At 72.0% G+C, this 53,400-nt stretch carries 61 protein-coding genes, 1 tRNA gene and 1 riboswitch (2 of these 63 running past the window's edge); of the genes, 35 read left to right on the forward strand and 27 right to left on the reverse strand.

Annotated features, from left to right (window positions below):
• Both ABC138_RS04865 and ABC138_RS04870 read left to right on the forward strand, forming a co-directional pair.
• Positions 1 to 57, forward strand: a tRNA-Pro gene (locus ABC138_RS04865); it begins 20 nt to the left of the window's first position.
• A 76-nt stretch (positions 58 to 133) separates the two neighbouring features.
• Positions 134 to 637, forward strand: coding sequence for a zinc-binding dehydrogenase (locus ABC138_RS04870; protein WP_345912889.1), 504 nt, complete (start codon positions 134 to 136; stop codon positions 635 to 637).
• 509 nt (positions 638 to 1,146) lie between these two features.
• Here ABC138_RS04870 and ABC138_RS04875 read toward each other — a convergent pair.
• Positions 1,147 to 1,395: a hypothetical protein gene (locus ABC138_RS04875; protein WP_345912890.1), complete on the reverse strand. Its 249-nt coding sequence runs from the start codon at positions 1,393 to 1,395 to the stop codon at positions 1,147 to 1,149.
• Between the two features lie 115 nt (positions 1,396 to 1,510).
• Here ABC138_RS04875 and ABC138_RS04880 point away from each other — a divergent pair, with 115 nt between their 5' ends.
• Both ABC138_RS04880 and ABC138_RS04885 read left to right on the forward strand, forming a co-directional pair.
• The gene (locus ABC138_RS04880) at positions 1,511 to 2,911 is read left to right on the forward strand and encodes a magnesium chelatase (RefSeq protein WP_345912891.1); all 1,401 of its coding nucleotides are present in this window, start codon (positions 1,511 to 1,513) and stop codon (positions 2,909 to 2,911) included.
• Positions 2,901 to 4,913, forward strand: coding sequence for a VWA domain-containing protein (locus tag ABC138_RS04885; RefSeq protein WP_345912893.1), 2,013 nt, complete (start codon positions 2,901 to 2,903; stop codon positions 4,911 to 4,913). Before ABC138_RS04880 ends, ABC138_RS04885 begins: the two co-directional genes overlap by 11 nt.
• A 7-nt stretch (positions 4,914 to 4,920) precedes the next feature.
• Here ABC138_RS04885 and ABC138_RS04890 read toward each other — a convergent pair whose 3' ends face one another.
• Genes ABC138_RS04890 through ABC138_RS04905 form a run of 4 tightly spaced genes read right to left on the reverse strand, consistent with a single transcriptional unit; the run spans position 4,921 to position 7,967 of the window.
• The gene (locus ABC138_RS04890; protein WP_345912894.1) at positions 4,921 to 5,715 is read right to left on the reverse strand and encodes a putative hydro-lyase; all 795 of its coding nucleotides are present in this window, start codon (positions 5,713 to 5,715) and stop codon (positions 4,921 to 4,923) included.
• The gene (locus tag ABC138_RS04895) at positions 5,708 to 6,592 is read right to left on the reverse strand and encodes a biotin-dependent carboxyltransferase family protein (protein ID WP_345912896.1); all 885 of its coding nucleotides are present in this window, start codon (positions 6,590 to 6,592) and stop codon (positions 5,708 to 5,710) included. The genes ABC138_RS04890 and ABC138_RS04895 overlap by 8 nt, the downstream gene beginning before the upstream one ends.
• On the reverse strand, positions 6,589 to 7,194 hold the full coding sequence (locus tag ABC138_RS04900) for an allophanate hydrolase subunit 1 (protein ID WP_211596784.1): 606 nt from the start codon (positions 7,192 to 7,194) through the stop codon (positions 6,589 to 6,591). The genes ABC138_RS04895 and ABC138_RS04900 overlap by 4 nt, the downstream gene beginning before the upstream one ends.
• Before the next feature lie 5 nt (positions 7,195 to 7,199).
• Entirely contained in the window at positions 7,200 to 7,967 is a 768-nt protein-coding gene (locus ABC138_RS04905) for a 5-oxoprolinase subunit PxpA (RefSeq protein ID WP_068421601.1), read from the reverse strand.
• Positions 7,968 to 8,208: 241 nt separating this feature from the next.
• Between ABC138_RS04905 and ABC138_RS04910 the strand changes: the two genes are divergently transcribed.
• Both ABC138_RS04910 and ABC138_RS04915 read left to right on the forward strand, forming a co-directional pair.
• On the forward strand, positions 8,209 to 8,898 hold the full coding sequence (locus tag ABC138_RS04910; protein WP_068421597.1) for a GntR family transcriptional regulator: 690 nt from the start codon (positions 8,209 to 8,211) through the stop codon (positions 8,896 to 8,898).
• A gap of 56 nt (positions 8,899 to 8,954) precedes the next feature.
• Positions 8,955 to 9,857, forward strand: a complete 903-nt coding sequence (locus ABC138_RS04915; RefSeq protein WP_068421596.1) for an SDR family oxidoreductase — start codon at positions 8,955 to 8,957, stop codon at positions 9,855 to 9,857.
• Between the two features lie 7 nt (positions 9,858 to 9,864).
• Here ABC138_RS04915 and nhaA read toward each other — a convergent pair whose 3' ends face one another.
• From nhaA to ABC138_RS04935, 4 genes are all read right to left on the reverse strand, one after another.
• Positions 9,865 to 11,145: a Na+/H+ antiporter NhaA gene (nhaA, locus tag ABC138_RS04920; protein WP_345912898.1), complete on the reverse strand. Its 1,281-nt coding sequence runs from the start codon at positions 11,143 to 11,145 to the stop codon at positions 9,865 to 9,867.
• Between the two features lie 62 nt (positions 11,146 to 11,207).
• Entirely contained in the window at positions 11,208 to 11,378 is a 171-nt protein-coding gene (locus ABC138_RS04925; protein WP_345912899.1) for a hypothetical protein, read from the reverse strand.
• Between the two features lie 77 nt (positions 11,379 to 11,455).
• Positions 11,456 to 12,874 (reverse strand): MFS transporter, encoded by a 1,419-nt coding sequence (locus ABC138_RS04930; RefSeq protein ID WP_345912900.1) that lies wholly within the window; start codon positions 12,872 to 12,874, stop codon positions 11,456 to 11,458.
• Between the two features lie 123 nt (positions 12,875 to 12,997).
• On the reverse strand, positions 12,998 to 13,489 hold the full coding sequence (locus ABC138_RS04935; RefSeq protein ID WP_345912902.1) for a DUF6328 family protein: 492 nt from the start codon (positions 13,487 to 13,489) through the stop codon (positions 12,998 to 13,000).
• Between the two features lie 90 nt (positions 13,490 to 13,579).
• Here ABC138_RS04935 and ABC138_RS04940 point away from each other — a divergent pair, with 90 nt between their 5' ends.
• Positions 13,580 to 14,134 carry a type 1 glutamine amidotransferase domain-containing protein gene (locus tag ABC138_RS04940; protein ID WP_345912903.1) on the forward strand — a complete coding sequence of 185 codons (555 nt, stop codon included), beginning with the start codon at positions 13,580 to 13,582 and terminating at the stop codon, positions 14,132 to 14,134.
• Between the two features lie 3 nt (positions 14,135 to 14,137).
• Here ABC138_RS04940 and ABC138_RS04945 read toward each other — a convergent pair whose 3' ends face one another.
• Entirely contained in the window at positions 14,138 to 14,767 is a 630-nt protein-coding gene (locus ABC138_RS04945; protein WP_345912904.1) for an isochorismatase family cysteine hydrolase, read from the reverse strand.
• A 106-nt stretch (positions 14,768 to 14,873) separates the two neighbouring features.
• Here ABC138_RS04945 and ABC138_RS04950 point away from each other — a divergent pair, with 106 nt between their 5' ends.
• Positions 14,874 to 15,143 (forward strand): Rho termination factor N-terminal domain-containing protein, encoded by a 270-nt coding sequence (locus tag ABC138_RS04950; protein WP_068324342.1) that lies wholly within the window; start codon positions 14,874 to 14,876, stop codon positions 15,141 to 15,143.
• A gap of 72 nt (positions 15,144 to 15,215) precedes the next feature.
• Here the strand turns inward: ABC138_RS04950 and ABC138_RS04955 are convergent, their stop codons facing one another.
• From ABC138_RS04955 to ABC138_RS04970, 4 genes are all read right to left on the reverse strand, one after another.
• Positions 15,216 to 15,605, reverse strand: coding sequence for an ectoine synthase (locus tag ABC138_RS04955; RefSeq protein ID WP_068324338.1), 390 nt, complete (start codon positions 15,603 to 15,605; stop codon positions 15,216 to 15,218).
• Positions 15,606 to 15,648: 43 nt separating this feature from the next.
• Positions 15,649 to 16,929, reverse strand: coding sequence for a diaminobutyrate--2-oxoglutarate transaminase (ectB, locus tag ABC138_RS04960; RefSeq protein WP_068324336.1), 1,281 nt, complete (start codon positions 16,927 to 16,929; stop codon positions 15,649 to 15,651).
• A gap of 54 nt (positions 16,930 to 16,983) precedes the next feature.
• Entirely contained in the window at positions 16,984 to 17,472 is a 489-nt protein-coding gene (gene ectA / locus ABC138_RS04965) for a diaminobutyrate acetyltransferase (RefSeq protein ID WP_345912938.1), read from the reverse strand.
• Positions 17,473 to 17,595: 123 nt separating this feature from the next.
• Positions 17,596 to 18,720 carry an aminotransferase class I/II-fold pyridoxal phosphate-dependent enzyme gene (locus ABC138_RS04970; protein ID WP_345912905.1) on the reverse strand — a complete coding sequence of 375 codons (1,125 nt, stop codon included), beginning with the start codon at positions 18,718 to 18,720 and terminating at the stop codon, positions 17,596 to 17,598.
• A 70-nt stretch (positions 18,721 to 18,790) separates the two neighbouring features.
• Here ABC138_RS04970 and ABC138_RS04975 point away from each other — a divergent pair, with 70 nt between their 5' ends.
• The 9 genes from ABC138_RS04975 (at position 18,791) to gcvP (ending at position 26,920) form a co-directional block, all read left to right on the forward strand.
• Entirely contained in the window at positions 18,791 to 19,789 is a 999-nt protein-coding gene (locus ABC138_RS04975) for a DUF881 domain-containing protein (protein WP_068324333.1), read from the forward strand.
• Positions 19,786 to 20,118, forward strand: a complete 333-nt coding sequence (locus ABC138_RS04980) for a small basic family protein (RefSeq protein ID WP_068324330.1) — start codon at positions 19,786 to 19,788, stop codon at positions 20,116 to 20,118. Before ABC138_RS04975 ends, ABC138_RS04980 begins: the two co-directional genes overlap by 4 nt.
• On the forward strand, positions 20,115 to 20,894 hold the full coding sequence (locus ABC138_RS04985) for a DUF881 domain-containing protein (protein WP_068324327.1): 780 nt from the start codon (positions 20,115 to 20,117) through the stop codon (positions 20,892 to 20,894). The genes ABC138_RS04980 and ABC138_RS04985 overlap by 4 nt, the downstream gene beginning before the upstream one ends.
• Before the next feature lie 22 nt (positions 20,895 to 20,916).
• The gene (gene gcvH / locus ABC138_RS04990; RefSeq protein ID WP_068324324.1) at positions 20,917 to 21,306 is read left to right on the forward strand and encodes a glycine cleavage system protein GcvH; all 390 of its coding nucleotides are present in this window, start codon (positions 20,917 to 20,919) and stop codon (positions 21,304 to 21,306) included.
• An 86-nt stretch (positions 21,307 to 21,392) separates the two neighbouring features.
• A complete protein-coding gene (locus ABC138_RS04995; RefSeq protein WP_068324321.1) occupies positions 21,393 to 21,842 on the forward strand; it encodes an FHA domain-containing protein in 450 nt (149 codons plus the stop codon).
• 18 nt (positions 21,843 to 21,860) lie between these two features.
• A complete protein-coding gene (locus ABC138_RS05000; RefSeq protein WP_068324318.1) occupies positions 21,861 to 22,562 on the forward strand; it encodes a MerR family transcriptional regulator in 702 nt (233 codons plus the stop codon).
• Between the two features lie 32 nt (positions 22,563 to 22,594).
• Entirely contained in the window at positions 22,595 to 23,083 is a 489-nt protein-coding gene (locus tag ABC138_RS05005) for a bifunctional nuclease family protein (protein ID WP_082807490.1), read from the forward strand.
• A gap of 143 nt (positions 23,084 to 23,226) precedes the next feature.
• Positions 23,227 to 23,808 carry a MerR family transcriptional regulator gene (locus ABC138_RS05010; protein ID WP_068324315.1) on the forward strand — a complete coding sequence of 194 codons (582 nt, stop codon included), beginning with the start codon at positions 23,227 to 23,229 and terminating at the stop codon, positions 23,806 to 23,808.
• 43 nt (positions 23,809 to 23,851) lie between these two features.
• Positions 23,852 to 23,944: riboswitch (glycine riboswitch) on the forward strand.
• 72 nt (positions 23,945 to 24,016) lie between these two features.
• Positions 24,017 to 26,920, forward strand: a complete 2,904-nt coding sequence (gcvP, locus tag ABC138_RS05015; RefSeq protein ID WP_068421577.1) for an aminomethyl-transferring glycine dehydrogenase — start codon at positions 24,017 to 24,019, stop codon at positions 26,918 to 26,920.
• Positions 26,921 to 26,987: 67 nt separating this feature from the next.
• On the opposite strand, the gene ABC138_RS05020 is transcribed toward gcvP, so the two are convergent.
• Entirely contained in the window at positions 26,988 to 30,113 is a 3,126-nt protein-coding gene (locus tag ABC138_RS05020; RefSeq protein ID WP_345912907.1) for an SMC family ATPase, read from the reverse strand.
• A complete protein-coding gene (locus ABC138_RS05025; RefSeq protein ID WP_068421571.1) occupies positions 30,110 to 31,285 on the reverse strand; it encodes an exonuclease SbcCD subunit D in 1,176 nt (391 codons plus the stop codon). The genes ABC138_RS05020 and ABC138_RS05025 overlap by 4 nt, the downstream gene beginning before the upstream one ends.
• Positions 31,286 to 31,389: 104 nt before the next feature.
• On the opposite strand from ABC138_RS05025, the gene ABC138_RS05030 reads away from it, so the two are divergent.
• The gene (locus ABC138_RS05030) at positions 31,390 to 32,871 is read left to right on the forward strand and encodes a glutamate--cysteine ligase (RefSeq protein WP_345912908.1); all 1,482 of its coding nucleotides are present in this window, start codon (positions 31,390 to 31,392) and stop codon (positions 32,869 to 32,871) included.
• Positions 32,872 to 32,877: 6 nt separating this feature from the next.
• On the opposite strand, the gene ABC138_RS05035 is transcribed toward ABC138_RS05030, so the two are convergent.
• On the reverse strand, positions 32,878 to 33,471 hold the full coding sequence (locus ABC138_RS05035) for a histidine phosphatase family protein (protein WP_345912909.1): 594 nt from the start codon (positions 33,469 to 33,471) through the stop codon (positions 32,878 to 32,880).
• Between the two features lie 86 nt (positions 33,472 to 33,557).
• Between ABC138_RS05035 and ABC138_RS05040 the strand changes: the two genes are divergently transcribed.
• The 3 genes from ABC138_RS05040 to ABC138_RS05050 are packed head-to-tail and all read left to right on the forward strand — an operon-like array spanning position 33,558 to position 35,751.
• Positions 33,558 to 34,013 (forward strand): OsmC family protein, encoded by a 456-nt coding sequence (locus ABC138_RS05040; protein WP_345912910.1) that lies wholly within the window; start codon positions 33,558 to 33,560, stop codon positions 34,011 to 34,013.
• 6 nt (positions 34,014 to 34,019) lie between these two features.
• On the forward strand, positions 34,020 to 35,072 hold the full coding sequence (locus ABC138_RS05045; protein ID WP_068421563.1) for an ArsO family NAD(P)H-dependent flavin-containing monooxygenase: 1,053 nt from the start codon (positions 34,020 to 34,022) through the stop codon (positions 35,070 to 35,072).
• Positions 35,073 to 35,130: 58 nt separating this feature from the next.
• Positions 35,131 to 35,751, forward strand: a complete 621-nt coding sequence (locus tag ABC138_RS05050) for an L-threonylcarbamoyladenylate synthase (RefSeq protein ID WP_345912911.1) — start codon at positions 35,131 to 35,133, stop codon at positions 35,749 to 35,751.
• Positions 35,752 to 35,758: 7 nt separating this feature from the next.
• Here ABC138_RS05050 and ABC138_RS05055 read toward each other — a convergent pair whose 3' ends face one another.
• Genes ABC138_RS05055 through tdh form a run of 3 tightly spaced genes read right to left on the reverse strand, consistent with a single transcriptional unit; the run spans position 35,759 to position 38,704 of the window.
• The gene (locus ABC138_RS05055; RefSeq protein ID WP_345912912.1) at positions 35,759 to 36,412 is read right to left on the reverse strand and encodes an SRPBCC domain-containing protein; all 654 of its coding nucleotides are present in this window, start codon (positions 36,410 to 36,412) and stop codon (positions 35,759 to 35,761) included.
• Between the two features lies 1 nt (position 36,413).
• Positions 36,414 to 37,661 carry a glycine C-acetyltransferase gene (locus ABC138_RS05060; RefSeq protein ID WP_345912939.1) on the reverse strand — a complete coding sequence of 416 codons (1,248 nt, stop codon included), beginning with the start codon at positions 37,659 to 37,661 and terminating at the stop codon, positions 36,414 to 36,416.
• 2 nt (positions 37,662 to 37,663) lie between these two features.
• Positions 37,664 to 38,704 (reverse strand): L-threonine 3-dehydrogenase, encoded by a 1,041-nt coding sequence (gene tdh, locus ABC138_RS05065; protein WP_068324270.1) that lies wholly within the window; start codon positions 38,702 to 38,704, stop codon positions 37,664 to 37,666.
• A gap of 117 nt (positions 38,705 to 38,821) precedes the next feature.
• Between tdh and ABC138_RS05070 the strand changes: the two genes are divergently transcribed.
• From ABC138_RS05070 to ABC138_RS05085, 4 genes are all read left to right on the forward strand, one after another.
• Entirely contained in the window at positions 38,822 to 39,154 is a 333-nt protein-coding gene (locus ABC138_RS05070; RefSeq protein ID WP_170307467.1) for a DUF4190 domain-containing protein, read from the forward strand.
• A gap of 44 nt (positions 39,155 to 39,198) precedes the next feature.
• Positions 39,199 to 39,555, forward strand: coding sequence for a hypothetical protein (locus tag ABC138_RS05075; protein WP_345912913.1), 357 nt, complete (start codon positions 39,199 to 39,201; stop codon positions 39,553 to 39,555).
• 33 nt (positions 39,556 to 39,588) lie between these two features.
• Positions 39,589 to 40,017, forward strand: coding sequence for a hypothetical protein (locus ABC138_RS05080; RefSeq protein WP_345912914.1), 429 nt, complete (start codon positions 39,589 to 39,591; stop codon positions 40,015 to 40,017).
• 82 nt (positions 40,018 to 40,099) lie between these two features.
• Positions 40,100 to 40,891, forward strand: a complete 792-nt coding sequence (locus ABC138_RS05085; protein ID WP_345912915.1) for a hypothetical protein — start codon at positions 40,100 to 40,102, stop codon at positions 40,889 to 40,891.
• Here ABC138_RS05085 and ABC138_RS05090 read toward each other — a convergent pair.
• Entirely contained in the window at positions 40,863 to 42,005 is a 1,143-nt protein-coding gene (locus tag ABC138_RS05090; RefSeq protein WP_345912916.1) for a methyltransferase domain-containing protein, read from the reverse strand. The two genes, ABC138_RS05085 and ABC138_RS05090, sit on opposite strands and share 29 nt — an antisense overlap.
• A 43-nt stretch (positions 42,006 to 42,048) precedes the next feature.
• Positions 42,049 to 43,242 carry a fumarylacetoacetase gene (gene fahA, locus ABC138_RS05095; protein WP_345912917.1) on the reverse strand — a complete coding sequence of 398 codons (1,194 nt, stop codon included), beginning with the start codon at positions 43,240 to 43,242 and terminating at the stop codon, positions 42,049 to 42,051.
• Between the two features lie 108 nt (positions 43,243 to 43,350).
• On the opposite strand from fahA, the gene ABC138_RS05100 reads away from it, so the two are divergent.
• A complete protein-coding gene (locus ABC138_RS05100; protein WP_345912918.1) occupies positions 43,351 to 43,986 on the forward strand; it encodes a helix-turn-helix domain-containing protein in 636 nt (211 codons plus the stop codon).
• A 65-nt stretch (positions 43,987 to 44,051) separates the two neighbouring features.
• Positions 44,052 to 46,424, forward strand: a complete 2,373-nt coding sequence (locus ABC138_RS05105; protein ID WP_345912919.1) for an excinuclease ABC subunit UvrA — start codon at positions 44,052 to 44,054, stop codon at positions 46,422 to 46,424.
• On the opposite strand, the gene ABC138_RS05110 is transcribed toward ABC138_RS05105, so the two are convergent.
• Complete coding sequence (locus ABC138_RS05110; protein WP_338538123.1) at positions 46,408 to 47,241, reverse strand: SDR family oxidoreductase; 834 nt, start codon at positions 47,239 to 47,241, stop codon at positions 46,408 to 46,410. The genes ABC138_RS05105 and ABC138_RS05110 overlap by 17 nt on opposite strands.
• Positions 47,242 to 47,391: 150 nt before the next feature.
• The gene (locus tag ABC138_RS05115; RefSeq protein ID WP_338538122.1) at positions 47,392 to 47,538 is read right to left on the reverse strand and encodes a hypothetical protein; all 147 of its coding nucleotides are present in this window, start codon (positions 47,536 to 47,538) and stop codon (positions 47,392 to 47,394) included.
• Positions 47,539 to 47,619: 81 nt separating this feature from the next.
• Between ABC138_RS05115 and ABC138_RS05120 the strand changes: the two genes are divergently transcribed.
• The 6 genes from ABC138_RS05120 to ABC138_RS05145 all read left to right on the forward strand — a co-directional run bounded on the left by ABC138_RS05120 (position 47,620) and on the right by ABC138_RS05145 (position 50,070).
• A complete protein-coding gene (locus ABC138_RS05120; protein WP_338538121.1) occupies positions 47,620 to 47,925 on the forward strand; it encodes a single-stranded DNA-binding protein in 306 nt (101 codons plus the stop codon).
• 35 nt (positions 47,926 to 47,960) lie between these two features.
• Complete coding sequence (locus tag ABC138_RS05125; RefSeq protein WP_338538120.1) at positions 47,961 to 48,479, forward strand: putative immunity protein; 519 nt, start codon at positions 47,961 to 47,963, stop codon at positions 48,477 to 48,479.
• 80 nt (positions 48,480 to 48,559) lie between these two features.
• Positions 48,560 to 48,796 (forward strand): hypothetical protein, encoded by a 237-nt coding sequence (locus tag ABC138_RS05130; RefSeq protein ID WP_169701860.1) that lies wholly within the window; start codon positions 48,560 to 48,562, stop codon positions 48,794 to 48,796.
• A 135-nt stretch (positions 48,797 to 48,931) separates the two neighbouring features.
• Positions 48,932 to 49,327, forward strand: a complete 396-nt coding sequence (locus ABC138_RS05135; RefSeq protein WP_068324224.1) for a VOC family protein — start codon at positions 48,932 to 48,934, stop codon at positions 49,325 to 49,327.
• A 114-nt stretch (positions 49,328 to 49,441) separates the two neighbouring features.
• Positions 49,442 to 49,684, forward strand: coding sequence for an AbrB/MazE/SpoVT family DNA-binding domain-containing protein (locus ABC138_RS05140; protein ID WP_068324221.1), 243 nt, complete (start codon positions 49,442 to 49,444; stop codon positions 49,682 to 49,684).
• On the forward strand, positions 49,681 to 50,070 hold the full coding sequence (locus ABC138_RS05145) for a type II toxin-antitoxin system VapC family toxin (protein WP_345912920.1): 390 nt from the start codon (positions 49,681 to 49,683) through the stop codon (positions 50,068 to 50,070). The genes ABC138_RS05140 and ABC138_RS05145 overlap by 4 nt, the downstream gene beginning before the upstream one ends.
• An 85-nt stretch (positions 50,071 to 50,155) precedes the next feature.
• Here the strand turns inward: ABC138_RS05145 and ABC138_RS05150 are convergent, their stop codons facing one another.
• On the reverse strand, positions 50,156 to 50,857 hold the full coding sequence (locus ABC138_RS05150; RefSeq protein ID WP_345912921.1) for a VOC family protein: 702 nt from the start codon (positions 50,855 to 50,857) through the stop codon (positions 50,156 to 50,158).
• 38 nt (positions 50,858 to 50,895) lie between these two features.
• Here ABC138_RS05150 and ABC138_RS05155 point away from each other — a divergent pair, with 38 nt between their 5' ends.
• Positions 50,896 to 51,195 (forward strand): alkylmercury lyase, encoded by a 300-nt coding sequence (locus tag ABC138_RS05155; protein ID WP_068324215.1) that lies wholly within the window; start codon positions 50,896 to 50,898, stop codon positions 51,193 to 51,195.
• A gap of 7 nt (positions 51,196 to 51,202) precedes the next feature.
• Here the strand turns inward: ABC138_RS05155 and ABC138_RS05160 are convergent, their stop codons facing one another.
• On the reverse strand, positions 51,203 to 52,243 hold the full coding sequence (locus ABC138_RS05160; protein WP_068324212.1) for an FUSC family protein: 1,041 nt from the start codon (positions 52,241 to 52,243) through the stop codon (positions 51,203 to 51,205).
• A gap of 42 nt (positions 52,244 to 52,285) precedes the next feature.
• Positions 52,286 to 52,528, reverse strand: a complete 243-nt coding sequence (locus ABC138_RS05165) for a hypothetical protein (RefSeq protein ID WP_345912922.1) — start codon at positions 52,526 to 52,528, stop codon at positions 52,286 to 52,288.
• Positions 52,529 to 52,766: 238 nt separating this feature from the next.
• On the opposite strand from ABC138_RS05165, the gene ABC138_RS05170 reads away from it, so the two are divergent.
• Positions 52,767 to 53,400 carry the 5' portion of a 2-dehydropantoate 2-reductase gene (locus ABC138_RS05170; protein WP_345912923.1) on the forward strand. Its footprint extends 293 nt past the window's final position, so only the first 634 of its 927 coding nucleotides appear in the window; it begins with the start codon at positions 52,767 to 52,769; its stop codon lies beyond the right edge, outside the window.

Consider the following 53,400-nt stretch of genomic DNA (forward strand, 5'->3'; position numbering starts at 1 on the left):
TAGCGCACTTGACTGGGGGTCAAGGGGTCGCAGGTTCAAATCCTGTCAGCCCGACCATTGTCCTGAGTCGCGACATCGTTGACACGGTGTCGCGGCTCAGGACTTTTTTTGTAGGTTCGCGGGCTTCTCGTCGATGTCGCGACTCACCGGGTCGACCATCAACTGGGTTCGGGCCATGGCCCCGGGTGCCGCGGTGCGCACCGCGAAGCTCGACCTGGTCCGCTCGCTCGGGGCCGACCATGCGATCGACCACACACAGCAGGACTGGGCAGACGGCACCCAGCGCTACGACCTCATTCTCGACATCACCGGAAACCCGAGCCTGAGTCGACTGCGACGCGCCCTCGCACCGGCAGGCACGCTCGTCCTGGTCGGCGGCGAGGATGGCGGCAACCTCACCGGCGGAATGAACCGGCAGCTACGGGCACTCCTGCTGTCCCCGTTCGTGGGACAACGATTCACCATGCTCATCGCCAAGGAGGCTGCCAGTGATCTCGAGCGACTCGCTCAGTTCATCGAGGCCGGCACCGTGACTCCGACCGTCGACCGCACCTACCCCCTCGACCAGGTTCCTGAGGCGATGCGCCACCTCGCGGCCGGCAAGGTCCGGGGCAAGGTCGCCATCATCACCCTCTGAACCGTTCAACCGCGTCCCTCCCGGGCACTCCGACCCGGGCCGGCCGACTGTGCGCACAGGTGTCCTGGCGACCAGACCGGTGACGAGCGGGCCCGCCGTCCGGCCACGGCCCGATGTGAAGCACTCTCACCTCGGCCGGTGGGTCGTGGCGGTCGGGATCATGGGAGTCCTCCTGTCCGCTCCAGTGCGCAGCGGTCCCAGTCGTCGGCGATCGCTGCGGCCTCGTAGCTCGCGCTGGACGAGTCCCACGTCTCAAGCCGGTGTTCCGCGGACAGTGCGACGACCTTGTCGACCCGACATGTCCGGACCCGCTCTGCACGACGACAGGCGACGACACGCCCCCACCCGACGGGTGCGATCGAAGTACTGGGGCAGGGCCGGGCGCATATGCAAGGGTCTTGCCGTGCGTGCTTTCGGAATCTCACGACGGACTCGCACCAGGAGCCGACGAAGGTCTGGCTGTTGATGTGTGCGGCATCAGGCGAGTCATGCTCGGTCCTGTCTGTCGGTCATCGTGGCGAGGCCGCGCTCACCTTCGGAGGGCCAGCCGACTCGTCTGCCGCAACGGCATCGATCTCGACGACCAGCCGGGCGAACTCCTCGTCGTCCACCGTGACGCCCGCGGCGTCGAGCCCCTCGCGCAGCTTGTCGTCGATCTTCGCCTCACCCGCGCTGTAGTCCCACGACGTCGCCGTGTCGACGGCCTTCTGCGCGGCCTCGCGGGCGGCGTCCTTCTCCTCTGCTGAGTACTGGGTCATCGGTAGTTCCTTTCTCTCGTCGAGCGGTCGCTCCCGGTCTACCCCCGCCCTCGCGGACCATGCACCCCTGCCGCGGGCAGATCCGCTGTCAGCAGAGGGGGCTAGCCTCGGTGCGGTGAGCACCTCGACTGCCGCCCCGACCATCTCGACCGTCGGTGGGCTGCGTGCCGCCGGCCACGTCGCCAAGCCCCTGCGGGTGGAGCTGCGCGACAACCTCCTCGCGCGCCTGCGCGCCGGCGAGGACCCGTGGCCCGGGCTGCACGGGTACGCGGACACCGTCATCCCGCAGGTCGAGCGGGCCCTGCTCGCCGGGCACGACATCGTGCTCCTCGGCGAGCGCGGCCAGGGCAAGACCCGGTTGCTGCGCACGATCGCCGGGCTGCTCGACGAGTGGACGCCGGTCATCGAGGGCTCCGAGCTCGCGGAGCACCCCTTCGAGCCGATCACCCACGCCTCCCGGCGACGCGCGGAGGAGCTGGGTGACTCCCTTCCCGTCGTGTGGCGCCACCGCGACGAGCGCTATGTCGAAAAGCTGGCCACCCCCGACACATCCGTCGCCGACCTCATCGGTGACGTCGACCCTATGAAGGTCGCCGAGGGCCGTGCCCTCGGCGACCCCGAGACGATCCACTTCGGGCTCATCCCGCGCAGCCACCGCGGCATCGTGACGATCAACGAGCTGCCCGACCTCGCCGAGCGCATCCAGGTCGCGATGCTCAACGTCATGGAGGAGCGCGACATCCAGGTCCGCGGGTACGTCCTGCGTCTGCCTCTCGACGTGCTCGTCCTGGCCAGCGCCAACCCCGAGGACTACACCAACCGCGGGCGGATCATCACGCCGCTCAAGGACCGCTTCGGGGCCGAGATCCGCACGCACTACCCGCGCGAGCTCGAGTCGGAGATCGCGGTGACCCGGCAGGAGGCCCACCTCGTCGCGCACGTGCCCGACCACCTCCTCGAGGTCCTCGCCCGGTTCACCCGCAACCTGCGCGAGTCCTCGGCCGTCGACCAGCGCAGCGGGGTGAGCGCGAGGTTCACGATCGCCGGGGCGGAGACCGTCGCCGCGTCCGCCCTGCACCGGGCAGCCCGGCAGGACGAAGGGGAGGCGGTCGCCCGGGTCGTCGACCTCGAGACCGCGGTCGAGGTCCTCGGCGGCAAGATCGAGTTCGAGAGCGGGGAGGAGGGGCGTGAGCACGAGATCCTCACCCACCTGCTCCGGACCGCGGTCGCCGACACCGTGCGTCACCTCGTGCGGGGGATCGACTTCGGGCCGCTCGTGCGCGCCGTCGAGGAGGGGGCCGAGATCGCCACCGGTGAGCAGGTGACCGCCCACGACTTCCTCGACGGGCTGCCCGCGCTCGGGGAGTCCGATCTCTACGACGAGGTCTTCGAGCGACTGGGCTCCGACTCCGAGGGGGAGCGTGCAGCGGCCCTCGAGCTGGCCCTCGAGGGGCTGTACCTCGCCCGCAAGATCGGCAAGGACACGGCGGGGGGCGAGACCGTGTATGGCCAGTAGCAGTCGATTCCGCCGCTACGACGGCGGCGACCCGCTCGCCCCGCCCGTCGACATCGCCGAGGCCCTCGACGCCATCGGCGACCGGGTCATGGGCGGCTCCTCGCCCGAGCGCGCCCTGCAGGAGTTCCTGCGCCGTGGCGGGAGTGGCCGGACGGGGCTGGACGACCTGGCGCGACGGGTCAACGAGCGCCGGCGCGAGCTCCTCCAGCAGCACGGCCTCGACGGCACCCTGCGCGAGGTCCGCGAGCTGCTCGACCGCGCGGTCCTCGAGGAGCGCAAGCAGCTGGCCCGCGACGCGCACCTCGACGACCTCGAGCGCGGCTTCGCCCAGATGCGCCTGGACAACCTCCCCTCCTCGACGGCCGCAGCAGTGGGCGAGCTGCAGGACTACCCGTGGCAGTCCTCGCAGGCACGAGCCGACTACGAGCGGATCAAGGACCTGCTCGGCCGCGAGGTCCTCGACCAGCGGTTCGCGGGGATGAAGCAGGCGCTCGAGGGCGCCACCGACGAGGACCGGGCGGCGATCGACGCGATGCTGCGCGACCTCAACGAGCTGCTCGAGAAGCACGCCCGCGGCGAGGACACCCCGGAGGACTTCGCGCAGTTCATGGACCGGCACGGGGACTTCTTCCCGGAGGGGCCGCAGGACGTCGAGGAACTGATCGACGCCATGGCGCAGCGGGCCGCCGCAGGCCAGCGCTTGCTCAACTCGATGACCCCTGAGCAGCGCGAGGAGCTCATGCAGCTCTCGGCACAGGCCTTCGGGTCGCCGGCGCTCATGGATTCGTTGAGCCGGCTCGACGGCAACCTCCGGGCCCTGCGACCCGGTGAGGACTGGGGTGGCGCCGAGCAGCTGTCCGGCGACGAGGGCCTCGGGCTTGGCGACGGCACGGGTCTCCTCCAGGACATCGCTCGGCTCGACGCGCTGGGTGAGCAGCTCTCCCAGTCCTACGGCGGTGCCCGGCTCGACGACATCGACCTCGACGAGCTGGCCCGGCAGCTGGGCGAGCAGGCGGCCGTCGACGCGCGTGCCCTCCGCGACCTCGAGCAGGCCCTGCGGACGAGCGGCTCCGTGCGCCGGGACTCGCAGGGGCAGCTGCGCCTCACCCCCAAGGCGATGCGCCAGCTCGGCAGGTCGCTCCTGCGTGACATCGCCCAGCGCATGTCCGGGCGCCAGGGTCAGCGTGACCTGCGTCAGGCCGGCGCGGCAGGGGAGCGGTCGGGGGCGACCCGTCCGTGGGAGTTCGGCGACACCGAGCCGTGGGACATCCCCCGCACGGTGCTCAACGGGGTCCTGCGCCGGGCTGCCGACGGCGGCACCCGGGCGATCACCACCGACGACATCGAGGTCTCCGAGACCGAGGCCCGCACGCAGGCAGCCGTCGCGCTGCTCGTCGACACCTCCTTCTCCATGGCGATGGACGGGCGCTGGGTCCCGATGAAGCGCACGGCACTTGCGCTGCACACGCTCATCCGCACCCGTTTCCGCGGGGACCACCTGCAGCTCATCGGCTTCGGCCGGTACGCCTCGGTCATGGACGTCGAGGAGCTCACGGAGCTCGATGCCTTCTGGGACAAGGGGACCAACCTCCACCATGCGCTGCTGCTCGCCAACCGTCACTTCCGCAAGCACCCGTCGGCGCAGCCGGTCCTGCTCGTGGTCACCGACGGTGAGCCGACCGCGCACCTCGAGCCGGGCGGTGAGACCTTCTTCGACTACCCGCCGCACCCGCTGACGATCGCCGTCACCGTCCGCGAGCTCGACAACGCCGCGCGTCTCGGCGCCCAGACGACCTTCTTCCGCCTCGGCGAGGACCCGGGACTGGCACGGTTCGTCGAGACCCTCGCGCGGCGCGCCGGTGGTCGGGTGGTCGCCCCGGAGCTCGACGACCTCGGGGCGGCCGTCGTCGGCTCCTACCTCGGCTCGCGCCGTCCGGGCGGCGCCGACGAGTCGAGGTACGGGGACTGGTTCGGCGGACGCGGGTTCTGGTTCGGGACCTGACCTCTTGTCACGGCACCAGGTAGTCGCTGTCCCGCGCGTCGGTGATCGCCATCATGCCGGGGGCGTGACCGATGGCGAAGGGGGGTCGCGACTGCATGACCGCCGCCTGCGGGGTGACCCCGCAGGCCCAGAAGACGGGGATCTCGCCCTCGCGGACGGGCACCGCGTCACCGAAGTCGGGCCGGCCCAGGTCGGCGATGCCGAGCGCGCCGGGGTCGCCGATGTGCACGGGCGCGCCGTGGACGGCCGGGTAGCGGGAGGTGACCCGGACGGCGGTCGCGACCCGGTCGGCGGGCATCGGCCGCATCGAGACGACGAGGGGTCCGCCGATGGTGCCGGCCGGCCGGCACGGCCGGTTGGTCCGGTACATCGGGACGTTGCTGCCGACCTCGACGTCGCGCACGGGTGCCCCGGCCTCCAGGAGCGCGGCCTCGAAGGTGAAGCTGCACCCGATGAGGAAGGCCACCAGGTCCTCGCGCCAGACGTCGCGCACGTCGGGCACCTCGGCGACGAGCTCGCCGTGCTCGTAGACGCGGTACGCGGGCAGGTCGGTGCGCAGGTCGCCGTCGAAGATGCCGCACGAGAGCTCGCCGGGCTCGGTGACGTCGAGCACCGGGCAGGACTTGGGGTTGCGCTGGGCGAAGAGCAGGACGTCGTAGGCCCGGTCGCGGGGCACGGCGATGAGGTTGGCCTGGGTCCAGCCCGCGCTCCAGCCGGACGTCGGCGTCACCAGGCCGTCGCGGAACCGGGTGCGGGCCTCGACGGGGGAGAGCGACGCGTGGTCGATGACGGGATCAGCCACGCGAGCCACCTCCGCTGAGGACGAAGCGCAGGTGCTGGCCGGGCTGCGCCTGGGCGGCCAGACCGATGTCCTCACTGAGGACGACGCCGATGACGGGATAGCCCCCGGTGACCGGGTGGTCGGCGAGGAAGAGCGTCGGTTGCCCCGTCGGGGGGACCTGCAGTGCGCCGGGCACCATCCCCTCACTCTTGAGCTCCTCGGTGCGCGCGCGCTCGAGGACCGGCCCGGCGAGCCTCATGCCCACCCGGTTGCTCTCGGCCGTCACCTCGTAGGTGCCGCCGGTGAGCACGTCGAGGGCGCTGGCGACGAACCAGTCGGTCCGGGGTCCCGGAGCCACCCTGAGCCGGACCAGCCCGGTGCTCGGGTACCGCACCGGGGCCAGGTCCACCAGGAGCGGCGTGGTCGGTGCCGGGCCGACCGGCAGGAGGTCGCCGGGGGCGGGCACGGCTGGGCCGAGCACGGCCATCGTGTCGGTGGACCGCGAGCGGAGCACCGGCGCGACCGCGATGCCCCCGCGGACGCCGAGATAGCTACGCAGACCCGCCGTCGCGGGCGCCAGACGAAGGGAGGACCCGTCCGGGACCCAGCTCACGGCCGCGTGGCCCACGGGCCGCCCGTCGACGGTCAGGGGTGTCGTGGCGCCGGTGACGGTCACCCACATCCCGCCGCGCGCACGCAGCTCCAGGCCGCCGAAGGTCACCTCGAGCGCGGCTGTCCCCTCGGGGTTGCCGAGGAGCCGGTTGGCCAGCCGCAGGGACAGCGCGTCCGCGGCCCCGGAGCGACCGACCCCGAGGCCGGCGAGTCCCTCACGTCCGAGGTCCTGCACGGTCGTCTGTGGTCCCGTCGCCACGACCTCGAGGGCGCGCGGGCGGCTCATGACCGGGCCTTCACGTACCGCACGACGGTTCCGGGCACGAGCAGCGCCGGCGGTTCCCGGTGGATGTCCCACACCTGGAGGGTCGTGCGCCCGATGAGCTGCCAGCCACCGGGGGACTCGCGGGGGTAGACGCTGGTGAACTCGCCGGCGAGCGCGACGGAGCCGGGCGGGACCCGGGTGCGGGGGTTGGCGTGCCGGGGCACCTGCAGCCGCGGGTCGCCGCCGACCATGTAGCCGAAACCGGGCGCGAAGCCGCAGAAGGCAACCGTCCACGGGGTCCCGGTGTGGGCCTCGATGACGCCGCGCTCGTCCAGTCCGGTGAGCCGCGCCACCTCGGCGAGGTCCTCCCCGTCGTACACGACGGGGATCTCGACCTCGCCGGTCGTGGCCCGTTCGTGGGTCCCCACGGTGATCGTCGAGATCTCGCGGGAGAGCCGCGCGACGTCCGTGCGCGAGCGGTCGATCGTGATGAGGAGCGTCGTCGCGGCGGGGACCATGTCGACGACGCCGTCCGGCAGGTCCTCGTCGAGGCGGGCGTAGAGGGCCAGCACCTCGTCCATGTCTGCCATCTCGACGAGGACGCCGGAGTCGGCGCAGGGCATGATCCTCACGTCGCCTCCCCGACGAAGGGGGTGAGCTCCACCCCGGCTTCGTCCAGGCCCGCCCGGACCTGTCGGGCGATCTCCACGGCTCCCGGGCTGTCCCCGTGCACGCACAGCGAGCCGGCCGGCGCGGCGACGACCGTCCCGTCCACGGCGACGACCTCCCCCTTCGTCGCGATGCGCACGCAGCGCCGGGCGATCTCGGCGGGGTCGTGGAGGACGGCTCCGGGCTCGCGGCGGGACACGAGGGTGCCCTCGGGCGTGTACGCACGGTCGGCGAAGGCCTCACCCACCGTGGTCAGCCCGGCCTCCTGTGCGAGGCGCAACCAGACCGACCCGGGCAGGCCCATGACGGGCAGCGTCCGATCGTAGGCGAGCACGGCCTCGACGACCGCGGCCGCCTGTGCCTCGTGGTGGACGATCGCGTTGTAGAGGGCACCGTGCGGCTTGACGTACCGCACGCGGGTCCCGGCGACGCGGGCGAAACCCTCAAGAGCACCGATCTGGTAGATCACGTCGGCCGTGAGCTCGGCCGGCGCGACGTCGATGAAGCGGCGACCGAACCCCGGCAGGTCCCGGTACCCGACCTGGGCCCCGATGGCGACGCCCTGGGCCGCGGCCTGCTCGCAGCTGTGCCGCAGCACCGACGGGTCTCCCGCGTGGAAGCCGCAGGCGACGTTGGCGCTCGTCACCACCTCGAGCATCGCGTCGTCATCACCGAGGGTCCATCTGCCGAAGCTCTCGCCGAGGTCGGCGTTGAGGTCGATCTGCATCACTGCTCCTGTCGTCGGGGTTGGTGGAGAGGTCTACGTCCAGAGGTCGACGCTGCCGCTAGCACCCACCATCGCGGTGGCGCCGAGCCCGGTCCCGCCGATGACCCGCCAGTCGTTCCGAGGAGAGCGCGCCTGCCCGGGATACCTCATTGTGCGCCTGGCGATCACGGTAGTGATTGTTCAACAATCCCGCAATCTCCATTCGATAGGGTCGGTCCACTGGACACGAAGGGTGGTCGCCATGGGGCGGGACTGGATCGCGGCGCTCGAGGGCGAGCGCGCGACGATGGGGCGCACGAGCGCGAGCGAGAAGGTCGCGGATGCGCTGCGCACCCGCATCATCGAGGGCGACCTGCGGCCCGGGACGCGCCTGTCGGAGGAGCGCATCGGCGCAGCGCTCGGCGTCTCCCGCAACACCCTCCGCGAGGCCTTCCACCTCCTCGGGCACGAGCGTCTCGTCGTCCACGAGTTCAACCGCGGGGTCTTCGTGCGGGCCCTCGGCGAGGACGACGTCCGCGACCTCTACCGCTTCCGGCGCATCCTCGAGACCGCGGGGGTGCGACGGTGCGCGATCGAGTCGCCGGACCTGCGGGGACTGCGGTCCGCGGTGGACGAAGGGAGAGTCGCCGCGGGCGCCGAGGACTGGCTGGCCCTCGGCTCGGCCAACATGCACTTCCACCTGGGGCTGGCCGCCCTGGCCGGCAGCCGACGGGTCGACGAGGCGATGCGTCAGGTCCTCGCGGAGATGCGCCTCGTCTTCGCGATGATGGCCGACCCGCGGACCTTCCACGAGCCGTACCTGGCCGGCAACGCCGAGCTGGTGTCGCTCCTGGCCGCCGGCGACCACGTGGGTGCAGAGGACACACTGCTCGCCTACCTCGATCGCGCCGAGGCCCAGCTGCTCGACGCGATGAGCGCACCTGCCGTTTGACCACCTGCCTCGGGGGTAGTCCCGCTCGGACCACCCCACGACAGCAGGAGCGTGCCATGAGCGAGTCCGATCTGAGCGTCCGCGCCGCCCGGATGGCCACCGGCCCCGACGGCGGGTTCCCGGCGCAGCAGCAGTCCCTCCCGGGATCGACCGAGCGCATGGACCCGGTACCCGACCACGGCGAGGACACGTGGGTGGGGTCCGGGCGCCTCGAGGGCCTGCGTGCCCTGATCACCGGCGGTGACTCCGGCATCGGTCGGGCCGTCGCCATCGCCTTCGCCCGCGAGGGCGCCGACGTGGCCATCGGGTACCTGCCCGAGGAGCAGCAGGACGCGGAGACGACGGCCGGCTGGGTCCGCGACGCCGGGCGCACGGCCGTGCTGTGCCCGGGTGACCTGAGCGAGCGCACCACGTGCACCGACGTCCTCGATGCCGCCGTCCAGGGTCTCGGCGGTCTCGACGTCCTCGTCAACAACGCCGGGGTGCAGATGGCCCGTGACGAGGGCCTGGAGGACATGAGCGACGAGCGCATCGAGCGGGTGCTGCGCACCAACCTGCACGCGCTCTTCTGGCTGACCCGTGCGGCCCTGCCGCACCTCGGCAGCGGCTCCAGCATCATCAACGTCAGCTCGATCCAGGCCTACCAACCTTCGACCTCGCTGCTGGACTACGCGTCGACCAAGGCCGCCATCAACAACTTCACCGTGAACCTCGCCGCCGAGCTCGGCCCGCGCGGGGTGCGGGTCAACGCCGTGGCACCCGGGCCGATCTGGACACCCCTGCAGCCGGCCACCCAGCACGAGGACAAGATCGAGGCCTTCGGCGCCGACACCCCCCTCGGCAGGGCCGGCCAGCCGGGGGAGTGCGCGGGGGCCTTCGTCTTCCTCGCCTCACCTCGCGAGGCGAGCTACGTCTCGGGCACGGTGCTCGGCGTGACGGGCGGCAAGCCCGTCTTCTGACAGCGGGTCAGGCGGCGGTCGCACCCGCCGGCTGGGCCCGTCGGCTGCGCATGGCCAGCAGCGCCCCCCCGACGAGCGCGGAGACGAGCGAGCCGAGGAGGACGCCGATCTTGACGTGCTCGTCGGCGACGCTGGCGGCGCCGTAGGAGAGCTCACCCACGAGGAGCGAGACGGTGAACCCCACACCGGCGACGAAGCCCATGCCGATGATGTCCGGCCAGCGGAGCGACTCGTCGAGCTGGAAGGCCGGCAGCCGGCTGAGGACGTAGGTCGTCGTCGTGATGCCGATCGGCTTGCCGATGAACAGGCCGGCGATGATCCCGAGGGTGATCGGGTCCTGCAGGGCGGCGCGGAACCCGTCGAGGCCCCCCACGGTCACGCCGGCGGAGAAGAAGGCGAAGACCGGCACGGCGATGAGCGTGGTGAAGACGCCCCACTGGTCCGCCAGGTGTGCGGCGATCCCGTCGTAGACCGGTGTCCCGTCCTCGTCGGTCGACGCCAGGACGCGCGCCCGCTCGCTGGCGACGACCGGCACGGTGAACCCCAGGAGGACCCCTGCCACCGTCGCGTGGATCCCGGAGGCATGGACGAGCGCCCAGGTGAGCACGCCGAGGGGGACGAGCAGCCACCAGCTGATGACGCCCCGCTGGACGAGGACGGCGAAGAGCGCGAGCGGGACGAGCGCGAGCAGCAGCCACTGCAGCTGCAGGCCCTCGGTGTAGACGATCGCGATGATCGTGATGGCGATGAAGTCGTCGACGATCGCCAGCGTCAGCAGGAAGACCCGCAGTGCAGGTGGCAGGAAGCGTCCGACGACGGCGAGCACGGCGACGGCGAAGGCGATGTCGGTGGCCGTCGGGATGGCCCAGCCGCGCAGCGCGCCCTCGGAGTCGGAGGCAAGTGCGATGGCCGTGAAGATCAGCGCGGGGACCACGACACCACCGAAGGCGGCCGCGATGGGCAGCGCCGCCTGGCGCGGGTTGCGCAGCTTGCCGGCGACGAACTCCTCCTTGAGCTCCAGGCCGACGACGAAGAAGAAGATCGCGAGGAGCCCGTCGGCGGCCCACTCGCCGACGGTGAGGTCGAGGTGGACCGCGTGCGGGCCGAGGGTGAAGTCGCGGACGGAGGTGTAGAGGTCCGCGAGGCCGGAGTTGGCGAGCACGAGCGCGACGACGGTGGCACCGAGCAGGAGCGCACCGCCGACGGCGTCGCTCTGCGCCGTCGCGTGGACACCGCGCCAGATCTCGTGGGGAGCCAGCCGGCTGGGGGTCTGGGAGGACTGGGACATGCGTGACGACCTTGTCTGGGGAGGGGAGTGGCTGCCCGGGAGGCGCCGCCGTCGGCGGGGCCTCAGCCGGAGGGTGGCGGGCAGCCGGCGATCTCCCCGTGGGCATTGGTGCCCCAGGTGCTGATCCAGCCGTTGGTCCCCGGGTGGCGCACGGTGCGCATGTGCACGCGCATGCGTGCGGCCTCCGCCAGCAGGCGGGGATGCGCAGCGGTGCGCGTCGTGGGACCGGTCACCCGACGAGTGTAGGGACATGGCGAAGGGGGGTGAGCACGGTGTCCGCGCTCGCCCCCCTTCGTCCGCGCCCGCCGGATCAGCGGCCGGCCGCGTCCATCGCCGCGGCCTCGTCGGCGATCGCGTCCGAGCCGTAGTCCTCGGGCTCGGACTGCGGGACGTGGGTGCCGTGCAGCGACGCCCCCGCGGTCTCCTTGAGGAAGAGGAGGGCGACCATGCCGATGACGCAGGCGATCATCATGTAGACGGCCGGGAACTCGAGGAAGCCGGTCCGGCCGACCACCGCCTCGTTGACCGGTGCCGCCGTGCCACCGAAGGCCGCCGTGAAGACGTTGTACGTCACCGCGAACCCGGCAAACCGTACATGGGCCGGGAACATCGCCGGGAAGGTCGCCGAGATCGTCGACAGCTGCGGGATGTAGAGCAGGCCGAGCACGGCGAAGCCGATCAGCGCGCCGACGAAGCTGCGGCCCATGAGCCAGTACATCGGGACCGCGAAGACGAAGAGCCCGATCATCGAGAACCACCACATCCTGCGGCGTCCGATGATGTCGGAGTAGTGCCCGCAGAAGGGCAGCAGGGCCATCATGAACAGCTCGCCGACGAGGATGACGATGAGCGACTTGTTGGCGTCCAGGCCGATCTTCGTCTCGAGGTAGGTCGGCATGTACGTCAGCAGGGTGTAGTTCACGACGTTGAGCGGGACGACCAGCCCGGCCATCGTGAGCATGGGCTTCCAGTACTCGACCATGAGGTCACGCAGTCCGTGCGCGGCGGACTGCTCGCTCTGGCCCGACTCCTCGAGGTCGGCGAAGACCGGCGTCTCGTCGAGCTGCGAACGCAGGTAGAGGCCGATGGCGCCGAGCGGGCCGGCGACGAAGAACGGGATGCGCCAGCCCCAGTCCTCCATGGCGGCCTCGCCGAGAAGGACCTGCAGGACGAGCACGACGGCCGTACCGAGGGCGAAGCCGCCCAGGGTGCCGAACTCGAGGAAGCTGCCGTAGAGGCCGCGACGCTTGTCGGGCGCGTACTCCGCCATGAAGGTCGCGGCGCCGCCGTACTCACCGCCGGTGGAGAAACCCTGGACGAGGCGCAGGACGACCAGGAGCGCGGGCGCCCAGAGGCCGATCGACTCGTAGGTCGGCAGCAGGCCGATGCAGAAGGTCGCGGCCGACATCAGGATGATCGTCAGCGCGAGGACGCCCTTGCGCCCGAGCCGGTCACCGAGCGGCCCCCAGAAGAAGCCACCGAAGGGTCGGGCGACGAAGGACACCGCCAGGGTCGCGAGGGTCAGCAGGGTCGCGTGCTCACCGGGGAAGAAGTGGCTGCCGATGTACGTCGCGACGACCGCGTAGGCGCCGTAGTCGTACCACTCGGTCGCATTGCCCATCGCCGACGCGGCGACGGCCTGCTTGATCGTCCGGCGCGGCGGCAGGTCCTCGAAGGCCGTGCCTGCAGCGCCTGCTGCGGGCGCACCCGCAGGGGTGTGCGTGCTCATGGATCTCCTTGGGGTCGAACGTCTCCCGCGTGCGGACGCGGCTTTGCACGTCAGGCGACGTTACGTAGATCCACCGGCACTCGCCATCCGAGACGCGCGCGCCCGGGTTTTGCGACTCTTGTCTCATTCCTCGGATCGGGGCGGTCGACCGCCGACGACGAAGGGGAGGAGCACCAGCGACCCCAGGACGAGCAGCACCATGGCACCGCCGACGACGAAGGCGGCTCCGCGCCCGACCACGACGTCGAAGACGAAGGTCGCGATACCGGTGACGAGGAGCGAGACGAGCGCCAGGACGATCCTCGCGATGGTGTGCCCGGCCGCGACGAGCCGATCCTTGCGCTGCCATCGGAAGACGCGGCGGTGCACGGCGATCGGGGCGACGAGGAGCGTCGTGGTGACGGTCGCGAGGAGCACGAGCCCGAGGTAGAGGTTGCGTTGGAAGGAGTCGAGGTCGGCGAAGGCGGACTGGAAGGGCAGCGTCAGCAGGAAGCCGCCGAGCACCTGGACCCCGGTCTGGAGGACGCGGAACTCCTGCAGCAGGTCGTTCCAGTTGCGGTCGGCGCGCTCGGACGCCGTCTCGTCCCTGTCGGTGGGGCCGTCGTGATCGCTCATCCGGCCATCCTGCCCGCTGCGGACCGTGCATGGGGCGCGTGTGCGGGGGTAGGGCGCCGGGGACAGACACCCCGACGACAGGAGCAGACCATGGCGTCCACCGACGACCGGACCACTCGCCGCATCGCGGTGCTCGTGGCCATGGAGGGCATCGAGCAGGTCGAGCTGACCAGCCCGTGGAAGGCCTTGGAGGAGGCGGGCTGGCAGCCCGTGCTCGTCGCCCCGGAGCAGGGCGAGGTCCAGGCCTTCGAGCACCTCGACAAGGCGGACAGCTTCCCGGTGGACCGCACCGTCGCCGATGTCTCCGCCACGGACTTCGCGGGGCTCCTCCTGCCCGGCGGTGTGGCCAACCCCGACGCGCTGCGCCTGGATGCCGGAGCGGTCGGCCTGGTGCGCGACTTCGTGCAGGGCGGCCGCCCCGTCGCCGCGATCTGCCACGCCATCTGGCTGCTCGTGGAGGCGGACGTCGTGCGCGACCGCACGGTGACCTCGTGGCCGAGCCTGCAGACGGACGTGCGCAACGCCGGGGGCACGTGGGTGGACCAGGAGGTCGTCACGGACGGGATGCTCGTGACGAGCCGCAAGCCCGACGACCTGCCCGCCTTCAACGCCGCTGTGCTCGCCGTCCTGGGCGCCACCGGCTGACGCTCACCGGGCGTCCTCGGTGACCATGCTGGTGACCCGGCACAGGGCATCGGCGGACAGCACCGGGAAGCGGTACTCGTCGCGCAGGGTGTCCAGGGTCAGCTCGTGCAGCTCGGGGCGGTGCGAGGCGATGGCGTCACGCACGAGCACGACCTCGAGGTCGACCGCGAAGGCGTGGGCCGCGGTGAGCAGCACGCACGAGTGCGTCGAGACGCCGATGACGACGAGCGCCTCGACGCCGAGCCCGCGCAGGGTTTCCTCGAGGTCGGTGCCGACGAAGGCGTCGTCGCGGGTCTTGACGACCTGCGTGGCCGCCGAGAGGTCGAGCTCGTCGAGACACGCCGTGTGGTCGTCGCCCTCGAAGAGGTACCCCTGGTCGTCCTCGAGCATGGTGATCGTCCACGTCGACCGGTCGCGCTGGTGGACGGTGCGCACCGTGACCACCGGCAGCTGCTCGCGCTCGGCCCACCGCAGGACCTGGCGGCACCGGGCGACGAGCGTCTCCCGGCGCGCGGCGAGGGACGGGTCCTCGAAGAAGGCCTCCTGCAGGTCGATGGCGAGCACGGCCGTGCGCTGCAGGGGCGCGCGCCACGGCGCGCGGTCGCGTTGCGGCTCTGGGGTCGGGGTGTCCATGAGGGCCCATCTACCCCGTGGGAGGAGAAAACATGTCTCTCGGCCGATGCATGCAGCCAACGGGCGGGGGTAGGGCCCAGCCACCTGACGACGAGAGGAGCACGTCATGCCTGAGCGCAAGCCGGGACCGAGCGTCAAGGACGCCGAGCTCTACGAGGAGCTGCGCGACGACGGCGCCAGCAAGGAGAAGGCGGCGCGCATCGCCAACGCCGCTGCCAACACCTCCCGCTCCGAGGTCGGCCGGCGGGGTGGTGAGTCCGGCTCGTACGACGACTGGACCGTCGACGAGCTGCGGGAGCGCGCCAAGGAGCTGGAGATCGAGGGGCGGTCGTCGATGGACAAGGCCGAGCTGATCGACGCGTTGCGCAACCACTGACGTCGCGTACCCGCCACGCGATGACGAAGGGGGGCGGACCAGCCGGTCCGCCCCCCTTCGTCCTCGTGGTGCTCAGTCCTCGGTGAGGACCGGGTACACGCCGTTCTCGTCGTGCACCTCACGGCCGGTGACCGGCGGGTTGAACACGCACGCGCAGTGGATGTCCTCCTCGACGGTCACGGTGTGCTTGTCCGCGTCGTCGAGCATGTACATGACGCCCGGCTCGAGGACGAACTCCTCGCCGGTGTCGCGGTCGAGGAGCGTGCCCTTGCCCTGGTAGACGTAGACCGCCTCGACGTGGTTGGCGTACCAGAACTCCGAGGACGTCCCGGCCTTGAGGATGGTGATGTGGAAGCTGAAGCCGACCTTGTCCTTGGCGAGGACCATCCGGCGGCTCTGCCAGTTGCCGTGCTGGACGTCGTACTCGGTGCCGTCCAGGTCGTTGACGTTCAGGACCTTCATGTGGGTCTCCTTGTCGTGTCGGGTGCGGTGGAGCGAAGGGGGATCAGGCGCCGGCGCGTGCGGGTGCGCCGAGCACCTCGCGGACCGCGTCCTCGAGCTGGTCGAGACCGGCCGCCAGCTCCTCCTCGGTGATGGTGAGGGGCGGCATAATCTTCACGACCTCGCTGGACGGCCCGGAGGTCTCGACGAGCAGCTTCCTGGCGAAGGCCGCCTTCGCGATCTTCTCGGCCGCCTCCTTGTCCGCGAAGGCGACGCCGGCGAGGAGGCCTCGGCCGCGGACCTCGCTGCCCTCGGCGAGACCGGCGAAGAGCTCGAGGCGCTCGTGGAGCTGGGCGGCCCGGGCCGCGACGTCCTGCTGCAGGGCGTCGTCGGACCAGTAGGTGCGCAGCGCCGTGGTCGCGGTGACGAAGGCCGGGTTGTGGCCGCGGAAGGTGCCGTTGTGCTCGCCCGGCTCCCAGTCGTCCACCTCGGGCTTCATCAGGGTCAGCGCCATCGGCAGGCCGTAGCCGGAGATCGACTTGCTGATCGTGATGATGTCGGGGTCGAGGCCGAAGGGCTCGAAGGAGAAGAAGGTCCCGGTGCGGCCGCAGCCGGCCTGGACGTCGTCGACGATCAGGAGCACGCCGTGCTCGCGGCACAGCTCCTGCAGCTCCTTCAGCCACTCGCCGCGCGCGGCGTTGAGGCCGCCCTCGCCCTGGACGGTCTCGACGATGACCGCGGCAGGCAGGTTGTGGCCGGAGCCGCTGTCGGCCCAGATGCGCTTGAGCCAGGCGAAGTCCGAGGTCTCGCCGACGATGTAGTCGTCGTACGGGGCGGACGTGGCGTGGTAGAGCGGCGTCCCTGCCCCGGCCCGCTTGAAGGCGTTGCCGGTGACGGCGAGCGCGCCGAGCGTCATGCCGTGGAAGGCGTTGGTGAAGGAGACGATCTCCTCGCGGCCGGTCACCTTGCGCGCGGTCTTGAGCGCGGTCTCGACCGCGTTGGTCCCGGTCGGCCCGGGGAACTGGATCTTGTGCGTCATGCCGCGCGGCTGGAGGATCAGCTCGGTGAAGGTCTCGAGGAACTCGCGCTTGGCCTTGGTGTGCATGTCCATCGAGTGGGTGACGCCGTCGCGCGAGATGTACTCGACGAGCGCCTCCTTGAGCACGTCGTTGTTGTGCCCGTAGTTGAGCGCACCGGCGCCGGAGAAGAAGTCGGTGTAGCGCTCGCCGTCCTCGGTCGTCTGGTACACGCCCTTCGCGGTGTCGAAGACGACGGGCCAGTTGCGGCAGTAGCTGCGCACCTCGGACTCGCGCTCGGTGAAGATGTCGGTGGCGGGGTTGCTCATGGGGTGGTCCTTCCGTGGAGGGATCTGCAGGGGTGGTCTCTCGTGGCGGCCGGGTCAGAACGGTCCGATGCGGTGCAGCACCTCCGGCTCGTGCCCTTCGTCGGGGAACTGCTCGAAGAGCGCCAGCTCCTCGTGGTGGGCGTCGCGCGTCCGGGCGAACCGGGCGAAGAGCGCCCGGGAGGCGGCGTTGTCCTCGGTGATCGTCGTCTCGAGCATCGTCACGCCGGGCACGGACCGCGCCAGGTGGTCGAGCATGCGGGCGGCGAGGCCGTGGCCGCGCTGGTCGGCGTCGACGGCCACCTGCCAGACCATGAGGGTCTCGGGTGCCCGTGGCCGCAGGTACCCGCTGACGAACCCCACGACCCTGCCCTCGCGCTCGGCGACGACGCTCGTTGCGGCGAAGTCGCGCGCCCACAGCAGGTAGGCGTACGAGGAGTTGAGGTCGAGGGTCTGCGAGTCCCTGGCCACGCGCCACATGTCGCCGCCGTCGGCGACGTCGGGGTGACGGAGTGTGAACGGGGACTGCTGGCTCTGGTCGGGCATCTCTGGGTCGGCGATCACCTGTTTCAACCTAACGTGACCAGCGTGGAGATCAAATCGCCGTCCACGCCGGGTGGCCGATTCCGTTGTGGCGCAAGGGGATTCAGCCCAAAGTGAGACATCCCACTAGACGGACCGGGCGATCCTGGTCACCGCCTCGGTGAGGATCTGCGGCGACGTGGCGAAGTTCAACCGGGCGTACCCCGTACCCGCCCCGAAGGGGGGTCCGGGGGAGAGGGCGACCCGCGCGACCTCACGCAGGTGGTGGGCCGGGTCGTCGCCCAGATCGAGCTCGCGCAGGTCCAGCCACGCGAGGTAGGTCGCCTCCACGGTCTGCCAGCGCACCCTCGGCAGGTGCTCGGCCAGCAGCCCGGCGAGCAGCGTGCGGTTGGCGTCGAGGTCGAGCACGAGGTCCGCCAGCCAGTCCCGAGCACCGACCAGGGCCGCGGTGTGGAGGCGCACGCCCAGGTGGCTCGTCGTGTACTCCAGACCCGGCGGCAGCGCGCGCATCGCCGCCGCTGCCTCCGACCCGCCCATGAGGACCGCCGACTTCGCCCCGGCGAGGTTCCATCCCTTCGCGGGGGAGAAGACCGCGAGCCCGGACTGGCCCTCCGGCAGGGAGAGCAGAGGGGTGAAGTCCGCGCCGGGCAGCACGAGCGGGGCGTGGATCTCGTCGCTGACGATCCGCACGCCGTGGCGGGCGGCAGCCCTCGCGACGTCGGCGAGCTCCTCGCGCGTCGGGACCGTACCGGTCGGGTTGTGGGGGTTGGACAGCAGCAGCGCGCCGCGGCCGCCCTCGACGAACGCGGCCTCGAGAGCGGCTGCGTCGAGGCGCCCGGCGGGTCCGAGCGGGACCGGCACGAGCCGGCGGCCGACCTCGTGCGCGGCCGCGTGGAAGGGAGGGTAGACGGGCACGGTGATGTACACCGGGTCGTCCGGCCCGGTGAGCACGGCGAGCCCGGCGCGGACCCCCGACATGACGTCGGCCACGGGGCGGGCGCGGGACGGCTCGACCTGCGCACCCCACTCGGCGTACAGGGCCACCACGGCCTCGACGTACGGCTGCGTCACCGGGTACCCGAGGTCCCCGTCGCGGGCGATCCGGTGCAGCTCGTCGACCACGGCGGGTGCCGGCACGACGTCCATCTCGGCGATCCACAGCGGCAGCACGTCGGGGTCGTGGAGCCGCCACTTGATGCTCGTGCGCCGCCGCAGGGCGGCTTCGTCCAGGGTGAGGACACGTCGTTGCATGCCTCCACTCTGGCAGGACGCCCAGCGCCTACGCTGGAGATCCACCCCCTCGGCAGGAAGGAGCAGGCCCGTGCGTCCCGACGACGACGAGCACCCCCGGCGCGACCGGCCGGCGAGCCTGCGCGAGGAGGACCTCGGCGAGGACGAGGCGGACTACGCCGACGCCAAGGGCGTGGCCCACCCGCGACGACGGCCCGACGCGTCGATGACCCTGCTCACCTCGATGCTCGAGCGACCGCTCGACCCCGGTTATGCCGCGGCCGCGGAGAAGCGCCTGGCCGCCGGCCAGCCCGCCTCCAGCGGCACCCGGCGCCCGCTCCTCATCGTCTGGCTGCTCATCATCGGCCTCGTCATCGGCGTGAGCACCGCCGAGTTGCGCGGCCGCGACGGCGCACGCAACGAGGCCCGCCGGGACCTCATCACGCAGATCGAGGCGCGCCAGCAGACCGTCGACGAGCGCGACACGCAGGTGCGCTCCCTGCAGCGCGAGATCGACGCCGTCACCGCGCGGCTCGACCCTGAGCTGGTGGGTACACGAGCGGCGGAGCTGGACTCCCTTCGCGTCAGCAGCGGCCTCGCGGCCGTCACCGGGCCCGGTCTGCGGATCACGCTCGACGACGCCGCCGGCACGCGCACGTCCGCCGACGGCGATCCCCGCACGGGCGCCTCCTCGGAGGGGCGTGTGCAGTCCAAGGACATGCAGATCCTCGCCAACGGCCTGTGGGACGCCGGCGCCGAGGCGATCAGCATCAACGGGCAGCGACTCACCTCGCGCACCGCCATCCGCTTCGCCGGCGAGGCGATCCTCGTCAACTTCCGCCCGCTCACCCGGCCGTACACGATCGAGGCGATCGGCGACCCGGCCGCCATGCAGACCCGCTTCGCCGAGGGGACCGCCGGGTCCTACCTCACGGGGCTGCGGAGCAACTACGGCATCGAGACCTCGTTGACGACGCAGGACGAGCTGACGCTCCCCAGCGCCGTCAACGTCAGCACCCGAGAGGCGCAGGTCGTCCCCCCGGGGGCCGCCCTGCCGCGGGTCACCCCGTTGGACAAGGAGAACTCATGATCCCCGCCCTGGGGCTCGTCGTCGGGGTCATCCTCGGCCTCGTGCTGCAACCGGACGTCCCGATCTGGTTGCAGCCCTACCTGCCGATCGCGGTCATCGCCGCCCTCGACGCCGTCTTCGGCGCCGTGCGCGCGACGCTCGACGGGATCTTCGACGACAAGGTCTTCGTCGTCAGCTTCCTGTCGAACGTCGTCGTCGCGGCCTTCATCGTCTTCCTCGGTGACCAGCTCGGCGTCGGCTCGCAGCTGTCGACCGGTGTCGTCGTCGTCCTCGGCGTGCGGATCTTCTCCAACGTGGCCTCGATCCGCCGCCACCTCTTCAAGGCATGAGCGCGCAGGGCGGCGGTCCGGAGCCGCGGGAGAGCCCGGAGGAGACGAGCGCCTGGCGGCGTGTGTACCTCATGGCGCGGCCCCGGGCGACCCGCGCGAACGGGTTCGCCCTGCTGCTCGCCTGCCTCCTCGGCTTCGCCATCGCGACCCAGGTGCGCCAGACGCAGTCCCAGGGGCTGGAGGACCTGCGCCAGGACGAGCTCGTGCGCATCCTCGACGACGTGACGCAGAACGGCACCCGCCTCGACGACGAGATCGCGGAGCTGGAGACCACCCGCGACGGCCTGGCCAACAGCGAGGACAACTCGCCCGAGGCGATCGCCGCCGCGCAGGAACGGGCGGACACCCTCGGGATCCTCGCCGGTACCCAGCGGGCCACCGGCCCGGGCATCCGGCTGACGATCGACGACGCCGACGGCCAGGTCGACGCGGCCGCGCTGCTCGACGCGGTGCAGGAGCTGCGTGACGCCGGCGCCGAGGCGATGCAGGTCGGCGACGTGCGCGTCGTCGCGAGCACCTGGTTCCGCGACGGCGAGCGCGGAGTCGAGGCGGACGGCCAGCAGCTGGAGCAGCCGTACGAGTTCATCGTCATCGGCGACCCCCAGACGATGAGCTCCGCGATGGAGATCCCGGGCGGCGTGTCGGAGTCCGTGCGCAGCAAGGGGGGCGAGGTGACGATCAAGGAGTACGCGTCGATCAACGTGGACGCGTTGCACACCGATTCACCCCCTCGTTACGCTCAGCCCGTCCCGGAGCCGACAGACGGCTCGAAGTGATCCGGGCTCGATGAGGAGAGAGATGAGCGACGCGACCTACCCCGAGGACCTGAGGTACACCACCGACCACGAGTGGGTGCGTGAGATGGACGGCGGCTCGGTGCGCGTGGGCATCACCCACTACGCCCAGGAGGCCCTCGGCGATGTCGTCTACGTCAGCCTCCCGACCGTCGGTGACACGATCGACTCCGGCGACTCGTGCGGGGAGGTCGAGTCGACCAAGTCGGTCAGCGACCTGTACGCGCCCCTCGCCGGCAACGTCACGGCGGTCAACGAGGCCCTCGACGCCACGCCGGAGCTGGTGAACTCCGACCCCTATGGTGAGGGCTGGATGTACGAGCTCGAGCTCGCCGAGGGCACCGACCTCTCCGGGCTGCTGGACGCCGCGGCGTACCAGTCGGAGATCGGCTGACGCACCGCCCAAGGACAGACCGTGACCGGCCCGATGTGGGGCCGGTCACGTAGGCTTGACACGGACACGACAGGAGGGAGCGTCGGATGAACGGCGACGACCAGGAGCGCCCCGGGCGGCAGGACCCCGCCACCCAGCAGTTCACGGGGATCGGGGCCAATGTCCCCGGGGACATCTCGGAATCCGACTACCACCTGACGCGGGACGAGCAGGCGACCGTCGATGCCCTGCACCCGGGCACCGCGCTGCTCATCGTGCTCCGTGGACCCAACACCGGCGCCCGCTTCCTGCTCGACGACGCCGAGGTCACGACCGGCCGCGGCCCGGAGAGCGACATCTTCCTCGACGACGTCACCGTCTCGCGCAAGCACGCCGTCTTCTCCCGGGAGGAGCACGGCTTCGGGGTGCGCGACGTGGGCTCGCTCAACGGCACCTACGTCAACAAGGAGCGCATCGACCAGACGGCGCTGCGGACCGGCGACGAGGTGCAGATCGGCAAGTTCCGCCTCGTGTACTACGCCAGCTCCGCGGCCTGACGGGCCGCGCGAGTCGCCGTGCCTGACGACCGCATCGGGATCGGAGCCCTCATCGCCCGGCTCGAGGGCGAGTTCCCCGAGGTGACGATCAGCAAGGTGAGATTCCTCGAGAGCGAGGGTCTGATCACCCCCGCCCGCACCGCATCCGGGTACCGCCGGTACGCGCCCTCTGACGTGGAGCGGCTGCGGTTCGTCCTCGCGGCCCAGCGCGACCGCTTCTGGCCGCTCAAGGTCATCCGTGAGCGGTTGGACGCGCTCGACCGGGGCCTCGAGGTCGACGGCGACGGTGCAGCGGTCGCCCCCACGCGACCCGAGGCGGAGGAGGGGCGACTGGCGGCGCGGGGGCGGACCCCCCTTCGCCTCACCGCGATCGAGCTGCAGCAGGCCGCGGACATCGACACCACGACCTTCCGCGAGCTCGTGTCGTACGGGCTGCTGCCCAAGGCCCGCGAGCACTTCGACGCCGACGACCTCGAGGTGGCGAGGGCCTGCGGCTCACTGGTCGACGCGGGGATTGACGTGCGCCACCTGCGGCCCTTCAAGAGCGCCGCCGAGCGCGAGGTCGGGCTGGCCGAGCACGTCCTCGGGCAGCGGTCGCTGCGCGGGCGGGCCGAGGCCGCGGAGGGACTCGACGACGACGCCGTGCAGCGGCAGGTCCTCGAGGACTGCCTGGGGCTGCACGAGGCCCTGCTCCGGCGGGCTCTGGGCGCCACCTCCTGACCGGGGCCCGGCCGGCGGGATACGGTAGGAGGGTGAAGCCGCTCGACGTCCTCGGGGTCCGGGTGGAGATGCCCACCTCCCAGCCCATCGTGCTCCTGCGGGAGCGTGATGGTGGCCGGCACGTGCCGATCTGGATCGGTGCCGCCGAGGCCACCGCTATCGCCTACGCGCAGGAGGGGGTCCAGCCGCCCCGGCCGCTGACCCACGACCTCCTCGTCGACGTGCTCGAGGCACTCGGCCGCACCCTGACGACCGTGCGGATCGACGCCGTGCTCGAGGGCGTCTTCCACGCCACCCTCGTCCTCGACGACAGCACCGAGATCTCAGCGCGCACCTCCGACGGCATCGCCCTGGCCCTGCGCACCGACGCCGAGATCCTCGCCACGGACGAGGTGCTCGACGAGGTCGGGATCGAGTCCTCGGACGAGGAGGAGGACGAGGTCGCCAAGTTCAAGGAGTTCCTCGACGAGGTCTCCCCGGAGGACTTCGAGGCGCCCGACGAGGGCCCCTCCGCGACCTGATCGTTACCGACACGCGTCGGGCCACCCCGCGCGGGGTGTTTGACGACCCCCTCGGACCGCCGTAGCGTCGAAGACATCACCGGAGCACACCGGTGTCATTCCCATCCGCTCGGGATGGGGCGACAGCGAAGCAGGAGGGCGCAGTGGACGCCACCAACGACGAGGGCCCGGTGACCGGCCGCGCCCAGGGCGTGCTCTTCGACGACGACCTGCCCGAGCTGTCCGAGGACATCGGGTACCGGGGCCCGGCCGCGTGCAGCGCCGCCGGCATCACCTACCGCCAGCTCGACTACTGGGCCCGCACCGGTCTCGTCGAGCCCTCGCTCCGGGGTGCTGCCGGCTCCGGCAGCCAGCGGCTCTACGGCTTCCGCGACATCCTCGTCCTCAAGGTCGTCAAGCGCCTGCTCGACACCGGAGTCTCCCTGCAGCAGATCCGCGTGGCCATCGCCCACCTGCGGGAGCGCGGTGTCGAGGACCTGGCCCAGATCACCCTGATGAGCGACGGAGCCAGCGTCTACGAGTGCACCTCCGCCGACGAGGTCATCGACCTCGTCCAGGGCGGTCAGGGCGTCTTCGGCATCGCCGTGGGCCGGGTCTGGCGCGAGGTCGAGGGTTCTCTGCTCGAGATCCCGAGCGAGCGCCTCGGAGGCGACACCGAGGGCGGTTCGCCCACCGAGCTGCCGGGCGACGAGCTGTCGGCCCGACGCCGCGCCAAGCTGGCCTGAGTCCCTGCCGGGTCGCCCGGCGCTGATAGCCTGTGGCCGCTGCTCACCCCATGGGGGAGAGTCCTCGCGCACCGCGCGAGGCGCCGAAGGGGCAAACTCCCCGGAACCTCTCAGGCGCCAGGACCTCGTGGATCAGGCACCTCTGGAGCGCTCCCGCGTGACAGAAGGGGAGGCTGGCTTTGTGTCCACCCACGCCCAAGGGAGCCTCATGAGCGCCTCGTCCCCCCTGTCCGAGTTCGTCGGTCGTCACGTCGGTCCCCGCGAGGACGACGTCGAGCAGATGCTGGCCGCGATCGGCCAGCCCAGCCTCGAGGCCCTCTGCGACGCCGCCGTCCCGGGCGCGATCCGGCAGACCGACGCACTGCAGATCCCGGCCTCGCCGAGCGAGCTCGCCACCATCGAGGAGCTGCGCGCCCTCGCCTCCCGAAACACCGTGCTGACGTCGATGATCGGCCTGGGCTACTACGGGACCATCACCCCGTCGGTCATCCAGCGCAATGTCCTGGAGAACCCGGCCTGGTACACGGCGTACACGCCCTACCAGCCCGAGATCAGCCAGGGCCGCCTCGAGGCACTGCTCAACTTCCAGACGATGGTCGCCGACCTCACCGGCCTGCAGACCTCCGGCTCCTCGCTCCTCGACGAGGGCACGGCGGCCGCGGAGGCGATGACCGTCATGCGGCGCTCGAGCAAGGTGGCCAAGGACGCCGTCCTCGTCCTCGACACCAACACCTTCCCGCAGACCCAGGCCGTGATCCGCACCCGTGCCGTGCCGCTCGGGCTCGACGTCGTCGTGGCCGACCTCTCCGGCGTGGGCTCCGCGGCCGAGCTGCGGGCCGCTGCCGGCGACCGCGAGGTCTTCGGCGTCCTCGTGCAGTACCCGGGCGCCGACGGCATCATCACCGACTGGCGGGCGCTGACGGAGGCGGCCCACGAGGTCGGGGCCCTGGTGACCGCCGCCGCGGACCTGCTCGCACTCACGCTGCTCACCTCGCCGGGGGAGTGGGGCGCGGACGTCGCAGTCGGCACGACCCAGCGCTTCGGTGTCCCGATGGCCTTCGGTGGCCCCCATGCGGGCTACATGGCCGTGCGCGAGGGCCTCGAGCGCACCCTGCCCGGGCGCCTCGTCGGCGTCTCGGTCGACGCCGCCGGTCGTCCCGCCTACCGCCTCGCTCTGCAGACGCGCGAGCAGCACATCCGCCGTGACAAGGCGACGAGCAACATCTGCACGGCGCAGGTGCTGCTCGCGGTCATGGCATCGATGTACGCCGTCTACCACGGTCCCGACGGGCTCCGGGCGATCGCCGAGCGCGTGCACGGCACCGCGGTGAGCCTGGCCGACAAGCTGCGTGCGGCCGGCCTCGAGGTCGCCGACGGACCGTGGTTCGACACGCTGCGGGTCACCGTGGCCGGTGGCGCGGACGCCGCCGTCGCCGCGGCACTCGAGGCGGGCGTCAACATCTGGAAGCACGACGAGCAGACCGTCCTGCTGTCCATCGACGAGACGACGGACCCGGGCGAGGTGGCCGCGGTGGAGCGGGCCCTCGGCGCGACCACCGACTCCGTGGACCCGCTCGAGGTCGACGGCTCCCACGCCCCCCGGGTCACCCCCGACTGGCCCAGCCAGCTGCTGCGCACGAGCGAGTACCTCACCCACCCGGTGTTCCACGCGCACCGCAGCGAGACGGCGATGCTGCGCTACCTGCGTCGCCTGTCCGACCGGGACTTCGCCCTCGACCGCGGCATGATCCCGCTCGGTTCGTGCACGATGAAGCTCAACGCGACGACCGAGATGGTCTCGATCACGTGGCCGGAATTCGCCGGGCTGCACCCCTTCGCTCCCGACGACCAGACGGTCGGGATCCGTGAGCTCATCGCTCAGCTGAGCGGCTGGCTGAGCGAGGTGACGGGCTACCACTCGGTCTCCCTCCAGCCCAATGCCGGCTCCCAGGGCGAGCTCGCTGGCCTCCTCGCCATCCGGGCGCACCACGCGGCCAACGGGCAGGAGCAGCGCACCATCTGCCTCATCCCGGCAAGTGCGCACGGCACCAACGCCGCGTCGGCGGTGATGGCGGGCATGAAGGTCGTCGTCGTCAAGACGGCCGACGGCGGCGACGTCGACATGGACGACCTGCGGGCCAAGATCGACAAGCACCGGGACGAGCTCGCGGCCATCATGGTCACCTACCCGAGCACGCATGGCGTCTTCGAGGACACCATCAGCGAGCTCTGCGCCCTCGTCCACGACGCGGGCGGCCAGGTCTACGTCGACGGTGCCAACCTCAACGCGCTCGTCGGGCTCGCCCAGCCCGGCAAGTTCGGTGCCGACGTCAGCCACCTCAACCTGCACAAGACCTTCTGCATCCCCCACGGCGGCGGCGGTCCGGGCGTGGGTCCGGTGGGGGTGCGCGAGCACCTCGCGCCGTACCTGCCCAACCACCCGCTCGCGCCCGCTGCGGGCCCCGGGACGGGCGTGGGTCCGATCAGCGCCGCGCCGTACGGGTCCGCGGGCATCCTGCCGATCTCGTGGGCGTACGTGCGCCTCATGGGCGGCGCGGGTCTCTCCCGCGCGACGCAGGTGGCCGTGCTCAACGCCAACTACATCGCCCACCGCCTCGGCGACGCCTACCCGGTCCTCTACACCGGTCCGGGCGGCGTCGTCGCGCACGAGTGCATCCTCGACCTGCGCGGCCTCACCAAGGAGTCCGGCGTGAGCGTCGACGACGTCGCCAAGCGCCTCATCGACTACGGCTTCCACGCGCCGACGATGAGCTTCCCCGTGGCGGGCACCCTCATGGTCGAGCCGACGGAGTCGGAGGACAAGGGCGAGATCGACCGGTTCTGCGACGCGATGATCGCCATCCGCGGCGAGATCGATGCCGTCGCGGCCTCGGGGGACGTCGAGTCCTCCGTGCTGCGCCACGCACCGCACACCGCCGCCGAGATCGCGGGGGAGTGGACGCACGGGTACGACCGCGCGACCGCGGTCTTCCCCGTCGGTGTCGACGCTGCCGACAAGTACTGGCCGCCGGTGGCCCGCATCGACGGCGCCTACGGCGACCGCAACCTCGTCTGCTCGTGCCCCCCGCCGGAGTCCTTCGAGCAGGACTGACCGGCAGGTCCTGCGGGTCGAGGTATGAGCGTCCGGCTATCCGGTCGTTCACACCTCGACCCGGTCGTCAGGCGACGTCGGCGGCAGGCACGCCCTCGACGCTGATGCTCGAGCCGTGAGCGGTCTTGTCGACCCGTACCCGGGTGGCGATGCGGGAGCGCATCTCACCGACGTGGCTCACGACGCCGACGGCACGACCACCGTCGCGGAGTCGGTCGAGGACGTCGAGGACCTGCTCGAGCGAGTCCTGGTCGAGGCTGCCGAAGCCTTCGTCGACGAAGAGCGTGCCGAACTCCTGCCCGCCCGACTCCTCGCGGATCGCGTCGGCCAGACCGAGGGCGAGGGCGAGCGAGGTCGTGAAGGACTCCCCGCCCGAGAGGGTGCTCGTAGGGCGTTCACGGCCGGTCCACAGGTCCCGGACGAGCAGACCGAGCCCTCCGCGGCGCTGGCCGCGGGCCGAGGCGTCGTCGTGGACGAGCTCGTACCGGCCATCGGCCATGACGGCCAGGCGCTCGTTGGCCAGCTCGGCGATGCGCTCGAGGCGGGCCGCGAGCACGTAGGTCGACAGGCGCATCCGCTTGTCGTTGTCGCTGCTCGTGCCGGTCACGAGGTCGGCCATGCGGCGCACGAGGGCCGCCTCCTCGATGGAGGGGCCGAGCGCGGCGCACTCGTCGCGGATGACCTGGGCCAGCCGGTCGAAGCGACGCGTGGTCGCCTCCCACGTCGCCTGGCGGCGTGCGGCCGCGTCGGCCACCTGGCGGGCGGTGCGGGAGGCGACCTCCAGGGACTCCAGGTCGGGCTCGTCGTCGGCGAGTGCGGCGACGACGTCCTCGTCCTCGAGCACCCCGCGCTCCGTGGCCAACCGCTGCTCGTGCTCCGCGACACGATGCTCCAGGATCGCCAGCTCGTCGCGGGGGAGGGCAGCGGCGAGCGCCGCGTCGATGTCGTCGAACGCCTGCTCCGTGAGCGCGGCCGCGAGCAGCTCGGCCGCCTCGGCCAGGGCGTCCTGGCGGAGCGCGTGGGCCCGGCTCACGTCGGCGAGCCGGTGGACCGACCCCACCACGTCCGCGTGGTGCCTCACCCGGACCCCGATCTCGCGCTCGGTCGTCGGGTCGTCCGTCGTCGGGTCGTCCGTCGCCGGGTCCTCGGCTTCCAGCTCGACGAGGGCACAGGGGCAGCCGTCGGCGTCCGCGGTGAGCAGCTCGCGGATCCGCTCGCAGCCCGCGGCGAGCTGCTCGGCGATGGCGTCCCGGCGGGAGACCAGCGAGCCCCGGGCCTGCTCCGCCGCCGCGACGGCGTGCTCGGCGGCCTTGACCGCGGTCTCGCTCCTGTCGGCGGCGTCATCGACCTCCTCGGCGAGGGCGATGACGCCGTGGAGGGCATCGCGCTCGACGGTCAGCGCGGCCACGAGGTCGGCCAGATCGGTGGTGGCCGGGGTTGCCTCGCCGGCCTCCTCTGCGTCGGCGGCGACCGCGTCGGCCAGCTCGACGACCTCTGCCTGCACGATCTCCACCCGGGTCGCGAGCTCGGCCCGGTCGGACTGCACCCTCTCGAGGCGGGCCCGGGCCAGCTCGGCCACCTGCTGGGCCACCTCGATCTCCTCGGGCGTGACGACGCGGGCGGAGCGTGCCGGGCGCGGGTGCTCCAGGGATCCGCAGACGGCGCACTCCTCACCCGCCCGGAGTCGTCCGGCCAGCTCGCCGGCCATGTTGTCCAGCCGTGCGGTGACGAGGGCCTGCACCTCGTCGCGACGGTCCTGGGCGATCTCGCGCTCGTCCTGGGCCAGGTCGGTCGCGTCCCTGAGCTCGCGGGTCAGGACCGACTCGCGCGCGAGCGCCTGCTGAAGGCGCTGGAGTTGCTGCAGGCGGGGGGCGACCCGGCCCAGCGTGGTGCGGGCACGATCGACACCCGTGGCGAGCGCCTCCACCCGGACGGCCTCGGCGCGAGCACGCGCGAGCTCCTCCGCACGCTGCTCGTCGAGCGCGACGTGGCGCTCCAGCCGGCGGTCGAGGCCGGCGGCCTCGTCGCGCAGGCGGGCGAGCGACTCGGCCTCGTGCACCGCCCGGTCGAGGCACGCGCCGTGGGCCTCGGCCGCATCACGGCAGTCCTGCGCGTCGAGCCCCCGCGCACCGGCGGGCACGGCTGCGGTGGCGGCCGCGACGTCCTGCGCGGCGGCCTCCAGCGCGCGCCGGGCACGGGCGTGCGCCTCGACGTGCGGCATGACGAGCGCGGCGGACCGCGCTGCGGCCAGCAGCTCCCGCCGTGCGAAGTGGTCGACAGACCCGCCCTCGAGGGCCTCGACGGCCGCTGCGGCCCGACGCCCGCGCCGCCGCAGCGCATCGACGCGCCGCCCCTCGTCGAGAGCCGAGCGCGCTGTCGTGTCGGCGGACCGGGAGGCGTCCACGTCCGCCAGCACCTCGCCCGCGTGGGTCGACAGGGCCGTGGCGACCTCGGTGAGCGCGGGGTCGAGTGCCGAAGGGGTCAGCTCGGACCAAGGGCGATCGACGGCAGCCAGCTCGACGTCGAGGCCGGTGAGATGGTCCACGAGGTGGCCGACGTGCCCGGCGAGACGCGCTCGGCCCTGGCTCACCGCGGCCTCGGCGCGCTGGCGTCGCTCCACGAGGTGCGACTCCACGCCGGTGTAGGCGGTGATGTCGAAGAGCCGCTCGAGGACCTCCCGGCGCTCCTCGTCGGTCGCCCGGAGGAAGGCGGCGAAGTCGCCCTGGGGGAGCAGGACGACCCGGCGGAACTGGTCGAGCCCCATCCCGAGGAGGTCGTCGAGCACCTGCGCGGACTCGTCGATGCGCGTGCTGACGGTCTCCCAGCGCCCACCCGATCGCTCCTCGAGCTCGACCCTGGCCTGGTCCGTCGTCGTGCCCGAGCCGCGACGCTTGGGACGCTCGTGAGCGGGATGCCGGGTGACCCGCAGGCGTCGCCCACCGAGCGTCAGCTCAAGGCGCACGCGGGTGCGCACGTCGTCGGCCGCATGCTGGCTGCGCAGCGTGGCGGTCATCCGGTCGCCCGGCACGTTGGCGTAGAGGGCGTAGCAGATCGCGTCGAGCAGGCTCGTCTTGCCGGACCCCGTCGGACCGTGGATGAGGAAGAGGCCGGCCGACCCCAGGTGGTCCAGGTCGAGGTCGACGTCGTCGGCGAAGGGACCGAAGGCCGTGGCCGTCAGGCGGTGCAACCTCATGCCGCGCCCCGTCGACGCGTGCGGCCGAGGTCCTCGGCGACGTCCTGCCGGCGCCGGCCGGCCTCGAGGGCCGCGGTGAGGAGGTCGCGCTCCGCCTGCTCGGGCTCGTGGCCGCGGCGCACGTCGGCGACGAAGTCGCAGCAGACGTCGATCGGCGCCCGACGCTCGACCCGCGAGGCGTAGGTCCGCACCGGTGTGGCGGCGCCCACGGGGTCGAAGCGCAGCTGCAGCAGGTGCGGGAAGCGCTCCCGAAGCCGGTCGAGGGCGCCCACGGGACGCACGGGGTCGGTGAGGGTGGCCTGGACCCAGGCGGACTCGGCGGCCTCGTGGGCCCGCGAGCCGAGCAGGTCCGCCAGGTCACCCCGCAGCACCGCGAGCTCGCGGTGGACGGGCGCCATGACCTGCTCCACGTGGACGGAGCCGTCCTCTGCCAGGTCGACGAGCAAGGAGCCCTTGCGGTGGCCGGCCTCGCTGAAGGACATCGCGACCGGGGAGCCGCTGTACCGCACCGTCGGCGCGACCTGCTGAGGGCGGTGGAGGTGCCCCAGGGCCGCGTAGGCGACGCCGTCGAACACCTCGGCGGGCACCATCGAGACGCCACCGGTCGTGATGTCGCGCTCGGAGTCACTCGTGAGGCCGCCACCGGCGAAGCAGTGCGCCATGACGACGGTGCGCGGGCCCCGCGCTGCGGCGTCGGCACGGACCCGCTCCATCGCGGCGCCGAGGACGGCCTCGTGCGTGCGCCGCTCGACACCCAGCTCGTCGGTCACCGTGGCGGCCGCCGGCTCGAGGTAGGGGAGCGGGTAGACCGCGGCGTCGTCGAGGAGCACGGGTCGTCCGACGGAGGAGACCTCGCAGCGGATGTGCAGTCCGGCCCGGGAGAGCAGGTCGGAGGCGAAGCCGAGCCGGATCGCGGAGTCGTGGTTTCCGCTGGAGAGCACGACCTGCGCCCCGGCGTCGATGACCCGGGTGACCGCGTCGGAGAGCAGCGCCACCGCGTCGGGGGAGGGCAGGGCCCGGTCGTAGACGTCGCCCGAGACCAGCACGGCGGCGACCCCCTCCGACCGCACGACCTCGACGAGGTGGTCCACGTACTCCGCCTGGGCTCCGAGGAGCCCCACTCCGTGGAAGGAGCGGCCCAGGTGCCAGTCGGAGGTGTGCAGCAGCTTCATGGCCCCCACGCTACGAGCGGGCACCGACAACGCGGCGGCGCGACACCCCCTTCGCCCGACGCACGGGACTCCCGGATCGTCCGGCGGTCTGACAGGGTGTGCCCATGGGCAAGGAAGTCGCCGCGCAGAGCTACTCCCGCGAAGAACGTCAGCGCTACCGCGAGAAGGTGCGCCAGAACCTCGACGTCTTCGAGCGGATGCTCAAGGAGCGCGCCTTCGACGAGGACGTGCCGCTCACCGGCCTGGAGATCGAGCTCAACCTCATCGACGATGAGCAGCAGCCCGCCTTCGTCAACAAGGAGGTGCTCCGGGCGATCGCCGACCCCGAGTACCAGACCGAGCTGGCCCAGTTCAACATCGAGCTCAACGTCGCGCCGCGGCCCCTGCCGGGGGACGCCGCGCTGCAGCTCGAGGGGGACCTGCGGACCTCGCTCAACCGCGCCGAGGGCAAGGCACGCGAGGCCGGGGCCCGGATCATCCCCATCGGCATCCTGCCGACGATCCGCCCGGAGCACTTCGCCGGTGAGTGGATCAGCGCCAACAACCGCTACACGGCGCTCAACGACTCCATCTTCGTCGCCCGGGGCGAGGACATCGTCCTCGACATCGAGGGGCCGACGGGGGAGCAGCTGCACACCTTCGCCGCGTCGATCGCGCCCGAGTCGGCGTGCACCTCGGTCCAGCTGCACCTCCAGGTCGGCCCCGGCCAGTTCGCCGACCACTGGAACGCCGCCCAGGTGATCTCGGCGCCGCAGATCGCGCTCGCGGCCAACTCGCCCTTCTTCTTCGGGCGGCGCCTGCACGCGGAGACGAGGATCGCCCTCTTCTCGCAGGCGACGGACACCCGGCCCATCGAGCTGAAGAACCAAGGGGTGCGCCCGCGGGTCTTCTTCGGCGAACGCTGGATCACCTCGATCTTCGACCTCTTCGAGGAGAACGTGCGCTACTTCCCGGCGCTCCTCGCCGAGACGAGCGAAGAGGACCCGGTCGCGGTCCTCGACGCCGGCGGCACGCCGCAGCTCAGCGAGCTCAACCTCCACAACGGCACGGTCTACCGCTGGAACCGCCCCATCTACGACCCCGGTGACGGCCGCCCCCACGTGCGGGTCGAGAACCGCGTGCTGCCCGCCGGGCCGTCCATCATCGACACGCTCGCCAACGCCGCCTTCTACTACGGCTGCGTGCGCACCCTCGCCGCCGAGGACCGTCCGATCTGGACCCGGATGTCCTTCCCGGCCGCACAGGCCAACTTCGAGGCGGCCGCCCGCGACGGCCTGGGGTCCCGCCTCTACTGGCCGGGCCTCGGCGAGCTCGGCGCCGACGAGCTCGTCCTGCGGCACCTGATCCCGCTGGCCCGGCGCGGTCTCGAGGACTGGGGCGTCTCCGACAGGGTCATCAGCCGCTACCTCGGCGTCATCGAGGGTCGGTGCACCAGCGGCGTCAACGGTGCGGTGTGGCAGACCGAGTGCGTCCGTCGCCTCGAGGAGGGCGGTCTGGACCGGGCGGAGGCGCTCGCCGGGATGACCGGTCTGTACACCGAGCACATGCACCGCAACGACCCGGTGCACACCTGGCCGCTGCCCTGAGCCGGCTCAGGCGTTCCAGCTGAGGATGCACGGGTCCTCGCGGTGGTGGCCGAGGACCGACAGGCGCGCTGCGTCGAGGGTCAGCTGCGCCGCCAGGTGCGGCGAGGCCCGCAGCCACACCGTCGCCAGGATGCGGGAGGTGTGCCCGTGCCCGACGAGCACGACATCCCCCTCGGCCAGCCGCGCCCTCACCCGGGCGACCACCCGGGAGGCGCGCGCCGCCACCTCCTCGACGGTCTCGCCCGGGGTTGCCCCTGGCACCACCCCGTCACGGAAGACGTCCCAGTCGGTCCCGCTCTCCTGACGGATCTCGGCGGTCGACCTCCCTTCGTACCCGCCGTAGTCCCACTCGCGCAGGTCGCGGTCGACCTCGGCGACCAGTCCCGCGAGCCGCGCGGTGTCCTTGGCCCGGGCCAAGTCGGAGGTGAGGGTGAGGACCGGCGCCACCCCGAGCTCCTCGAGGCGTCCGGCCGCCGCGGACGCCTGCTCGCGACCGACGTCGGTGAGGGGGAGGTCGGTCCACCCGGTGTGGCGCCCGTCGCGGCTCCAGTCGGTCTCGCCGTGGCGCAGGAGGACGAGTCGACCGGGAGCGGTTGCCATGGTCGTCAGACTAGCCAAGGCCGCGTCTGCGAGGATCGGTCCGGGACCGCGCGCACCGGACCCGACCGACCCACACGGAGGCAGGCATGACGGACGAAGAGACCACCGGCGGCACCGGACCGGGCCACCGCAGCGCCGAGCTGACGCGGCTGGCGCTCGGGCGCTACGAGATCGGCAACGTCCGCGGTGGGACGATCACCATCGGTGACGGCAGCACCGACGACTTCACGCCGGTCGAGCTGCTCCTCGCGGCCATCGCCGGCTGCAGTGCCGTCGACGTCGACCACATCACCTCGCGTCGCGCCGAGCCCGACTCCTTCGTCGTCGTCGCGGAGGGCGACAAGGTCTCGACGCCTGAGCGCGGCAACCACATGAGCGATCTCGAGGTCACCTTCCGCATCGGGTTCCCCGAGGGCGAAGGGGGCGACGCCGCCCGCGCCGCCTTCCCCCGCTCGGTCGTCCAGTCCCGTGACCGGCTGTGCACCGTCTCCCGCACGGTCCAGCTCGGCACGCCCATCGAGATGTCCGCCGAGGACGCCTGAGCGCTCATGCGTGAGGTCGACGTCGCCGTGGTCGGTGGGGGACAGGCAGGGCTGGCCACGGCCTACCACCTGCGTCGCCTGGGCATCGACCATCTCGTCCTCGACGGGCAGCCCCAACCCGGGGGAGCGTGGCAGTCGACCTGGCCCTCGCTGCGGCTCTTCTCGCCCGCGGCATACTCCTCCCTGCCCGGGTGGCCGATGCCGCCGCACCCGGACACCTTCCCGCCGGTCGACCACGTCATCGACTACCTCCGCCGCTACGAGCAGCGCTACGACCTGGCCGTCGAGCGTCCGGTCTCGGTGCGGGAGGTGCGCCCGGACGGGACCGCCCTGCGGCTCCTCACCGACCGGGGCGACCTGAGGGCGCGCTTCGTCGTCAACGCGACCGGGACCTGGGCCGCCCCCTTCGTCCCGCTCGTCGAGGGTGCCGAGACCTTCGCCGGACGCCAGCTGCACAGCGCGCACTACCGCGGTCCCGAGGACTTCGCCGGGCAGCGCGTGGCCGTCGTCGGCGGGGGCAACTCGGGGGTGCAGGTGGTCGCCGACCTCGTGGGCTCCGTCGAGCGCGTCTCGCTCGTCTCCATCCGTCGGCTGCGGTTCCTGCCGGACGAGGTCGACGGACGGCACCTCTTCGACCGGGCCACTGCGCGCATCGGGACCGGCACGGCCCGGGAGCAGGAGGACGCCTTCGTCGGGGAGATCGTCGCGCTGCCGCGGGTGCGCGAGGCACGGGCCGAGGGGGCGCTGCGGCTGCGCCCGATGTTCGACCGGCTGCTGCCCGCAGGTGCTGTCATCGGCCGCGAGGTGCTCCCCCTCGACGCGATCATCTGGTGCACCGGGTACCGGCCGGCGCTGCGTCACCTGCGTTCCCTGCGGCTGCGCACCTCCCAGGGCGTCCCCGAGGTCGTCGACCAACGCTCCGTGAAGGACCGCCGGGTGTGCTTCGTCGGCTACGGGGACTGGACCGGGCCGGCCTCGGCGACCCTGATTGGGGTCGGCCGCACCGCCAGGGCGCTCGCGGCCTCCATCGCGGCCGACCTGGGTGCCGGCCCCTCCTGAGCGGACGGACGGGTCACCGCACCTCCCGTGCCGGCACGAGGGATCCTAGGGTGGGGGCATGGCCAGCTTCGTGGAAGTGCACCCCGACAACCCCCAGCCCCGCACCGTCGGGCAGGTCGTCGAGCGCCTCAGGCAGGGCGCGCTCGTCGCCTTCCCGACCGACTCCGGATATGCCCTGGGCGGCCGGTTGGACGACCAGGAGATCAAGGACCGCATCCGGGACATCCGGCGCCTGGACGAGCGGCACCACTACACCCTGCTCTGCGCCGACTTCGCCCAGCTGGGCCAGCTCGTCCACGTCGACAACGCCGTCTTCCGGGCGGTCAAGGCCGCGACGCCCGGTCCGTACACGTTCATCCTGCCGGCGACCAAAGAGGTCCCGCGGCGGCTGCTGCACGCGAAGAAGAAGACCGTCGGCGTGCGCATCCCGGACCACCCGCTCACCCTCGCGCTGCTCGCGGGACTCGGCGACCCGATGCTCACGTCGACGCTGCTCCTGCCGGGTGAGGAGCGCACCCCGACCTTCGGCTGGGACGTCAAGGAGGCGCTCGACCACCAGGTCGACATCGTCATCGACGCGGGTGAGGTCACGACCGAGCCGACGACCGTCGTCGACCTGTCCTCGGGGGAGGCCGAGATCGCGCGCTACGGGGCGGGTGACCCCACCCCCTTCGAGTGACCGGGTCTCATCCCTGCCCGGTGTAGAAGCGGTAGGTCTCGTCCGCCGCGGCCGCAGCGGCCACGGGATCCGCGCCTGCGGCGACCTGCGCGCCGCCCCAGGCATCTGCCGCGCCGCGGTAGAAGGCCCGGCCCTCACCGGTGGCTGCCCAGGCCTCGGCCTCCTCGGGACGGAGCGCGCCCTCGACGGCGCCGAGATGGAGGGACAGCCCGAGGAGACCGCCGTCCCAGCCGACGCCCGTGGCCCCGGGGCCGTAGGTCTCCCACATCCCCTCGGGCACGTCCTCCACGCGGGCGACGTGCACGAGGCGCAGGCGGGTCGACTCGCCCTCGGCGACGAGGACCACCTCGAGCCAGGACACCGCGCCCATCATCTCCCAGGTCACGCGGTACCCGGCCGTCCCGTCGGCCGGCGGTCGGCACTCGAGCACCTCGCCGCCGGCGTTGCCCTGCAGCTGGTACCGACCTCCGAGGCGCAGGTCGCCGCTCACCGGCAGGAACCACCGGGCGATCCGCTCGGCGGTCGTCACCGCGTCCCACACGTCGTCGATGGGGGAGGGGTAGGACTGGGTCAGTGACTGCGCACGCGCAGGTGCGCCGTCGACCTCGAGCATCTCGAGAGCGCGGTCCACCGCGCCGATCTGGGTCGTGGTGTCCACCATGTCAGGTCTCCTTGGTCGGGTCGGTCCGGTCGGACCCACGACGGGCACGCCGGCCACGGGCGAGCGCGGTGACCTCGTCCCGCGCCGCGACGAACGCTGCTACGCAGGCGCGCACGTCCGCCTCGGTGTGGGCTGCGGAGAGCTGCACCCGGATGCGTGCCTGCCCCCTCGGCACGACGGGGTACGAGAAGGCGATGACGTAGACGCCGTGCCCGAGCATCGCGTCGGCGATCTGCGCCGCCTGCCGGGCGCCGTCCTCGCCCGGGAACATCACCGGGGTGATGGGGTGCTGCCCCGGCAGCAGGTCGAAGCCCTCCTCCGTCATGAGCTCGCGGAACATCAGGGTGTTGCGCCGCAGGACGGCTCGTCCCTCGTGGGACTCCCTGGCGATCTCGACGGCCCGCAGCGAGCCGGCCGCGACGACGGGGGCGACGGCGTTGGAGAAGAGATACGGCCGGGAGCGCTGCCGCAGCAGGGCGACGACCTCGGCCGGCCCGCTGACGTAGCCGCCGCTCGCCCCGCCGAGCGCCTTGCCGAGCGTCCCGGTGAGCAGGTCGACCCGGTCGGCGACACCGCACGCCTCGGGCGTGCCCCCGCCCCCGTCCCCGATGAACCCCACGGCATGGGAGTCGTCGACGAGGACCATCGCGCCGTACTCCTCGGCGAGGTCGCAGATCTGCTCCAGCGGGGCGAGGTAGCCGTCCATCGAGAAGACGCCGTCCGTGACGACGACGGTGCGCCGGGCCCCCTTCGCCGCCTCGAGCTGGGCCCGCAGGTCGTCCATGTCCGCATTGGCGTACCGGTAGCGGGCGGCCTTGCTGAGCCGGATGCCGTCGATCAGCGAGGCGTGGTTGAGAGCGTCCGAGATGATCGCGTCACCCTCGCCGAAGAGCACCTCGAAGACGCCGCCGTTGGCGTCGAAGCAGCTGGAGTAGAGGATCGTGTCCTCGGTCCCGAACCACTGCGACAGGGCGCCCTCGAGCTGCTTGTGCAGCTCCTGCGTCCCGCAGATGAACCGCACGCTGGCCATCCCGAAGCCCCAGTCGTCGAGCGCGGCGGCGGCCGCGGCCCGCACCTCGGGGTGGTCGGCGAGACCGAGGTAGTTGTTGGCGCAGAAGTTGATCGCCGACGTCTTCGTCGTCGTGATGTGCGCGTCCTGCGCGCTCGTCAGCCGACGCTCGTCCTTCCACAACCCGTCGGCGCGGATCTGCCGCAGGGTGGCGGTCAGCTCGTCCTTGAAGGCGTACATCGTCAGCTCCAATCCATGATGACCTTGCCGCACTCACCCGAGGCGGCGGTCGTGAAGGCGTCCTCCCACCGCTCCGCGGGGAAGCGGTGAGTGATGACGGACGAGATGGCCGCCCGCAGGGTCGGGGAGGTCGAGAGCATCGCGCTCATCGTGTACCAGGTGTCGTACATCTCCCGGCCGTAGATCCCCTTGATGGTGATCATGTGGGTGATCACCTTGCCCCAGTCGACGGGGTAGGGGTCCTTGGGCAGCCCGAGCATGGCGATGCGGCCGCCGTGGTTGAGGTGGTCGAGCATGTCGGACACGGCCGGGGGAGCGCCGGACACCTCGAGGCCGACGTCGAAGCCCTCCTTCATCCCGAGCTCGCGCATCGCGGCGCCGAGGTCGGATCGGGTCGCGTTGACGAGCAGGTCGGCGCCGGCCCCCTTCGCCAGCTCCAGGCGGGTGTCGGACAGGTCGGTGACCGCGATGTACCGGGCGCCGACGTGCCGGGCGATTGCCGTCGCCATGACGCCGATGGGGCCGGCGCCGGTGATGACGACGTCCTCGCCGACGAGAGGGAAGGACAGGGCCGTGTGGACGGCGTTGCCCAGCGGGTCGAAGACGGCGCCGAGGTCCGGGTCGATGTCGTCGGGGTGGACCCAGGCGTTGCCCGACGGGATGACGACGTGGTCGGCGAAGGCGCCGTCCCGGTTGACCCCGATGCCGATCGTGTTGATGCACAGGTGCCTGCGCCCCGCGCGGCAGTTGCGGCAGGTGCCGCAGACGAGGTGCCCCTCGCCGGAGACGCGGTCACCGAGCCGCACGTCGACCACGCCGTCGCCGACCTCGTCGACCTCGCCGTAGAACTCGTGGCCGATGACCTGCGGCGTGCGCGGCACGGCGCCGGCCGCCCAGTCGTCCCAGCCGTGGAGGTGCAGGTCGGTGCCGCACAGACCGGCGCGCAGGACGCGGATGCGCACCTCACCGGGACCGGCGTGGGGCTCGGGGACGTCGATGAGCTCGAGTCCGGGGCCGGGGCGGGGCTTGACGAGGGCGCGCATGGGTCTCCTGTGGGGTGGTCGGCGGGGGTGACCGCGCTCACAACCTAGCGACCTCCCGGACGAAGGGGAGTCCTCCCCGTGTGCTGGCGCGTCGCCCGGTCCTACGCTGGCCGCACCATGACCGATCCGAGCCCGTACCCCACGCCGCTGCCCCCGACACCGCCGTGGGCGGCGACGCGCACGCACGGGGGCGCCACCGCGGCGCTGGTCCTGGGCATCCTCGGTCTGTCGGTGCTCCCCGGCCTGGGCGTCGTCGCGTGGATCCTGGGCTCGACGGCGCTGCGCGAGATCGACGCGGACCCGCAGGGCGGCTGGAGCAACCGGGACCATGCCCACATCGGCAAGATCCTCGGGATCGTCGGCACGGTGCTGTTCGTCGGGTTGATCCTCCTCCTGCTCTGCTACTTCGGGTTCATCGTCGCGTTGGTCGCCGGCAGCGCAACGGCCTGACCGCCGGGGTCACGTCCGCGTGGCCGGTGGCTAGGCTCGTGGGTGTGCGCACCCTCGTCGTGGTCGTGGTGTCGTGCCTCCTCCTCGTCGGCGTCGCTCTCGCCGTCGGCACAGGGTCGGGGCCGGGCAACCCCGCGTCCTCGACCGTTGGGCTCACGTCGCAGACCCCCGCCCGGCTGGCCGGGGTCGTCGCCCGGGACGTGTACGGAGCCCACGACGCGACGCCTCGCGGCGTCCCCTTCGGCTACTCGTGGCGAGAGGGCGCGGACACCGATCCGGGCACCGCGAGCACGGGGTTCCGCGACTACCGCGCGCTCAACGTCTGGGGTCAGGTCTTCACCACCGGGAGCACGACCTCCTATGACGCCCGGCTGGAGGTTCGGGCGCCGAGGGTGTGGTGATTCACCGGTGGCGCCTGGGTCGAGGCCGACCTCGTGGCCGACCGGGTGGAGGGCGGCTACTACGCGGGCGACTTCCGCTCCGAGCCCGTGGCGGGCACGGCGCGAGCCGACGCCCCTGGCACGTGGTCGATGCCCCTGTCGGGGCTGGACGGGTCGCCTGACGTCCTGCACTTCTGGTGGGAGGGCGACTTCCCGCGGACGCAGATCCCTGAGGGCACGCGGGGGATCCTCGTGCGGCAGGAGATGCGCCTGACCGGTGACACCGCGGGTGCCGGCGTCATCGGCAGCACGGGCGCTGACCTCTTCGCGACACCACGGACGATCGTCGACCCCCGGGGATGGAACCCCGGGATCCCCAACGCCCGTATGAAGTGGGTCACAGCTACGTGGCAGACCTTCTACGCCACGACTCTGGATCTGCCCACGCTGCAAGCGAATCCGCCTCCTCTCGAAGATTCGTGAGGGACCGACCCCGCTCTTGTAGCAGTTGATGTGCTGAGCCACGATTTGCAGCGCCTCGTGCGAGACCTCAACCTTGTGCCCCGTGCGTACCGCTATCACCTCCTCCCTGATCGTGGCGTTCCTCGCCGGTGGCTCTGCCGCCGCGGGCGCCTCCACCCCGTCGATGACCTCCGGGTCGTCGACGACGACCACCGCCCAGCTCGTCGCCAGCGACGCCTACGGCCGGCACGACGCCATCCCCCGTGGTGTCCCTTACGGCTACTCGTGGCGGACCGCCTCCGACGCGAAGGCCTCCGTCGCCAGCACCTCGTTCCGCAACTACAAGGCCATCAACGTGTGGGGCCAGGTCTTCGCGACGAGCCGCACGACGAACTACAGCGCGCGCCTGGTGGCGCGCAACCCGCGTGTCTACTTCTTCGACGGGAAGAAGTGGACGCGCGCCAAGGCGACGGCCTCGCGGATGGAGGGCGCCTACTACACCGGCGACTTCCAGTCCGGTGCCACGACGGGCACTGCCCGCAAGGACCGGACCGCCACCTACTCGATGCCCCTGTCCGGGCTGAGGGGCAAGGCCGACGCCCTGCACTTCTGGTGGTCGGGCATGTACCCGCGCGTCCCGATCCCGGCCGGGACGAAGGGGATCCTCGTGCGGCAGGAGATGCGCCTGTCCGGAGGCACAGCTGGCGCCAACGTCATCGGCTCCACGGGTGTCGACCTCTTCGCCACCCCGCGGACGATCGTCCACCCCCAGGGGTGGAACCCCGGCATCCCCAACCCGCGCATGAAGCGCGTGACCAGCAGGTGGCAGCCCTTCTACGCCACGACCGTCGACAAGGCGACGCTCTTCAACTACCCGCCGCCCGCCGGCGCCTGAGCAGGACCGCCACCTCGTGGTGCCGGGTCTGCGGGAACATGTCGAACAGGCGTGCCCGCACGACCCGGTACCCGGGGAGGGCTGCGAGGTCGCGGGCCAGGCTCGTGGCATTGCAGCTGGAGTAGATGACGTGCGCGGGTGAGGACACCTCGAGGGCCGCGCACAGAGCGGAGCCGATCCCGCGACGAGGTGGGTTGACGACCACGAGCTCGTGGTCGGGCGCCTCCAGGACCCGCGCGTCGCCGACCTCGAAGCGGGCCTCGACGCCGAGCTCGGCGGCCGACCGGCGAGCACTGGCCACCGCGTCGGGAGCGACCTCGACCCCGTCGACACGACGCGTGCGTGCCCCCTGCGTCGTGGCCGCGGTCAGGGCGAACCCGCCGACCCCGCAGTACAGGTCGAGCACGCTCGCCGGGTCGATCTCGGCAATCCACTCACCCACCTGCCGGTAGAGCCCCGCGGCCACCGTGGTGTTGGTCTGGAAGAAGCTGCGTGGTCGCAGGTGGAAGGTGATGTCGTCCAGGCGCATCGGGAGCGTCTCGGCCGGGGTCAGGAGGATCTCCTCCTCGCCCTCGAGCACCGCCTTGTGCTCCGGCTGGAGGTTGACGGACACGACCCGCAGGCCGGGGACCGCGGCCCGCAGGTCGTCGAGGCCGCCGGTGATCCGGGGTAGCTGGCCGGGCGAGCGCAGGACGAACCGCAGCATGAGCTCACCGTCGGGGCTCGAGGTGACGATGAGGTGCTTCAGCTCGCCGGAGCGTGCCCGCACGTCGTAGGGCACCAGGCCCAGCGCTGCCACGGCGCCGACGAGCGGGGGCAGGGCGGCGGCCAGGACCGGTTCGTACAGGCCGCAGTCCCGCAGGTCCACGCCCCGCATCGCGGCGTCGAGGATGCCGAAGGTCGGCTCCCCCTTCGTCCCACCGACGGCCAGCTTGGCCTTGTTGCGGAAGCCGGACTCGGGACCGACGAAGGGGGAGTCCCACACCTCGGCCGGGACGGACGTCGACAGCAGCCGGCGGACCTCCACGTCCAGGTCGGCGACCTGCTGCCCGTAGGGCACCCCCATGAGGGTGCACGAGCGGCACTCACCAGCGTCGAAGTGGGAGCACTGCACCGCGTCAGGTTACGTCCCCGCGACGAAGGGGAGGAGCGTCGCCTCAGCGGGCGGGACGGATGGTGCCCGAGACCTCCCCGAGGCCGATCCGGGCGCCCCGCGGGCCCGGCGCCCAGCCGGTCATCGTCACGGTGTCGCCGTCCTCGAGGAAGGTGCGCGTGCTGCCGTCCGGGAGCGTGATCGGCTCGGTGCCGCCCCAGGCGAGCTCGAGGAGGGAGCCGCGCTCTCCCTTCGTCGGACCGCTGATCGTGCCGGACCCGAAGAGGTCGCCGTCGCGCAGGCTCGCGCCGCCCGCCGTGAGGTGCGCGAGCATCTGCGCGGGCGACCAGTACATGTCGCTGTTGTGCGGGGTGGCGACGACGTGGCCGTTGAGCCGCACCTCGAGGTGGATGTCGAGGCCCCACGCGTCGCCGCGCAGGTACGGCAGGACCGGTACCGCTTCCTGGCCCGGCAGCCGGGTGCGGGCGAGGTCGAAGGCCTCCAGCGGGGTCACCCAGGCCGAGATGGACGTGGCGAAGGACTTGCCGAGGAAGGGCCCGAGCGGCACGTACTCCCACGCCTGGATGTCGCGGGCGCTCCAGTCGTTGAGGATGACGACGCCGAAGAGGTGGTCGGGCGCCTCGTCGACGGACACGCGCGAGCCGAGCTGCGTGGCACCGCCGACGACATAGCCCAGCTCGGCCTCGATGTCGAGGCGCACGCTCGGGCCGAAGACGGGCGTCGGGTCCTGGGGGCCCTTGCGCTGGCCGGTCGGTCGTACGACATCGGTGCCGTCGACGACAACCGTCCCCGCGCGGCCGTGGTAGCCGATGGGCAGGTGCTTCCAGCTCGGTGGGAGCGCGGCGTTGTCGGGGCGGAAGATCTGACCGACATTGCTCGCGTGGTGCTCGCTGGCGTAGAAGTCGACGTAGTCGGCGACCTCGACGGGCAGGTGCATGGTCACCTGGGCGAGCGGGACGAGGTGCGGGGTGACCACCTCGCGGTGCGCCTCGTCGGTGAGCAGCTCGACGACGCGGGCACGCGCAGCCGTCCACGCCGGGCGGCCGAGGGCGAGCAGGGGGTTGAGCGATGCTGCGGCCCAGACCCGCTCGTGCTCGGGGTCGACCGCCGCGAGGTCGAGGACGAGGTCGCCGACCCGCACCCCGACGCGCGGGTCCGAGCCGGTGGAGAAGACGCCGTAGGGGAGCGTGTCGATGCCGAAGGGGTGATCGGCCGGGATGTCGAGCCACGTGGTCATGGCGCCACCCTAGGGCGGGGTGACATGCTGCCGGTACACCGACGTCCGATAATCGTACGCAAGGGGTACATGGCACATGAGGCACCACGTGGCGCCGGAGCACGCACCGTGAGCACGGACGGCTCGCAGACCCTCGACCGGGGCCTGCGCATCCTCGAGCTGCTCGCCCGGGACGAGCGCAGCGACGGCGTGACGATGAGCGGCCTCGCCGACGCGTTGGGCGTCGGCCGGCCCGTCGTCTACCGCCTCGTCGCGACCCTCGAGGAGCACCGACTCGTCACCCGCGACGAGGGACGGGTGCGGCTCGGCCTCGGGGTCCAGCGGCTCGCGGGCGCCGTCGTGCCCGCGCTGCGTGAGCGGGCCCGTCCCGTGCTCGCGGCGCTCGCCGACGTCGCCCGGGCCACGGCGCACCTCACGGTGGCCGAGGGCGACGACGCGGTGGCGCTCGTCGTCGTGGAGCCGACCGCCACCGACTTCCACATGGCCTACCGCACCGGCGCCCGGCACGCGTTGACGAAGGGGGCCGCCGGGCGGGCCATCATCGTCGCCCGCGAGCACGGGCCGCGCGTTGTCTCCTCGATCAGCGAGCTGCAGTCGGGCGCGCACGGCCTGGCGCTCGCGCTGGAGCGCTCGCCGGGGGACGTCTTCGAGGCGTCCGTGGGCGTGGTCTCCTTCCGCGCGCTCGACGAGCGCGTCCTGGGGCCGCACCTCAGGGCCGCCGCGCGCCTGATCACCGCCGGCTGATCCTCAGCATGTGCCGTTATCTGCTTGGATCGACGGGTCCCTCCCGACCACCCACTGGAGCGCCGATGCCGCACGACGCCGACAGCCACGACCTCATCCGCGTGCAGGGGGCGAGGGAGAACAACCTCAAGGACATCAGCGTCGACCTGCCCAAGCGGCGCCTGACCGTCTTCACCGGCGTCTCCGGGTCGGGCAAGAGCTCGCTCGTCTTCGGCACGATCGCCGCGGAGTCGCGACGGCTCATCGACGAGACGTACAGCGCCTTCCTGCAGGGCTTCATGCCCTCCCTCGCGAGGCCCGACGTCGACCACCTCGAGGGCCTGACGACGGCGATCATCGTCGACCAGGAGCGCATGGGTGCCAACCCGCGCTCCACCGTGGGCACGGCGACGGACGCCAACGCGATGCTGCGCATCCTCTTCTCCCGCCTCGGCGACCCGCACGTCGGACCGCCGACGGCCTTCTCCTTCAACGTCCCCACCCGCCGGGCGAGCGGCTCGATGACGACGGAGAAGTCCGGCCACACCGAGCGCAAGACGGTCAAGCAGGCCGTCTACCTCGGCGGCATGTGCCCGCACTGCGAGGGCATGGGGCAGGTCAGTGACATCGACCGCACTGCCCTCTACGACGAGACCAGGTCACTGCGGGACGGTGCGCTCACCGTCCCCGGCTACTCGATGGACGGCTGGTACGGCCGGCTCTTCGAGGGCATGGGCCTGCCGATGGACACGCCGATCGCGAGGTTCACCCAGAAGCAGCTCGAGACGATGCTCTACAGCGAGCCGACGAAGATCAAGGTCGAAGGGGTCAACCTCACCTTCGAGGGGATGATCCCGAGGATCCAGAAGTCGATGCTGTCCAAGGACCCGGAGGCCATGCAGCCGCACGTGCGGCGCTTCGTCGAGCGGGCGGTGACCTTCCAGACCTGCCCGGAGTGCGAGGGCACGCGCCTGACGGCCGAGGCGCGCTCCTCGAGGATCAGGGGCAAGAGCATCGCGGACCTGTGCGCGATGCAGATCGACGACCTGGCGACGTGGGTGCGCGAGCTCGACGAGCCCGGCTTCGCGCCGTTGCTCGACGGCCTGCAGCACCTGCTGGACTCCTTCACCGAGATCGGCCTCGGGTACCTCTCCCTCGACCGACCGGCCGGCACCCTGTCCGGCGGCGAGGCGCAGCGGGCCAAGATGATCCGCCACCTCGGTTCCTCGCTCACCGACGTCACCTACGTCTTCGACGAGCCGACGATCGGGCTGCACCCGCACGACATCGACCGGATGAACGACCTGCTCCTGCGTCTGCGCGACAAGGGCAACACCGTCCTGGTCGTCGAGCACAAGCCGGAGACCATCGCCATCGCCGACCACGCGGTCGACCTCGGACCCTTGGCGGGGACGCACGGCGGCGAGATCGTCTTCGAGGGGACCGTCGAGGAGCTGCGGGCCAGCGACACCCTGACCGGGCGGCACCTGGACCACCGGGTAGCGCTCAAGGAGCACGTCCGTCCGGCCACGGGGACTCTGGAGATCCGCGGTGCGGACACCCACAACCTCAAGGACCTCGACGTCGACATCCCCCTCGGCGGGCTCGTCGTGGTGACCGGGGTGGCCGGCTCGGGCAAGAGCTCGCTCGTCCACGGTGCCCTCGACCACCGCGACGACGTCGTCATCGTCGACCAGGCCGCGATCAAGGGCTCACGTCGCAGCAACCCCGCGACGTACACGGGCCTGCTCGAGCCCGTCCGCAAGGCCTTCGCGAAGGCGAACGGCGTCAAGCCCGCCCTCTTCAGCTCCAACTCCGAGGGCGCCTGCCCGACGTGCAATGGCGCTGGCGTCATCTTCACCGAGCTCGGCGTCATGGCGACCGTCGAGTCGCCCTGCGAGGACTGCGAGGGGCGACGCTTCCAGGACGCGGTCCTCGAGTACGAGCTCGCAGGCAAGAACATCGCGGACGTCCTCGAGATGTCGATGAGCGAGGCCCAGACCTTCTTCGCCAAGGAGGGCCCGGCGAGCCTGCCGGCCGCGCACAAGGTCCTCACGCGCCTTGTCGACGTGGGTCTGGGCTACCTCACCCTCGGTCAGCCGCTCACGGCGCTGTCGGGCGGCGAGCGCCAGCGGCTCAAGCTCGCCGTCCACATGGGGGAGCAGGGCGACGTGTATGTCCTGGACGAGCCGACCACCGGCCTGCACCTGGCCGACGTCGACAACCTCCTCGCCCTGCTGGACCGCCTCGTCGAGCAGGGCAGGTCGGTCATCGTCATCGAGCACCACCAGGCCGTCATGGCCCACGCCGACTGGATCATCGACCTCGGTCCCGGCGCCGGCCACGAGGGGGGCGAGGTGGTCTTCGAGGGCACCCCAGCCGACCTCGTGGCGAAGGGGGAGACCCTCACCGCCAAGCACCTGAGGGCCTACGTCGAGGGCGTCAGCGCCGCTTCCTGAGCAGCTTCCGCTGCACCCTGCGGCCCCGGGCGGTCATGACCGGCAGGCCGGCCAGGCCCAACGCCGGGAAGACGTCCCCCACGCGGCACACCGTGCCGCGCCAGCCGGGGACGGCGGTGACGAGCCTCGGCTTGTCGAGGAGCTCGTCGACCGCCTCGACGACCTCCTCCGGCTGCAGGAGCCTGCCGGAGAAGGAGAGCGCGGCCCCCGGGTCGTCGAGCCGGTCGTGCAGCATCGGCGTCCAGATGCCGTCCGGGCAGACGCAGGAGATGTGGATGTCCTTGATCTTCGCGGCGCGCAGGTCGGCCACGGCGCTCAGGCTGAAGCCCATGACGGCATGCTTGGAGGCGGCGTAGACCCCTTCGCCCGGGACGGCGCTCAGACCAGCCAACGAGGCGATGTTGATGACGTGGCCACCCCCGGTAGCACGCATGGCCTCGACGGCGGCCAGCGTGCCGTTGATCGTGCCGAGCGCGTTGACCTCGAGCACCCGACGACGCTGCTGCTCGTCGTGCTCCCAGACCGGACCGGTGACGAGGACCCCGGCGTTGTTGACCCAGACGTCCAGGCGCCCGGCCCACTCCACCACCCTGTCTCGGGCGGCAAGGACCGCGGCCTCGTCCCGGACGTCGACGACCATGGCCTCGGCGCGCTCGCCGAGCTCGGCGGCTGCCCCCTTCGCCGCGTCCTCGTCCACATCGGCGACGAGGACCTGGTAGCCGCGCCTCACGAGCAGCGCAGAGATCTGCCGACCCAGGCCGCGACCCGCCCCGGTGACGACGGCGCCCGCGGGCCAGCGGTGCTCGGGCGTGCTCATCGGCCGGCTCGGATCGGCGGGGTGGTGAGAACAGCGGGGGACTGCGTCACGTCGGGGCTCCTGGGTCAGGTGGGTGACGGTGCACGTCCAGCATGCCCCGGCGAGGCGCTGCGTGACGTGACCCGGCGCGACACGGCGGCTCCGGTGGCTTCAGAGGACGACGCCGTCCGCGTCGCTCGCGACCCAGCTGCGGGCCGGGGTGCGGCCCCGGCGCCGAGGATGGTGCGCCGAGACCTCCATGCCGGAGCAGACGCGTCGGGCTCCCGAGAGGTTGGGGTCGACTCTCTGACCCTCCACAGACCCGGGCCTGAGGCGTAGGCCGTCCACAGGGGAGACCACGCCCGCCGGGCTTGCCTCGGACGCGACCACGCTGGGTGCATGGACGAGGTCAACCACGTGGAGCTCACCGGCCGGGTCAGCGGCGAACCGACGGTGCGGGAGATGCCGAGCGGTGACGAGCTGGTCACCCTGCGGGTCGTCGTCGCCAGGGGAGAGGGGCACCCGGTCGACACGATCGACTGCGCCTGCTGGTCGGCGGGCGCGCGACGAGCGGCCCTGCGTCTGGCGGACGGCACTCGCGTACGGGTCGAAGGGAGCCTGCGTCGCCGCTTCTTCCGGACCCCGGGTGGGGCGTCGAGTCGGTACGAGGTCGAGGTCGCTCGGTTGGTGCGCGATCGACGCTGAGTCACCACGAGCCGGCACCGGCCTAGTCTGGCGAGATGATCCTGTCCTCGGTGCGCGACCCGCGCCTGGTCACGATCCGGCGCGGCGGGACGCTCACCGGCGCCGACCACCGGCTGCTGGCGCTGTGGGCCGCGGACTGCGCGGAGCACGTCGCGGCCCTCTTCGACTCCGGACGCCCCGACGACCCGCGCCCTCGCGAGGCCATCGCCGCCGCCCGGGCGTGGGCCGCCGGTGAGCTGCGGATGATGGACGCCCGGGCCCTCGGCGGGCACGCCATGGGCGCGGCGCGCGAGCTCGTCGGGGCGCCGCGCTTCGCCGCCTACGCCGCCGGCCAGGCCGCCTGCGTCGGGCACGTGGCCGAGCACGACCTCGGGGCGGCCGCGTACGCGATCAAGGCCGCCGTGGCCTCTGCCCCCCGCGGCATGGGGGAGTCCGCTCGCCGGGTCGAGTCTGCCTGGCAGCGGGACCGGCTCCCGGAGCAGGTGCGCGAGCTGGTGCTCGAGGACCAGGCCCGCCGCAACGACATCTGCTGGTCGGTCTTCGACGTCCCCTGAGCTGGTTGCGACCCGCTGCGGAAGGGGACGACAGGGGCACCGTCACCGAGTAGTTTGTTCGACGAAGGGATGTGATCCAGATGGCATTCGAGATCCGCGACCTCGACTCCCGCGTCGAGTCCAGGCTGACCGAGCTGGCGCAGCGCCACGGACGCACGATGGAGGCCGAGGCGGCAGCCATCCTCACCGCCGTCACACAGGGCCAGGCCCAGGACTCCGGCGCCGTGATGGACCTGTACACGGCCGCGCGACGGGTCGTCTCCAAGGAGGCGCTGGCGCCACCGACACAGGTCGACTTCTGCCCCGACGGGTACTGACGGACGTCCGGGACAGCCAGGCCTTGTGCCCGCGCCGGCACGGGAGAATGCTTGACCCCAGCCAGTCGTCGCCGGCGTCCGCCTGCCCGACCCCTCGCAGCACGGACCCGACCTGGTGCTCTCGGAGGTCCCGCCATGCCCTTCCCCGCCCTGACCCACGTCGCGATCACCGTGACCGACCTGGACGCCAGCACGCGCTGGTACACGCAGCTCTTCGGCGCCGACCCCGTCCTCGACGAGGACGAGGAGTCCGGTGCCTTCCACCACGCCGTCTTCGCCCTCGGTGGCGGGACGCTCTTCGGCGTCCACACCCACACGGGTTCGTCCGCGGCGGGCGCTTTCGACGAGAGGCAGACGGGGCTGGACCACATCGCCTTCGCGATCGAGCGCAGCGAGCTCGAGCCGTGGGTGAAGAGGCTCGACGAGCTCGGCATCGCCCACGGTGGCATCCGGGACGCGTCCTACGGGTCCGGCATCTCCTTCCGCGATCCCGACAACATCGCGCTGGAGCTCTTCGCCCCGCCGGCCTGAGCTCGTGGCGGGGGAGGAGATGACGATGCCACCCCAGGTGGTCGTCTCTCCACCGCCGACACCACCCCTTGTGCTGTCGCCCACCCGTCCTTACCCTTGCGTAAGGAGGTACGGATGTCGACAGGAACCATGACGAGCAAGGGTCAGATCACCATCCCCAAGGACGTGAGGGAGCAGCTGGGCCTCACGCCCGGCACCAAGGTCACGTTCACCCGCAATGCCGATGGCGACTTCGTGCTCAGCACGACCCAGCCGTCCCTCAAGGGCCTGAGGGGTCGTCTGCGGCACGTCGGGCCCGCGGTGTCGCTCGAGACGATGGACGACGCGATCGCGGCCGGCGCCACGGAGGACTCGTGATCGGGCTCGACACCAACGTGCTCGTCAGGTTCCTCGTCCAGGACGAACCCCGCCAGGCCGCCAGGGCCGACTCGCTCATGGCGCAGCTGTCGCCGACGAGCCCCGGCTACCTGTCGACGGTCGTGCTCGTGGAGACGTACTGGGTCCTGCGGAGCGCCTACAGGCAGAAGCCGGAGGCCGTCGTCGACGTCCTCGGGGAGCTCGTGGGCAACGCGTGCATCGTCACACAGGACCGCGCCATCGTCCTTCGCGCACTGACGCTGGCAGCCGACGGCGCCGACCTGCCGGACGCGATCATCGCGGAGACCGGCCGCGCCGCAGGCTGCGCGTCGGTGGCCAGCTTCGACAAGGGTGCACAGCGGTCCCTGGGTTTCACCAGCCCCTGACTGCGCCGCCGCCCGCAACGCCGATAATCCACATTATGTCATCTTGGTGCGACCGCACCACCGCCATGGCCCCCCGATCGGCCCCTCAGGCAGTCGCCGAGGTGTCAGCACAGACGACCCCGCGGTTGCCGTCCTGGTCGGCGATGACGACGAGCCCGGGCGCACTGCTGTCGTCGACGAGCGTCCCGCCCGCGGCCAGTGCCGCGGCGACCCGCTGCTCGACGACCTCGGGCGCGACGTACACCTCGACGTGGAAACGCTGGCGAGGCGGCGCATCCTCGTCGAGGTCGTCGAACCAGAGGTTGGGCACCCGTCCCGTGAGGTCCCGGATCTCGTCGCCGGGTGTCCCCCAGCCCTGGGCGCCGGCGTCGCCGGTCAGCAGGGCCGCCCACACGGGCGCGACCTTCCCGGACGCCGTGGTGTCCAGGCCGAGCTCGACCTCGCTGACCGACGCTGGGTCGGGCACCGCTCCCTGCTCGGCAGCGATCTCGCTGACCCGACGGGCGAGGTCGACGTCCAGCCGGGTGACCCACTCGACGACGTGCTCGATGCCGTGGTCGTCCCGGTAGACGGCATCGTCGGTGACGAGCTCGAGGTCGACGCACCCGTGGCTGAGCGAGACGCGCGGATGGTGCCCGACCTCGTCGCCTGCCTGCCCCACCGCCGACACGAGCCGGGCGCCGGCCGCGAAGTCCGCCACCCGGTAGCGGGCGTGCAACCCCTGCGCCAGCTTGCGCCAGTCGCCGAGACCGGCCGCGGCGATCTGCTCCCCCGTCATCATGTCCATGCCCAGCGAGGCTAGTCCTGCCCACTAGCCTGTAGGCGATGGACGTGCGACTGCTCTACTTCGACGACTGCCCCAGCTGGCGACTGGTGGACGAGCGCCTGCGGCTCATCGCCACCGAGCGGCCCGACGTCACGCTGTCGTACGCCCGGGTCGAGACCCAGGAGGAGGCGGAACGCCTCGGCTTCCACGGGTCCCCCAGCATCCTCATCGACGGTCAGGACCCCTTCGCCGGCGCGGAAGATCCCGTCGGGCTCACCTGCCGACTCTTCGCCACGCCGGACGGTCTCGCCGGTGCGCCGACGCTCGAGCAGCTGCGCCGCGCGGTAGACGACGCCTGACCCGCCCTCAGGACGCCTGGGCCCCGAGCTCGTGGCGGATGCGGCGCAGGTCCTCCATGAGCGAGCCGATGAGGATCCACCTCATCCCGTGGGGCGCGCTGACGTCGAGCGGCTCCGTGAGCGCCGGGGCCGTGTCCTCGAGGTGCTCGGCGCCCGGCACGGGCAGTGCCAGGCGCAGCCGCAGGCGGGTGTCATGAGCGGCACGGAGCAGCTCCTCGGCGATGCCCGCGACGATCGGTTCCTCCCGCACCTCGTCGTCGTAGTGGTCGATGAAGGCCCGGGTCATCCCCCGGACCTGGGTCCCGACCCTCGTCAGGAGCACCAGGCTCTCGCGCATCGCCGCCAGCTCGTCCTCGTACCGGCTCGCACGAGGGTTGAGACGCAAGGAGTCCTCGGCGTCGTCCAGGGCCGTCAGGGCGCCGTCGCGAAGGGGGTGGAGCCGCCGGGCGTCCGCGAGCAGGAGCAGCCGGCCGGGCCGGGTCTTGCGCGAGACCAGCGCGTCCGCCAGTCGTTCGATGGCCTGGGCGGTCTCCTCCCCCAGCTCCTCGAGGGCCGTCCGGGCGGGCGCGAGCGTGACCGGCGGGACGAGGAGGAGGTGGACGACGATGCCGACGACCGCGCCGATGCCCGTCTCGACCACCCGGATCAGGGCGTAGTCGGGCGTGGACGAGCCCAGCGCGAGGACGAGCAGGGCGCTGATGGCGATCTGGTTGGCCGACCCCGTCGTGAGGCGCAGCGCCCAGGACATCACCAGCGCGGCCGTCACGGCGACCAGGACCACCCACGATGCGTCGCCGAAGGCGATGCCGAGGCCGGTGGCGAGCAGGACCCCGGCCAGCACGCCGAGGCTGCGCTCGACCCCCTTGGCCAGGGACTGGTTGAGGCTCGGCTGCACCACGAGCATCGCGGCGATCGCGGCGAAGACCGGCGGCGGCCCGTCCGGGATCAGCAGGGCCGACACGACCCACGCGAGGATCGTGGCGAGCGCGGTCTTGACCATCTGCAGCAGGGGGTCGCGCTTCGGGGCGCGGACGGCGGTCAGACGCATGGGGACACCGTAGGACGCGCGGTCCTCACTCCGGACGCTGCGTCAGGCGCCGGTGAGTCCACCCGGCTCGACGGCGAGGTCGTGCAGCACCAGCCGCGAGCGGATCGCCACGACCCCGTGCTCCTGGCGCAACCGGTCGACGATCTCCTCGAGCTCCGCCGCGTCGCGGCAGGCGATCCGTACCTCGTCGTCGACTCCCGTCGGACCGCCGAGTCCGCCAGCCGCATCTCGCTGACCATCGTCAGGGGCCGCCCGAGTGCCCTCGCCTCGATCTCGGCGCGACACCCACGGTGGATCCTCGTGAAGTTCGAGGTCGTGGAAACCCTCGCCCTTCGCCTGCTCCTGCCGCCCCTGGTCATCACCCTCGCGAGCCTCGCCTGGAGCCGCGTGGGCGACCGCCGGGGCGGGGTGCTCGTCGGCCTGCCCCTGCGGAGCCCATGGGTGGCGCGGTCTTCGCGCCGGCGACCCTCGCCGCGCTGGCCCCGGCGGTCCTCGCCGGGCGGACGGGGCCTACCGTGGCCGCGTGACCACCCACCAGATCGAGTCCGTGGCCGTCGTCGGAGCCGGTGCCCTCGGGGGTATGTACGCGGCGCACTTCGTCGAAGGGGGCCTGCGCACCTCGCTCGTCGCCTCCGGTGAGCGCGCAGCACGCCTGCGCGACCAGGGCGTCCGGGTCAACGGTCGGCCGCTGACCGCGGCGGTCGTCACCCCGCTCGACGACGACCCGCACGCGGTGGACCTCGTCCTCGTCGCCGTCAAGCACCACCAGCTGCGGGACGCGCTCGAGGACGTCGCCCCCTTCGTCGGCCCGCGCACGACCCTCGTCTCCGTCCTCAACGGGCTCGAGAGCGAGCACGTGCTCGCCGAGCGCTTCGCTCCCGAGCAGGTCCTCGCATGCATCGCGCTCGGCATGGCCGCTGGTCGTGAGGGCGCCGAGATCACCTACCTCTCCCCCGGCCGCCTCTCCCTCGGCACCACCGACGAGCTCGGGACCGCGGACCGGCTCGAGGCCGTCCAGGGCGCCCTGACCACCGCGGGCCTGGCGTGGGAGGCTCCGGCGGACATGGCCCACGAGATGTGGTGGAAGTTCATGGTCAACACGGCGATCAACCAGTCGTCCGCGGTGCTGCGGGCGCCCTACGCCGACTTCACGCACG

Origin of the sequence: Janibacter sp. LM, from assembly GCF_039631275.1 — a bacterium.
In the GTDB taxonomy this organism is placed as follows: domain Bacteria; phylum Actinomycetota; class Actinomycetes; order Actinomycetales; family Dermatophilaceae; genus Janibacter; species Janibacter terrae.

What these genes read in the sequence shown, in the direction of transcription:
- ABC138_RS05130 (WP_169701860.1), top strand. Translation starts at nt 48,560, where the DNA reads ATGGCATTCGAGATCCGCGACCTCGACTCCCGCGTCGAGTCCAGGCTG.
- ABC138_RS05035 (WP_345912909.1), bottom strand. Translation starts at nt 33,471, where the DNA reads ATGGCAACCGCTCCCGGTCGACTCGTCCTCCTGCGCCACGGCGAGACC.
- ABC138_RS04930 (WP_345912900.1), bottom strand. Translation starts at nt 12,874, where the DNA reads ATGAGCACGCACACCCCTGCGGGTGCGCCCGCAGCAGGCGCTGCAGGC.
- ectA (WP_345912938.1), bottom strand. Translation starts at nt 17,472, where the DNA reads ATGCCCGACCAGAGCCAGCAGTCCCCGTTCACACTCCGTCACCCCGAC.
- ABC138_RS04980 (WP_068324330.1), top strand. Translation starts at nt 19,786, where the DNA reads ATGATCCCCGCCCTGGGGCTCGTCGTCGGGGTCATCCTCGGCCTCGTG.
- ABC138_RS04985 (WP_068324327.1), top strand. Translation starts at nt 20,115, where the DNA reads ATGAGCGCGCAGGGCGGCGGTCCGGAGCCGCGGGAGAGCCCGGAGGAG.
- ABC138_RS05105 (WP_345912919.1), top strand. Translation starts at nt 44,052, where the DNA reads ATGCCGCACGACGCCGACAGCCACGACCTCATCCGCGTGCAGGGGGCG.
- ABC138_RS05055 (WP_345912912.1), bottom strand. Translation starts at nt 36,412, where the DNA reads ATGGTGGACACCACGACCCAGATCGGCGCGGTGGACCGCGCTCTCGAG.
- tdh (WP_068324270.1), bottom strand. Translation starts at nt 38,704, where the DNA reads ATGCGCGCCCTCGTCAAGCCCCGCCCCGGCCCCGGACTCGAGCTCATC.
- ABC138_RS04995 (WP_068324321.1), top strand. Translation starts at nt 21,393, where the DNA reads ATGAACGGCGACGACCAGGAGCGCCCCGGGCGGCAGGACCCCGCCACC.
- ABC138_RS04895 (WP_345912896.1), bottom strand. Translation starts at nt 6,592, where the DNA reads ATGAGCCGCCCGCGCGCCCTCGAGGTCGTGGCGACGGGACCACAGACG.
- ABC138_RS04935 (WP_345912902.1), bottom strand. Translation starts at nt 13,489, where the DNA reads ATGAGCGATCACGACGGCCCCACCGACAGGGACGAGACGGCGTCCGAG.
- ABC138_RS05125 (WP_338538120.1), top strand. Translation starts at nt 47,961, where the DNA reads ATGATCCTGTCCTCGGTGCGCGACCCGCGCCTGGTCACGATCCGGCGC.
- ABC138_RS05110 (WP_338538123.1), bottom strand. Translation starts at nt 47,241, where the DNA reads ATGAGCACGCCCGAGCACCGCTGGCCCGCGGGCGCCGTCGTCACCGGG.
- ABC138_RS04945 (WP_345912904.1), bottom strand. Translation starts at nt 14,767, where the DNA reads ATGGACACCCCGACCCCAGAGCCGCAACGCGACCGCGCGCCGTGGCGC.
- ABC138_RS04955 (WP_068324338.1), bottom strand. Translation starts at nt 15,605, where the DNA reads ATGAAGGTCCTGAACGTCAACGACCTGGACGGCACCGAGTACGACGTC.
- ABC138_RS04970 (WP_345912905.1), bottom strand. Translation starts at nt 18,720, where the DNA reads ATGCAACGACGTGTCCTCACCCTGGACGAAGCCGCCCTGCGGCGGCGC.
- gcvP (WP_068421577.1), top strand. Translation starts at nt 24,017, where the DNA reads ATGAGCGCCTCGTCCCCCCTGTCCGAGTTCGTCGGTCGTCACGTCGGT.
- ABC138_RS04870 (WP_345912889.1), top strand. Translation starts at nt 134, where the DNA reads ATGTCGCGACTCACCGGGTCGACCATCAACTGGGTTCGGGCCATGGCC.
- fahA (WP_345912917.1), bottom strand. Translation starts at nt 43,242, where the DNA reads ATGACCACGTGGCTCGACATCCCGGCCGATCACCCCTTCGGCATCGAC.
- ABC138_RS05120 (WP_338538121.1), top strand. Translation starts at nt 47,620, where the DNA reads ATGGACGAGGTCAACCACGTGGAGCTCACCGGCCGGGTCAGCGGCGAA.
- ABC138_RS05050 (WP_345912911.1), top strand. Translation starts at nt 35,131, where the DNA reads ATGGCCAGCTTCGTGGAAGTGCACCCCGACAACCCCCAGCCCCGCACC.
- ABC138_RS05030 (WP_345912908.1), top strand. Translation starts at nt 31,390, where the DNA reads ATGGGCAAGGAAGTCGCCGCGCAGAGCTACTCCCGCGAAGAACGTCAG.
- ABC138_RS04910 (WP_068421597.1), top strand. Translation starts at nt 8,209, where the DNA reads ATGGGGCGGGACTGGATCGCGGCGCTCGAGGGCGAGCGCGCGACGATG.
- gcvH (WP_068324324.1), top strand. Translation starts at nt 20,917, where the DNA reads ATGAGCGACGCGACCTACCCCGAGGACCTGAGGTACACCACCGACCAC.
- ABC138_RS04915 (WP_068421596.1), top strand. Translation starts at nt 8,955, where the DNA reads ATGAGCGAGTCCGATCTGAGCGTCCGCGCCGCCCGGATGGCCACCGGC.
- ectB (WP_068324336.1), bottom strand. Translation starts at nt 16,929, where the DNA reads ATGAGCAACCCCGCCACCGACATCTTCACCGAGCGCGAGTCCGAGGTG.
- ABC138_RS05060 (WP_345912939.1), bottom strand. Translation starts at nt 37,661, where the DNA reads ATGTACGCCTTCAAGGACGAGCTGACCGCCACCCTGCGGCAGATCCGC.
- ABC138_RS05025 (WP_068421571.1), bottom strand. Translation starts at nt 31,285, where the DNA reads ATGAAGCTGCTGCACACCTCCGACTGGCACCTGGGCCGCTCCTTCCAC.
- ABC138_RS05140 (WP_068324221.1), top strand. Translation starts at nt 49,442, where the DNA reads ATGTCGACAGGAACCATGACGAGCAAGGGTCAGATCACCATCCCCAAG.
- ABC138_RS04900 (WP_211596784.1), bottom strand. Translation starts at nt 7,194, where the DNA reads ATGCCCTGCGCCGACTCCGGCGTCCTCGTCGAGATGGCAGACATGGAC.
- ABC138_RS05020 (WP_345912907.1), bottom strand. Translation starts at nt 30,113, where the DNA reads ATGAGGTTGCACCGCCTGACGGCCACGGCCTTCGGTCCCTTCGCCGAC.
- ABC138_RS04885 (WP_345912893.1), top strand. Translation starts at nt 2,901, where the DNA reads ATGGCCAGTAGCAGTCGATTCCGCCGCTACGACGGCGGCGACCCGCTC.
- ABC138_RS04875 (WP_345912890.1), bottom strand. Translation starts at nt 1,395, where the DNA reads ATGACCCAGTACTCAGCAGAGGAGAAGGACGCCGCCCGCGAGGCCGCG.
- ABC138_RS04905 (WP_068421601.1), bottom strand. Translation starts at nt 7,967, where the DNA reads ATGCAGATCGACCTCAACGCCGACCTCGGCGAGAGCTTCGGCAGATGG.
- ABC138_RS05150 (WP_345912921.1), bottom strand. Translation starts at nt 50,857, where the DNA reads ATGGACATGATGACGGGGGAGCAGATCGCCGCGGCCGGTCTCGGCGAC.
- ABC138_RS05160 (WP_068324212.1), bottom strand. Translation starts at nt 52,243, where the DNA reads ATGCGTCTGACCGCCGTCCGCGCCCCGAAGCGCGACCCCCTGCTGCAG.
- ABC138_RS05040 (WP_345912910.1), top strand. Translation starts at nt 33,558, where the DNA reads ATGACGGACGAAGAGACCACCGGCGGCACCGGACCGGGCCACCGCAGC.
- ABC138_RS04950 (WP_068324342.1), top strand. Translation starts at nt 14,874, where the DNA reads ATGCCTGAGCGCAAGCCGGGACCGAGCGTCAAGGACGCCGAGCTCTAC.
- ABC138_RS05045 (WP_068421563.1), top strand. Translation starts at nt 34,020, where the DNA reads ATGCGTGAGGTCGACGTCGCCGTGGTCGGTGGGGGACAGGCAGGGCTG.
- ABC138_RS04940 (WP_345912903.1), top strand. Translation starts at nt 13,580, where the DNA reads ATGGCGTCCACCGACGACCGGACCACTCGCCGCATCGCGGTGCTCGTG.
- ABC138_RS05135 (WP_068324224.1), top strand. Translation starts at nt 48,932, where the DNA reads ATGCCCTTCCCCGCCCTGACCCACGTCGCGATCACCGTGACCGACCTG.
- ABC138_RS05070 (WP_170307467.1), top strand. Translation starts at nt 38,822, where the DNA reads ATGACCGATCCGAGCCCGTACCCCACGCCGCTGCCCCCGACACCGCCG.
- ABC138_RS05155 (WP_068324215.1), top strand. Translation starts at nt 50,896, where the DNA reads ATGGACGTGCGACTGCTCTACTTCGACGACTGCCCCAGCTGGCGACTG.
- nhaA (WP_345912898.1), bottom strand. Translation starts at nt 11,145, where the DNA reads ATGTCCCAGTCCTCCCAGACCCCCAGCCGGCTGGCTCCCCACGAGATC.